Consider the following 55,584-nt stretch of genomic DNA (forward strand, 5'->3'; position numbering starts at 1 on the left):
CGAATAGGGCTGTGGACTGCACCAACAGACTTGGAAAGCGTGTTGGGGGCAACCCCTCACGAGTTCGAATCTCGTATCCTCCGCACTCGCCCACCAGGGCAGATGAAGGCCCCGACCGGTTCACCGGTCGGGGCCTTCATCGTTGTCCGGCGGTGTTGGAGCGCGGGTGTGATCTCTGGTGAGTGGGGCGTTCGGGGCGGTCATGATGGGGGTGGCGCAGCTTGCGTTGGTTGTGACGGTGTTCGGGGGTTCGGGGAATGGGACAGCGAATGGACTGCACGCTCGGGGAACAGGTCATGCTTCTCTCGCTCGAGGACGACACGGGTGTCGGCCAGGAAGCGATGAGGACGGGACTGGCTGTGACGGGGGCCGCGTTGGTGGAGTTGGCGCTGCTGGGGCGCGTTGCCGTGACGGGCGACAGCAAGGTCGTGGTGGTGGATCCGGCTCCGGTCGGTGAGCCGGCCTTGGACCCGGTGCTCAGCGCCCTCGCGGGCCGTGACAAGCCGCGCAAGGCCCGCGACTGGGTGGAGCTGCTGCAGAAGGACGCCGTGAACGCGGCGCGTGAGCGGCTGCTGGAGCGGGGGCTGGTGCGTGAGGAGAAGAAGCGGGTCTGGGGGATCTTCCCGACCCGCCGTTACCCGGAGGCCGACGGGACCGTGGAACGGGAGCTGCGGGACACCCTGGCCTCCGTGGTCTACGAGGGCGCCGAGCCGGACGAGCGGACTGCGGCGCTCCTCGGGCTGCTGCACGGCGCCGGGCTCCAGAAGCTTGCCTTCCCCGACGCGCAGGGCAAGGCGCTCGACCGGCGCCTGACCGAGCTGGCGCAGGGGCAGTGGTCGGTTCCCGTGGTGCGCGACGCCGTGAAGGCGGTGCAGGCCGCTACCACCACGACGATCGCGGCTGTCACCGCCGTCACTCTAACCTGACCTGACCCGAAACGGGACGTGACGTGGCCTGGTCTGGCAATGACCCGGCCGCCCCCCGCCTCAAGCCGAGGCGTAGCGCTCGTCGCAGGTAGTGGTGCGGCGCCAGGCGCGTAGGCCGGGGTCGGTCAGGGCGCGGTCGACCTGGGAGTGGACCTCGGCCGCGGTGGCTCCGCCGGTTGTGACGACGCGCAGGCAGACCTTCTGGCCCGGGTACGTGGGGGCGTACCGCCACTGGGTCGGCAGGAGGGCGATGAGGCGGACCGCCGCCAGTTCCGGGGCCCCCGCGCCGGAGTCCTGGTCGAGCGGGACGATTAACACGTGGTGGTCGGCAGGCAGGGAAGTGGGGTCTGTCATGTCCGTCTCCCGAGTCAGCTCGCCGTGCCGGCGAGGATGCGTACGGGCTCAGGTTCCGGCCCGAGTGAGGCGGGGCGGGGAGCGGAGAAGAAGGGCAGGCACGGCCGGCCGGTCAGGGCGGCGTTCACCGTGAGGAGTACGCCGGACGCTCCCGTGCCGAGGTCGGCCGAGAGCCGCAGCGTCTGGTCGCCGAGGAACGTCAGGTGCCCCTGGTACGGGATGGCGTGCCAGCCGAACCCGGCGAGGTGGGCGCGGATCGCGCGCGCTGTCTCCCGGCTGCCGTCGTCGAGGTGCGTGAGGGCCGCGAGCGTACCCGCCCGGCCGTTGAACAGGCCACTCTGGTGGGCGAATTCGGGCCGGAGGCCGAGAGGATGGTGTCGCGTACGGCGCCCAGTTCCGGGGTGGGGCGGTGCGCCAGGAAGTCGTGCAGCACCATGCCCAGTCCGGCGCTCCCCGCCCCCAGGTGCGGGCGGCCCCACGGCGCCCCTTCCGGTGCCTGTTCGTACGGCAGCCGGCCGGTGTCGGCCAGGTCGCGCCGCAGGGCGGACTCGGCGGCGTCGAGGTACGCGTCGTCGAGGGTGCGTTCGTGCAGGCGCAGGAAGAACAACGCCTCGCCCGAGCCGCCGTGCAGCAGGCCGGGAAGCTGCCGCCCCCTGGACACCCGCATCCTGCGCCGGGGCGTGCGGATGCGGACCATCATGGGCGCCGCCGCCGCCGGGGACCGCCGACGCTGGCCTACCTCTCGGAACTCGTCGCCGCCGGCGCCGAGATCAGGATCTCGGACCGCCCGCTGGAACGCCTGCTCGTCTTCGACCGGGCCGCCGCCCTCACCCCGATCGATCCGGGCAACTCGGTGCAGGGCGCGCTGCTGGTCCGGGAGCCGGGGCTGGTGGCCAACCTGGTGTCCCTCTTCGAGCGCATGTGGAACGACGCCACCGACATCCGCGACCTGCTGGGGTTCACCGCGGAGCCCGGCGCGCAGCTCACCGACGTCGAGCGGAAGATCCTGGCCACCATGTACCAGGTCGACAAGGACGAATCGGGAGCACGGGAGGTCGGCCTGTCGGTGCGTACCTACCGCAAGTACATCGCCGACCTCATGCACCGTCTCGGCGCCGCCAACCGTTTCCAGGCGGCGCTCCTGGCCCGCGACCGCGGCTGGATCTGACGCCCCGCCTCGGGCTGGTGGCGCCCCTCAGGGTTGTTGTCGGGCGGCTCAGGACGGTCGGAGGCGCTTGAAGTAGAAGCTGCAGTCCTTGAGGGTGCCGCACGGGTCGCCCGCGTAGTCGGGGACGATGCCGTAGCGGGTCCAGCCCGCGGCGCGGTAGAGGTGCTCGGCGGGGCTGCCGGTCTCGGTGTCCAGGAGCAGGAGCGTGGCTCCGGAGCGGGCTGCCGCCTCTTCGGCGGTGGCGAGGAGTGTGCGGCCCAGGCCCTGGCCCCGTGCGTCGCGGTGGACCATCAGCTTGACCAGCTCGGCGCGGTGCCGGCTGTTGGGCTTGGGGCTCCGGGCGAGGCTGAAGGTGCCGGCGATGCCCCTGGGACCGCGGGCGACCCAGACGGCGAGGCTGCCGTCGTCCACCGCCGGCTGCTGGGCGCTCCACCAGGCGGCGGCCGCGTCAGGGCCGAAGGGGGCGAGGAAGCCGACGGACGCGTTGCCGTCGACCGTGTCCGCGAGGAGGTCGGCCAGGTCCTTCACGCTGTCGCGGAACTCGTCGGCGGACAGGCGGGATATGGCGTGCGTGACGGCGCTCATGGCAGGACGACCATGACGGCGTAACGGACCGGGCCGGGGCCCGGGCAGTGGAACCGTGAAGCGCCCCAGAGACGGAAGCGCAGGCAGTCCCCGGCGCGGATCTCGTGGACGCCACCGCCCGCGGTGACCTCCAGGGCGCCGTCCAGTACCCAGATGTGCTGCTCGATGCCCGGCACGGGAGGGTCTTCGTACGAGATGTCCGCGCCCGGCCGCAGGACACCCTCGACGATCTCGCCCCGCAGCCCCGGGTGCGGCGGGGACACCGACCGCCGGGTGAAGCCGGACTCCTTGTCGCGCCACACCAACTGGCCGGCGGCGCGGACCAGTTGCGGCGGCTCGGTCTCCACCTCGGCGAGCAGTCGCGACATCGTCCGCCCGTACGCCGCGCACAGGCTGCCCAGCAGCGCCGCCGTCGGGCTGATCTCCGCGCGTTCCAGCCGCGACAGGGTCGACCGGCTGACGCCCGTACGCCGTGCCAGCTCGTCCAGCGACCAGCCACGCTCTACGCGGAGTTCGCAGAGCCTGCCTGCCAGGCGGTCGTCGAGGGATTTCACATCTGAGAATATATCTCATTTCTGGGATGCCCCGGTCCGCCGGCCGTGGCGGGGCGGGCCGGACAGAGGTCGAAGTGGCTGATGCGGCAGGTGTCGGACGGGGACGACGAGCCCAGGTTGACCGCCGTGCCGTCGCCCGCGATGCGCCAGCGCTTGCCCGCGGGGACGGCGCCGAGCGGCCGGTTGCCCGGCTCGATCAGGATCCAGCGGCCCCGTACGGTGCGGTGCCAGGTGGCCGGGGCGCCGCACTGTTTGCACGCCGTGGTTCTGGCGGTGCGCGGATCGGGTACGGCCGCCGAGGTGCGTGCCGCGAGCGTCAGCTCGACGGCCGTGGTGGCCAGTACCTCCGCGAGCAGCACCGGTTCACGGCCGGGACGGCTGCCCCCGGCCCGTTCGCACGGGCCGCACAGCGTCATCCCCAGAACTGCCCGCCACCTGCCGCGCGGGACACCGCACGCGTCACATGCGTCGCGCTCGTCGTACGAGACCATGTCCCCACCCTCGAACTGCCCTGTTTACAGCCGACTTGGGCAATCGTTCCACGGGGGTACGACAATCATGCGGCGCACGACGCTTCCAGGGCCGCGCGGCGGACAGCCGGCCGGCCCCGGAGTCAGAAGTCGTCGCACGTCGCGGTGGCGAACCTGCCGGTGGCCGTGGCGGTCCGCGGCTCGTTCCCGTCCACCGACACGGAGCACGTGGCGGTGCCGCCGGAGGCTCCGGTGGTGACGACGAGCGAGCCGCCCTTCACCAGGCCGGTGGTCTCGACCTCCTCGCGCCACGGGAGCCGGGCGTCGGACACGGTGTGCGACGAGGCGTCCCCGTCCCGCCAGGTCGTGTACGCGATGGTGACGTCCCTGGCGTCGCCGGTGACGGCGTACCTCACCTTCACGGTCCGCGTCGACTCGTCGTCGACCACGGTGGCGACCGTGGCGATGACGGCGATGCAGCCGCCCGCGAGGAGGAGCACCAGGCCGAGGAGGACCCAGGGCCAGATCCGGCGTCTTCTCGGCGGCGGCGGGTAGCCGGCCCACCCGGGCGGGGGCAGGCCGCCGTCCGGGGGCCGCGGCCCCCAGCGCGGGCCGTCGGGCGGCGGGGGCGGTGCGTCGGACATGGGGTGCGTCCTTCCGGGTCGGTCGCCTGGATGCCTTCCTCACCTCCCGATCATTGGCCGGGTCCGGCTCATCCGCCCACGGGCTTGGGCCGGCGGGATGGCGGGACGCGGCCGGAGACGGCGGGCGGTGAGGTGTGCGAAGCCGGCGCGGGTGCGTGATCATCGGAGGATGAGCCCCGATATCCGCCTCGCCCAGCAACCGGAGGCCGACGAACTGCTCGGCCGCAGCCCGCTCGCCGACCTGATCGGCATGCTGCTCGACCAGCAGATCCCCATGGAGTGGGCGTTCGCGGGCCCGTACACGATCGCTCAGCGGCTGGGCGGCGACGACCTCGACGCGCACGAGATCGCCGCGTACGACCCTGAGGCCTTCGCCGCCCTGCTGTCGGCCAAGCCCGCCGTGCACCGCTATCCGGGGTCGATGGCCAAACGGGTGCAGCAGCTCTGCCAGTACCTGGTCGACGAGTACGACGGCGACCCGACCGCGATCTGGCGCGACGTCGCCACCGGCAGGGAACTGCTGGCCCGCCTGAACGCGCTGCCGGGCTTCGGGAAGCAGAAGTCGCAGATCTTCCTGGCCCTGCTGGGCAAGCAGCTCGGCGTACGGCCGGAGGGCTGGCGGGAGGCGGCGGGCGCGTACGGCGACGAGGGCTCGTACCGCTCGGCGGCGGACATCACGGGCCCGGAGTCACTGGCGAAGGTCCGGGCGTTCAAGCAGCAGACGAAGGCGGCGGCGAAAGCGGCGGCGAAGAAGCGGGCGCCGGCGAAGTAACCCCTCGGGGACGGCGTAATCCGAATGGGGGAAAGCCTGCCCGGCCGCGATGCGCACGGCGGCGGCCCGCCGCAAGCACCGCTGGGGGGCCGCCGGAAGCGCCCACATCGCCGGAGCAGGTGGTTCCGCTCACGATTTGCTCCCGTTCTGGCGCCGAATACGACCTTTGCACCCGGCCCTCATGGCTGCGCCCGGAGCTGCTTGCCCGGTAGGCTTTCCGTGTGATCTTCAAGCGCATCGGAAACGGCCGGCCGTATCCCGACCACGGCCGGGAAAGCACCCGGCAGTGGGCGGATGTCGCGCCGCGCCCGGTCCGCCTCGATCAGCTCGTCACCACAAAGGGCCAGCTGGATCTCGAGACACTGCTGGCCGAGGACTCGACGTTCTACGGCGACCTCTTCGCCCACGTCGTGAAGTGGCAGGGCGACCTGTACCTGGAGGACGGACTGCACCGCGCGGTCCGCGCCGCGCTCCAGCAGCGCCAGGTGCTGCACGCGCGCGTCCTCGAACTCGACAACATGTGAGGGTCCGGGCCGGCCCGCCCGACACCCGGACAGTCGCCCGAACAGCCGCCGTGTTGAGCCTTATGGGTTGCCTGACCCCAAGTCATTGATCATTTAGTAGGCATCGCCACCAAGGCGCACTACGCTGCGCCCATGAGCATGCTGACACCCCCCGGCATGGGCGGAAAGTACCGCATTACGGGCGACAAGTACCCGCGCATGCGACGCCCCCGGAACCGGCGCAGGACCATCCTCGCGGTGGTGGCCTCCCTCGTGGCGCTCGCCATGGCCGGCTGGGGGACGCTGCAGCTCATCGATGTCTTCGGCGGCGGCAGTGGGAAGAAGACCACGGCCGCCGGACGCGGGCAGGACTGCCCGAAGGCCGCCACGCCTTCCGCACCCGTACGGAACGCCGCCCTGCCCAAGCCGGCCAAGATCAAGGTCAACGTCTACAACGCGACCAAGCGCGGCGGTCTCGCCAAGGAGACCGCCGACGAGCTGAAGAAGCGCGGCTTCACCATCGGCAAGGTCGGCAACGCGCCGCCGGAGTACGACAAGAAGGTCAAGGGCGCGGGGATACTGCTGGGCGCGCCCAGGGCGGTCTCCGGCGTACTACCCGTCCTCGCCACGCAGCTCAAGGGCGCCGTGCAAAAGGCCGACGCCCGCAAGGGCGCCGACGTGGACCTGATCCTGGGCAACGGCTTCAAGACCCTGACCACGAAGAAGGACGCGGACAAGGCCCTGACCGCTCTGGCCAGGCCCGCGCCCGCGCCCTCCGCGAAGTGCTGAGAACGGTGCGTACGCCCGTCGGCTAGCCCGCGGTGCCGTACATCCGGTCGCCCGCGTCGCCGAGCCCCGGCACGATGTAGCCGTGCTCGTTGAGCCGCTCGTCGACCGAGGCGGTGACGACGGTGACCGGCGTGCCGGCCAGCTCCCGCTCCATGACCTCGACGCCCTCGGGCGCCGCGAGCAGTACGACCGCCGTGACATCGTCCGCGCCGCGCTTGATCAGCTCACGGATCGCCGCGACCAGCGTGCCGCCGGTGGCCAGCATCGGGTCCAGGACGTACACCTGGCGGCCGGAGAGGTCCTCCGGCATCCGGGTGGCGTACGTCTCCGCCTGGAGCGTCTCCTCGTTGCGGATCATGCCGAGGAAGCCCACCTCGGCGGTCGGCAGCAGCCGCACCATGCCGTCGAGCATCCCCAGACCGGCCCGCAGGATCGGTACGACAAGGGGGCGGGGGTGGGACAGCTTCACGCCCGTCGTCGCCGTCACCGGGGTCTGGATGTCGACCTGTTCGGTGCGCACGTCCCGTGTCGCCTCGTACGCGAGCAGGGTGACCAGCTCGTCGGCGAGGCGCCGGAAGGTCGGAGAATCGGTGCGCTTGTCGCGCAGCGTGGTGAGTTTGTGCGCCACCAACGGGTGGTCGACGACGTGGATCCGCATGCCGTCAACAGTAACCGGGCATTACAGGCCACTCGCGCTGGCATCAACACGCGGGCCCGAGGGAAGGTGGGGTGGGGGACGGACGCGGGCTTGGGGTGGTGTGGCCGATGCCGGACGAGGACCAGGAGCCGGAACAGGACCAAGGGCAGGATCAGGAGCAGGACCAGGAACAGCAGGAAACCATGGGGGAGGCCGACCGCAGGCGGCGGCGCGCCCAGTTCCTGCGCGAGCTGAACGAGGCGAAGGCACTGCGCGAGCGGGTACAGCCGCGCCGGGCCCGCGCGGCCCGGATGCGGCAGCAGATGCGGATGCGTACCTTCCGCTGGTAGGGGCTTTCTCGCAGGACTGGTACACGACGCAAGAGCGGAAGACCTCTCGCGGAACGCTTTCTTCTGCCACGATTCCGAGTGGGCGGGGCTCGGAGCTGCGAAACGGTTTCTCCCCAACCTCAGCGACACCCTCCGGCCGGGAGGAACTCCAACCGGCACTTCTCAAGACCAGTGGGAGAGTCACGGTGTACTTCGCCGCACTGCTCGCGCGCACCGAAGACGGGTGGAAAGCGAGCGACACGGAGCTCGACGACGTGGAAACCTTGTCCGACCTGACCGATCTGGCCCGCGAGGCCACGGTCGACGACGACACGGTGATCGTCTTCATCGAGCAGGAAGACGCATGGTTCGGCCTCGTCCGGGTGGACGGCGAGGAGGACCCTCGTATCTATGTCTCCGACGCGGCCGCGGCCGCCCGTTCGTCGTACGGGGAGATTTTGCTCACCGACGAACTGCTCGGCCGGGAGCCCGAGGACCCGGACGTCCTGGAGGAGCTCGTCGACCTCGACGGCACCGAGGACGGGGAACCGGACGAGGACCCCGGCGACGACAACGACGAGGAGGAGATCAGGGCGGACGACGGCAGCGTCGTACCGGCTGGTCCGCTCGGGGAGACGGGGATCCTCGCGGACCTCGGCCTCGCCGACAAGCAACTGCTGGCGCTCGGCACGGACGCGCTCGCGGAGATCGCCGACGCGCTGGGCGCGGCCGACGTACTGGAGACCGTCCAGTAGTGAGCCCGGCAGTGACAGACGAACAACGACCGGAGTCGGAGCCCGACCCGGTACGGGACCGGTGGCGGGCGCCCATGCGCCTTGCCCTGGCCGAGGCGGCACGGGCGGCGGAGGCCGGCGATGTGCCGGTCGGCGCCGTCCTGCTGGCTCCCGACGGCTCGCTGCTCGCGGCGGGTCACAACGAGCGGGAGGCGACGGGTGATCCGACGGCGCACGCCGAGGTGCTGGCCGTCCGCAGGGCGGCGCGCGAGCTCGGCGAGTGGCGGCTGACGGGCTGCACACTCGTCGTCACCCTGGAACCGTGCACGATGTGCGCGGGAGCGATCGTGCAGTCGCGGGTGGAGCGGGTGGTCTACGGGGCGCTCGACGAGAAGGCGGGCGCCGCCGGTTCGCTCTGGGACGTCGTACGGGACCGGAGGCTGAACCACCGGCCCGAAGTCATCCAGGGCGTACTCGAAAAGGAGTGCTCGGATCTGCTGACGGCCTTCTTCAGGGACCGCTGAAGAGACCGCTCAAGAGACCGCCGCGGAGGCTGCTGAAGGGGCCGCTGAGGAACCGATTTCGGAGCACGGCCCGGCGTGGGCTAAGCTCTCTCTCGGTAGCGTGTCCGAGCGGCCTAAGGAGCACGCCTCGAAAGCGTGTGAGGGGGCAACTCCTCCGTGGGTTCAAATCCCACCGCTACCGCTCAGAACGAAAGCCCCGGCTCCCCGAGTCGGGGCTTTCGTGTTGTGCGGTTAGACTCACGCGACTCACGGGACCGGCAGGGGAGGCCGCACAGATGGTGCAAACGAAGAAGGTGGCGCTGTACATGCTCGTCGTCTTCGTGCTGTACACGATCATCACCGACCCCCGCAGATCGGCCGATCTCGTCCACATAGGGTTCGAAGGCGTCTCCAGTGCCGCGCAGGGCGTCGGCGAGTTCATGTCCCAGCTGATCCAGTAGGAGTGCCCCTTGATCCGCCATCTGGTCCTCTTCAAGCTCAACGAGGGTGTCGAGCGGGACGAGCCGCGCGTGCGCGCCGGCGCGAAGGCCTTCGAGGAGCTCGGCGGGGTCGTTCCCGAGCTGGAGTTCTGGGAATGCGCCTGGAACATCACCGACCGGCCCATCGCGTACGACTTCGCCATCAACTCGGCGGTCCGGGACCGCGATGCGCTGAAGCGGTACATCGAGCACCCGGCCCACCAGGCGGCCGCCGGGCAGTGGCGTGAATTCGCCACGTGGGTGATCGCCGACTACGAGTTCTGAGCCCCCGCGCCAGCAGGCCCCACACCGGTCCGGTGTGGGGTTTTTGCATGTTTAAGACCCAACTTGCCGTCAACACGGAGTTATACGGTGCTTGCACACAGTGCACATGTCTTGTGATGCTATGACCGCTTTTGACGGATGAGTTGATCGTGGTTGACCGAGATAAGGGGTGGCGTGACCGTGCCGGCCAGTACAGCGCCTCAAGCTCCGCCCCAGCAGCTTCAGCCGCTCCCTCCCGAGACCGCCCCCGATCCTCCGGCGGGCGGCACCCCCAAGAGCCGTGGCGCGGACACCAGGGCCCTCACGCAGGTGCTGTTCGCGGAGCTGAAGGGGCTGGAACCGGGGACACCCGAGCACAACCGCGTGCGCGGCGCACTCATCGAGGCGAACCTCCCGCTGGTGCGGTACGCCGCGGCCCGGTTCCGCAGCCGCAACGAGCCGATGGAGGACGTCGTACAGGTCGGCACGATCGGGCTGATCAACGCGATCGACCGGTTCGACCCGGACCGCGGCGTGCAGTTCCCGACCTTCGCGATGCCGACCGTCGTGGGGGAGATCAAGCGGTACTTCCGCGACAACGTCAGGACCGTGCACGTGCCGCGCCGGCTCCACGAGCTGTGGGTCCAGGTCAGCGGGGCCACCGAGGACCTCACGACGGCCCACGGGCGCTCCCCCACGACCGCCGAGATCGCCGAGCGCCTGCGCATCTCCGAGGACGAGGTACTGGCCTGCATCGAGGCGGGACGCTCGTACCACGCCACCTCACTGGAGGCCGCCCAGGAGGGTGACGGGCTGCCGGGGCTGCTCGACCGGCTCGGGTACGAGGACCCGGCGCTGGCCGGTGTCGAGCATCGCGACCTCGTACGGCATCTGCTCGTACAACTGCCCGAACGTGAGCAACGGATCCTGCTGCTCCGGTATTACAACAATCTGACACAGTCCCAGATCAGTGCCGAACTGGGTGTCTCGCAGATGCATGTGTCAAGACTGCTGGCGAGGAGCTTCGCCCGCCTTCGATCCGCAAATCGAATCGAGGCGTAACCGGATCGGGTAGTACCCACCCCTGACCGAAAAGCCGCACACCCCCCTTTTCCTGCGCAGATTTGTCGACTTGGCGCTACAGCGTGTTGCCGACATGTGACATTCTGCTGGAACCGCGTTTGCCGCAGCTCCGCCGCCGGTATTCAGGTGGAGGCTGCTTCCTCCGACGGGAGCGCCCGCCGCTACCGTCAGCGACCGCAGTCGACCGAAAGGGGGCTGGCATGTCCGCAGAACAGGGCAGCTCGAAGGTGCTCACCAAGGAAGTGCCCGCCGTGCTCGACCAGGTGACGGCTCCTCCGCCGCCGCTGGTGTCGCAGCCGGAAGCCATCGACACCCGCACTCTGTCCCGCTCGCTCTTCCTGCGGCTTGCCGCCCTTGAGAAAGACAGCCCGGACCGTACGTACGTACGCGACACGCTCATCGAACTCAACCTTCCCCTGGTGCGTTACGCCGCGGCCCGGTTCCGCAGCCGCAACGAGCCGATGGAGGACATCGTCCAGGTCGGCACGATCGGCCTGATCAAGGCGATCGACCGGTTCGACTGTGAACGGGGCGTGGAGTTCCCGACGTTCGCGATGCCGACGGTCGTCGGAGAGATCAAGCGCTTCTTCCGCGATACCAGTTGGTCGGTACGGGTCCCGCGCCGCCTCCAGGAGCTGCGGCTCGCGCTGACGAAGGCGAGCGACGACCTCGCGCAGAAGCTCGACCGGTCGCCGACCGTCCCCGAACTCGCCGCCGTACTGGGGGTGTCGGAGGAGGACGTCGTCGACGGGCTCGCGGTAGGCAACGCCTACACCGCGAGCTCACTAGACTCGCCCTCCCCGGAGGACGACGGCGGCGAAGGCTCGCTGGCGGACCGGCTCGGGTACGAGGACATGGCGCTGGAAGGCGTCGAGTACCGCGAGTCGCTGAAGCCGCTGCTGGCCAAACTGCCGCCGCGCGAACGCCAGATCATCATGCTGCGGTTCTTCGCGAACATGACCCAGTCCCAGATCGGCGAAGAGGTCGGCATCTCGCAGATGCACGTTTCGCGGCTGCTGACGCGCACGCTGTCACAGCTTCGGGAAGGGCTCATCGCGGACTGAGCCCCGGGTGCGGGTTCTTGACGGGGCAGACGGGTTCCTAATTGACGGTGCGTCAGACAAACTGGCGCGATGCGACGTCATGTGCTGACGCACGGCCGCCGAGGTGCCGCTACGGGCGCCGCGGCGGTTGTGCTGTGTCTGGGCGGGGTGCTGGCCACGTGCGGCGGGGGGAGCAGCGACGACGACGGCTATGCGGCGGTCGGCGCGGCGGGGCCGGGGCCGGAGCGGGCGCCGGGACGGGCCGTACCACCGCAGGGCAAGGTCGAGCTGGTGCCGCTCGACGGGGACAGTACGCCCGGTGCCGGGCGTGGTGGCCGTCGCGGCCCCGGTGACGGGCCGCCCCTGGCCGACGGTGGCGGCGGGGACGCGGGTGGTACGGGCGCGCCCGGCGGTGGTGGCAGCGGGCCCGCGACGGAGGGGCCGCCGGCCAAGGGCGGCGGGCCGCGCCCCGGCGGGACGGCCCCCGCAAAGCCGCCCGGCGCGCCCGGCGGCAGCGAAGACGGCAGCGGCGGTGGTAGCGGTGGTGGCGGCAGCGAAGACGGCAGTGGCGGTGGTACGCCGACGAAGCCGCCGGTGACCGGAGCGCCGGGGGCGCCGGGGAACGGGCCGGGGCCTGGGAACGGGCCGGGGCCTGGGAACGGGCCGGGACCTGGAAACGGGCCGGGGAACGGCTCCGGGGGCTCCTCCCCCGCGCCGCCCGCCGGGCCCGCCGTACTGAAGCTCGGCGACCCGCTGCTCGCGCCCGGCGACAAGCGCTGGTGCGAGCAGGTGACCGTGCCGTTCCGCAACACCGGGGAGTCAGCGGTCCGTTCGGGCACCGTGACCTTCGGAACGCACGTCATCGGCGCGCTCGGCGTGGACTGGGACACCAGGTGGTCGACCCAGCCGCTGCCCGGGCCGATCGCCGCGGGCGCGGCCGTGCGCAAGACGTACACCGTGTGTGTGGACGCCTGGCGGGTGCCCCTGGGTATGCGGGTCGAGACCCAGGAGGTCACCGCCGACTGGAAGTGATCAGCGGAACGGATCAGCCGAACGCGAGCCAGGCGACCGCCGCGAGGATCACGACGACGGCTACGACGCCGACGATCACGCCGGTCTTGGGGCCGCCGGACGCGGCGGCCGCGGCCGGCTGCTGCCGCTGCGGTTCGCCGTCGTCCACGAAGGCGCGGAACATCTGGGTGCTGCCCGCCGGGTCGTGCTGACCCTCGGGACCCTGCGGAGCATGGGGGTTGTGTGCCATGGGCCACGACCCTAGCGAAGTAGGCCCCCTCAGCACACCCCGGACCCTCCGACGGGCGTGATCTGCGGCTTTACCGGCCGCGCGGACGGCCTTGACCCGCCACTCACGGAGCCTTTTGGGTTCCTTTACTCCAGCAGGCCCGATTTAGTTTGCCTGAAGCAACCAACTACTTCTATGGTTGCCCTAAGCAACAAGATGTTCGGAGGTGCCCATGGCCGCACAGAGTCAGTTCGCGGAACTGGCCCGGCAGCTCAGTGCCATCGGTGCCGTGAAGCGCGATCTGGCACGCGTGCTGCCCGCGCACTGCCCGGCCGGATCGGCCGCCGTGCTCACCCTCCTCGACCGCCACGGCGAGATGCGGATGAGCCGGCTCGCCGAGCTCCTGGCGGTCGACATGTCGGTGACCAGCCGGCACGTGGCGCAGGTGGCGGAGCGCGGCTGGATCGACCGGGCTCCCGACCCGTGCGACAAGCGTTCACGCATCCTGCGGCTCAACCCGGCGGGCCGGGCGCTGCTGGAGGAACTCTCCGAGCGCTATGTCCAGACGCTCGCCGGCGCCCTCGACGACTGGTCCGACGACGAGGTCGGACAGCTCAACACCATGCTGGCCCGGCTGCGCAGCAGCTTCGGTGACTGCCGGGCGCGGGCCCCGCACCACTTCGAGCACGACACCGCGGCACCAGCAATGCCCGTAACACCCGCAACACCCGCGTAAGCAAAGGAATTCAATGGCTACGACCACACCGGCCGGTGTGCGGGGCGGCCACGCCAAGCAGGGGTCCCACCACCACTCCTCCGACGGCGAGCCGATGACTCACCGGCAGATCATGGAGGCCCTCACCGGTCTTCTGCTCGGCATGTTCGTCGCGATGCTGTCGTCGACGATCGTGTCCAACGCCCTCCCCGAGATCATCAGGGACCTCGACGGCACCCAGAGCGCGTACACCTGGGTCGTCACCGCCGCCCTGCTGTCCATGACCGTGACCACGCCCCTGTGGGGCAAGCTGGCGGACCTCTTCAGCAAGAAGCTGCTGGTCCAGATAGCCCTGGTCATCTTCGTGATCGGCTCCGCGCTCGCCGGTGTCTCGCAGGACACCGGAACGCTCATCGCCTTCCGCGTGCTCCAGGGCGTCGGCACCGGCGGTCTGGTCGCGCTCTCGCAGATCGTGATCGCCGCGATGATCCCGCCGCGTGAGCGGGGCCGGTACGCCGGCTACATCGGCGCGACGTTCGCCGTCGCCACGGTCGGCGGTCCGCTGCTCGGCGGTGTCATCACCGACACCGACTGGCTGGGCTGGCGCTGGTGCTTCTACGTCGGTGTGCCGTTCGCGGCCATCGCCCTGGTCCTCCTCCAGAAGACCCTCAAGCTCCCGGTCGTGCGCCGCAAGGTCAAGATCGACTGGCTGGGCGGGTTCTTCCTGGCCGCGTCCGTCTCGCTGTTGATGATCTGGGTGACCCTGGCGGGCGACAACTACGACTGGATCTCGTGGCAGACGTACGCCATGGTCGGCGGCTCCATCGTGCTCGGCCTGATCTTCATCCTCGTCGAGACGAAGGCCGCGGAGCCCCTGATCCCGCTGCGCTTCTTCCGTAACCGCACGATCGCGCTCACGTCGTTCGCGAGCCTCTTCGTCGGTGTGGCGATGTTCGGCTCGACGGTCTTTTTGAGCCAGTACTTCCAGCTCGCCCGCGACAAGTCGCCGACGATGTCCGGCGTCATGACGATCCCGATGATCGCCGGCCTCTTCATCTCCTCGACCGTGTCCGGCCAGACCATCACCAGGACCGGCCGCTGGAAGGGCTTCCTGGTCGGCGGCGGTGTCGGACTCGTCGCGGGCCTCGGCCTGCTCAGCACCATCACGTACGACACCGAGTACTGGCAGGTCGCCGTCTACATGGCGGTCCTCGGCCTCGGTCTGGGCATGATGATGCAGAACCTGGTGCTGGCCTCCCAGAACCAGGTCGAGCCGCACGAACTCGGCGCGGCCAGCTCGCTGGTGACCTTCACCCGCTCCCTGGGTGGCGCGATCGGCGTCTCGGCGCTCGGCGCGGTGCTCTCCAGCCGCATCACCCACTACGTCGAGGACGGCCTCGCCGCGCTCCACATCAAGCCGTCCGCCGCGGGCGGCGGGAACACCATCCCGGACATGGACGCGCTGCCCGCGCCGATCAGGACCGTCATGGAGAGCGCGTACGGAGACGGGATCGCCGACCTCTTCCTGTACGCCGCGCCCATCGCGCTGGTCGGTCTGTTCCTGGTGCTGTTCGTGAAGGAGGTCGCCTTGAAGTCGTCGAACGACGACGCGGTACAGGCCGCGGAGAATGAGCCGGCGGCCGCCGGGGTGGCCGCCACCACCACCGAGGCCGTCGCGGCCCCCCTTGTCACCGGCAAGACCCTGCACGGCACGGTCCGTACCGCCGAGGGAACGGCCGTCCCGCACGCCGCGGTCACGCTCATCTCGCTCGCCGGGCGCCAGCTCGGCCGCGCGGTCGCCCAGGACGGCCGTTACGCACTGGACGCCCCGGCAGCCGGTTCGTACGTCCTGATCGCCTCCGCCGACGGCTTCCAGCCGCAGGCGTCCACGGTGGTCGTGGGTGACGAGCCCGTCGCGTACGACATCCTCCTGTCGGGTACGAGCGGACTCACCGGCACCGTGCGCACCGCCGACGGCGGCCTGCCGGTCGAGGACGCGATGGTCGTCGTGACCGACGTACGCGGCGATGTGCTGGCGACGGGCAAGTCCGGCGCGCAGGGCGAGTTCGTCTTCGGCGAGCTGATCCCCGGCACGGTGACCGTCGCGGTGAACGCGGCCGGCTTCCGCCCGACGGCGCTGCCGGTGGAGATCGGCGGCCAGGGCGTCACCCGCGTCGAGGTCGCGCTGCGGTCCGGTGCGCTGGTCCGGGGCACGGTACGCGGCGGCGCCGGCCGGCTTCCGCTGGCCGACGCCCGGGTGACGCTGATGGACGCGGCCGGGAACGTGGTCGCCACCTCCACCACCGGGGACGACGGGGCGTACGCCTTCGCCGACCTCGACTCGGGGGAGTACACGGTCGTCGCGACCGGCTACCCGCCGGTGGCCGGAGCGCTGACGGTCGCGGGCCGCGGCGTCGACGGCCACGACATCGAGCTCGCCCACCCGGGCGAGTAATCCAGAGCCCCCGGCCGCGTCGCGGGGGGCACGTCCCTAGCGGAGGCGCGCCACTCGTGTCCCGCGGCCGGTGTGGAACGGGCCCCGGTGGCGGGGCCGACAGGCAGGGGACGCCTGTCGGCCCCGGCCCGGGGCCCTCGTCATTCGTTCGCAAGGAGAGAAAACGGGATGGGACTTCGCGCACAGGTACGGACCCGCGACGGCTGGGCCGTGCAGCACGCGGTGGTGACCGTGACCGACATGACGGGCACGCAGGTGATCCGGGCGGCTGCGGACGAGGAGGGGTCGGTAAGGACCGATGCTCCCTTGTCGCCCGGTCCTTACACGGTGATCGTGACGGCGGCCGGTTACGCCCCCGCCGCGTCCACAGCGTTCGTCACGGCGAGCGGGTGGGCGGAGGCCGGAACGGTCGTACTGGCCCGCCAGGGCGGCGTGGAGCTGCCGCCGCCCGGCACCTGGACCCTGGACCCCGCGCACTCGTCGGTGGCCGCGGTCGCCCAGCACCTGGGGCTCTCCAGCGTGCACGGCAGGTTCCTCGAATTCGGCGGGCACATCGAGATCGCCGAGGACCTCGGCGCGTCGCGCGTGGAGGCGGTGATCGGTGCGGCGAGCATCGACACGGGCAACGGAATGCGGGACGGGCACCTCAAGTCGCCCGACTTCCTGGACGTGGAGCGCTACCCCGAGATCACGTACAGCAGCACGGGCCTGACCCCGGCCGGGCCCGACCGGTGGACGGTGCACGGTGAGCTGTCGCTCCACGGCGTCGCCCGCCCGATCGACCTGGACCTCAGCTACCTGGGCACGGGCCCGGACCCGTGGGGCGGCGTACGGGCGGCCTTCCGGGCGACGGCGGAACTGCGCCGGAACGACTTCGCCATGAACTACAACCAGGTCGTCCAGGCCGGGATCTCGGCGATCGGCGCGACGCTGCGGGTGGAACTCGACGTACAGGCGGTGCAGGGGGAGCGGCTGCCGCAGGCCTAGAGAGGGGCGAGCCGGCCGGGCGGGGGGTCCTCCTGGCCCCGGCTGGTGAAGGAGCCGGGCAGGGGCGGGCTGCCGCCCGCTCCGGCCACCATGTCGTGGCAGAGGTCGCGCAGCTTGATGTTCCGGGCCTGGGAGGCGCGGCGCAGGATGTCCATCGCCTCATTCGCGGTGCAGCGTCTACTGGCGATCACTATGCCGATCGCCTGGTCGATGACCGAGCGCGAGAGCATCGCGGTCCGCAGGTCGCGCACCGTCTCCGCCTCCTGCTCGATCCGCTCGGCGACGGCGACCGCTCCCGCCGCCTGGGCGGAGAGCCGCCGTGCCATTTCCAGCTGGGTCGCGAAGGCGTCGGGCTTCCCGGAGTAGAGGTTGAGGGCGCCGAGGGAGTGGGAGTTCAGCGCCAGCGGCGTGGCCAGCACGGACCGTGCGCCGTGCGCCGCTGCCGCGGCCGGGTACGGGGCCCAGCGCGTCTCCAGGAGCATGTCGGGTACGTAGTTCTCCTCACCGTTCTCCATGCTGCACACGCAGGGCCCGGCCTCGGCGTCGTACTGGAGCAGGTCGAGCTGGAGCGCACCGCCGCTTTCGGCGGCGGCCGTGACCAGGCGGCCGTTGCGGCGCATGGTGATGCTGCACGCGTCCGCGCCTTCCATGGCCTGCACCGCGCGCTGGGTGACGTCCTGGAGGAAGGCATGGAGTCCCCGCCACTCGGCGAGGGCGTCCTGGATCGACGCCAGGTCGAATCCGTCGCCCCCTCTGCCGCTTGTGCCGTCCGAACTCCGCACCGTATCCGTCATGTATTCCATCTTCCCGCAATTGCTCCGGTCACGCTCGGTGCTATTCGGTGGCCCTGACTTCGACGATGCGTGACGCAATGTCGCGGAGCTTCACATTGCCTTTCTGAGAGGCGCGTACCAGACGGTCGAAGGCCTGCGCCGCGTCGATGTTCATTCGCCCCATGAGAATGCCGGTGGCCTGTCCGATCACGTCTCTGGTGTGCATGGCCTCGGCGAGCTGTTCCTGTACGTCCAGGCTCTCCAGGGCGATACCGAGATGCGCGGAGAACAGCCGCCCAATGTGTACGGATTCGTCGTCGAAGGCGCGCGGCTTGCGCGAGTAGAGCGTCAGCACGCTGAATCTTCGCTGGTGACCGCGGAGCCGCAGATACAGGACCGAGCGCAGGCCGCTCCCGGTGAGCACCGACCCGTGGACCTCGCATTCCGCGATGTCCTCCACGCGGACGACGGGGGTGGTCCACAGTTCCGGCCGGCGCATGCCGCAGCCGGCTCCGCAGCTGGTGGCGGCGTCCACGGTCCGTACGACCTCGTCGGTGCAGGCGACGGTTCGCACGCGTCCCGCACGTTCGACAACGGAAATACTCGCGTGGTCGGCGTCGGGCACGATGTCCGTGGCCAGCCGTACCGCGATCCTCGCCGTCTCCGCGCGCCCATCTGCTTCGTGCAGGGCGATCGCGGCAGCGGCCAACGACTCGGCGAGCGAGCCAGTCGACCCCAAATGGGCAGAATCGTACGAAATCTCCGGAATGTCGGACGCAGACACCACGAACCTCTTCGGCGAGCATGGCTGAGCGTGCGGCCATGCGCAGGAGAGCTCCGCAGCACATTCCCGACTGCGAGCAAAGGACGAACAGACTCTATCCGCTTCTGTGCTGCGACGAAGCATGCGTGGCGAGGCGCCGATCACTCAGCGGGACGCCATGGCCTCAATGCCCGCGATCAGCGTCTCCAGGGCGAAATCGAAGTCCCGCTCGCGCATCTCCGCCACCGTGTCCCCGCCCCGCGCGTCCATCAGATCCTTCGCGCTCTCGAAGGTCTCCCGGAGTTCCGGCGCCGTACTGATCGCGCCCATCGCCTCGGCGAAGTACTCGTCCTGGCTCATGTCGGCCGACGCACAGCGCTGCACGAAGTGACCCTCGATGGTGCCGAAGCCGTACACGAACTGGAACACCGCGGCCAGGCCGCCCATCTGCCCGTGCGGCGGCAGCCCGGTCGCGCGCATCACGTTCTGTACGGCCCGCGAGAACGCCAGCGAGTGCGGCCCGATGTTCAGGAACGTGCCGATCAGCGGCGACACCCACACGTGCCGGACCAGCAACTGCCGGTAGCTGGTCGCGAGTCCGCGCAGGCGCTCCCGCCAGTCATCCGCCTCCGCCGGCGGCGTGATCTCGCTGAAGACCGAGTCGAGGGCCAGTTCCAGCAGGTCGTCCTTGGTGTCGACGTACCAGTAGACGGACATCGCGGTGACGTTCAGCTCGGCGGCCAGCCGGCGCATGGAGAACTTCGCGAGCCCTTCCGCGTCGAGCAGCCGCACCGACACCGCAGTGATCCGGTCCCGGTCGAGACCGGCCGGCTGGTCGGCCTTGCGGGTGCGCGATGTCTTCTCCTCCAGCCAGACGCTGTTACGGGCCGGATTCTTGACGCGGTCGGCCGCGGACACCATGACGCACACTCCTCGTTCTCCCGGCGGGCACGGGGCGGGCCGCGGACCGGAATGTTCCAGTCCGCTGCTTCGCTCCCGATGCTATGCCGCTGCTGCGGCTCCGGATGAGTCTGCCCGCTCGGCCCGGCGCAGCAGCACCGCTGCGAGAAGTCCGCCGGCGAGCACCGCGACCGCGCCCACCAGTTGGCTGGTTTCGACCCCGGAGGCGAAGGCGTCCGCGATACGGGCCCGCTCACCCGCGTCGCCCGCCGCCGCCAGCGCCGCGGGCAGCGAGGCCGCGCCGACGGCGGCCGGTACGAGGGCGGCGAAGCGGGAGTTCAGCACCGCGCCCAGGACGGCGACGCCGAGGCCGTTGCCGAACTCGGCCAGCGTGCCGTTGATGCCCGCGCCGACGCCCGCCTTCTCCGGCGGGATGGCGCTCATGATGGCGTTGGCCATGGCGGGCATGGCGAGCGAGATGCCCGCGCCCATCACGACCAGGCCGAGCAGCATTCCGCCGTAGCCGGAGCCACCGAGGAGTGCGATCGCGGCGAGGCCCGCCGACAGCAGCGTCATGCCGGACGCGATGGTTCGGGGCGTACCCAGCCCGGGCAGCAGCCGGGCGCCGATACCGGTGAGGTTGAGCGCCACGACGGTGAGGGCGAGGGGGGCCGTCCGCAGCCCGGCCTCCAGGGGCCCGTACCCGAGCACGAACTGGAGGTGCTGCGTGAGCAGGAACAGCGAGCCGCCCATCCCGAACGCCACGAGGATCGCTCCCGCGACCGCTCCGACGAAGCGCTGGTTGCGGAAGAAGTGCAGGTCCAGCATCGGGTAGGGGATGCGCAGCTCCCACCCGGCGAACGCGCCGAGGACGACGACGCCCACCCCTGCCGGAACCAGCACCTGGGCGGAGGCCCAGCCGTGCTCGGGGCCGGAAATGATCGCGTACACGACGGCGGTCATGCCGATGGTGGAGAGCAGCGCGCCGAGCAGGTCGGGCCGGTCGCCCTGCTTGCTCTTGGACTCCGGCACGAGGGAGACGACGGCGACGAGGCCGGTGATCGCGACCGGGATGTTGATCAAGAAGATCGCGCCCCACCAGAAGTGGTCGAGCATCACGCCGCCGATCAGCGGACCGACCGCGAAGCCGAGCGAGTTGACCGTGGACCACAGCCCGATGGCCTTCACCCGCTCCGCGTCGTCGAAGATCTGGACGACGACGGCGAGGGTGGTCGTGATCAGCAGCGCGCCGCCGATGCCCATGCCTGCGCGGGCGGCGATCAACTGGGCGCTGGACTGGGCGAGTCCGGCGACGAGCGAGCCGATGCCGAAGAGCGCGAGGCCGGCGACGAGCATCTTCTTGCGGCCGTAGCGGTCGGCGGCGCTGCCGGCGGTGAGGAGCAGGCCGGACTGGACCAGGGAGTACGCGTTGATCATCCACTGGATGTCGGCGGTGGAAGCGTCCAGTTCCTTCGTCAGGGACGGGATCGCGACGTTGAGGACGGTGTTGTCGAGCAGCACGGTGAGCTGGGCGAGGCAGATGACACCGAGGATCAGCCAGCGCTGCGGGTGGCCTTGCGCGGTGGGGCGGTTCTCGGCGGTCGTCGCCGTCATGCGGGGGTCTCCTTGTACGGGTTCGGGTACGAGGGGGGGCCGAATCCCGGCCACCACCCCCTCCCATACACCGTACAAGAAGCTCCTGTACGCCGTATAACTATTTCTGCCGGGTCAGGTCGAAGAGGGTCGTCCCGCCGACAGTGACCTTGGTGAAGTTGGCCTCGACCCAGGTGGTGATCGCCGAGTTGCCGCCGCCGGGACCGGCGCCCTCACCGCCACCGCCATTTCCGCCGGCGATGAAGTAGTGGATCAAGCCTTTCTCTGCGTACGCCTTGAACTGGGCCAGGGTCGGGGACGGATCGCTGCCGTTGAACCCGCCGATCGCCATCACCGGCTTTCCGGTGGCGAGTTGGTAGCTCGCGGCGTTCTGGGAGCCGATCGCCGCAGCGGCCCAGGTGTACTCGTCGGCGCCGGCGCGGAGCGTGGCCCCGGTCTCGGAGCCGACGCTCCGGCCGCTGAGGAGACCACCCATGCCGCCTTCGCGCGCCCCCACCCCCGGAGCACCACCGGGGCGCATGCCGCCTGCGGGAGCGGCCTGTTGGCCCCCGGCCCGTACGCCCGCCGCTGGCCCCCCACCGAAACCACCACCAGGACCACCATCAGCACCACCACCAGGACCGCCCCGCATGGAGACCGGTCCCGCCGTCACGATGGACCCGGTGTGCGCGCTGCCGACCGTGGACGCGGCGTACGCGCCCGGCCCCGCCAGCGCCGCCGCGAGCCCTATCCCGGCGACCCCCAGAGCGATCCGCCGGTCCACCCGCCCCGCGAACACCAGCCCGACCGCCGCCACCACACCGCACACCACCACGGCCCAGCGCAGCCACGGCACATAGTCAGCGGTGCGCCCCAGCAGGACGTACGCCCACAGGGACGTCACCGCGGCCGTCACACCGAGCGTGACCGCCGCCAGGAACGAGCGCCGTTCCTCCCACAGCACGGTCGTACCCATGCCGATCAGGGCGGCGATGTACGGGGCCAGGGCCACGGTGTAGTACTCGTGGAAGATCCCGGCCATGAAGCTGAAGACGGCGGCGGTCATCAGCAGCGACCCGCCCCACGCGACGAACGCGGCCCGCGCGCTGTCCGTCCGCTTCGCCCTCCACGTGACGACCAGACCGGCGACCAACAAAATCAGCGCGGCGGGCAGCAGCCAGGAGATCTGACCGCCGATGTTCGAACTGAACATCCGCCCGATACCACCTCCACCCCAGCGACCACCGCCGACGCTTCCAATTTCCTCCCCGTTGATCCGGCCGAGGCCGTTGTAGCCGAAGGTCAGCTCCAGGAAGCTGTTGGTCTGCGAGCCTCCGACGTACGGACGCGAGGCCGCCGGCCACAGTTCGACGATCGCGACCCACCAGCCGCCCGCGACCACGACGGCGAGCCCGGCCAGAGCGAGCTGGCCAAGACGCCGGCGTACCGGCGTCGGGGCGCACACGGCGTACAGCACGGCGAGCGGCGGCAGAATGAGAAACGCCTGCAGGGTCTTCGTAAGAAACGCGAAGCCCACCGCGAGCCCCGCCCACACCAGCCACTCGGTCCGCGCGCCCTCAAGAGCGCGGAGCACGCAGTACACGGTGACGGTCATCAGCAGCGCGAGCAGCGCGTCCGGGTTGTTGAACCGGAACATCAGCGCGGCGACCGGCGTCAGCGCGAGCACGGCGCCCGCGATCAGGCCGGCGGCAGGGGAGAAGCGCCGGCGTACGGCGGCGTACAGCACCGCGACCGTCCCCACTCCCATCAGCACCTGCGGAACAAGGATCTGCCAGGAACCGAGACCGAACAAGCGCACCGACAGGGCCATCGGCCACAGGGCGGCCGGGGGCTTGTCGACGGTGATGGAGTTCGCGGCGTCGGACGAGCCGAAGAAGAAGGCCTTCCAGCTCTCGCTGCCCGCCTGGACGGCGGCGGAATAGAAGGAGTTGGCGTAACCGGAGGAGCTGAGATTGAACAGATACAGCAGCGCGGTGGCGAGCAGCAGCCCCACAAGCGCGGGGCGCGCCCAGCGGGGGTCGCCATTTCGGTGTGTGGTCATCGGGCGGCCTTCTCCGGTTCGCGTTCGGGGTGATCGGTGCGCCGGTCCGGGAAGACCCAGGCGCGCAGCAGCAGGAAGCGCAGCACGGTCGCGGCGAGGTTGGCGGTGATGAGCACGGCGAGTTCCGTGCCGTGGGAGGGTGCGCCGGCCGCCGCGTCGAGGGCGGCGAGCGAACCGCTGGTGAGGGCGAGCCCGATACCGAACACGACCAGGCCCTGGGCCTGGTGGCGAACGGCACGCTCACGGCCCCGCACCCCGAAGGTGAGCCTCCGGTTGGCCGCCGTATTGGCCACGGCCGAGACGAGCAGGGCGAGCGCGTTGGCAGCCTGGGGACCTGCTCCCGCCCGGAAGACGGAGTACAGCACCAGGTAGACGAGCGTGCTCAGCGCACCCACGACGCAGAAGCCGACGAGCTGACGGGCCAGCCCGCCGGGCACGCCGTCGATCGAACGGTCGCGCGGGTCGTCACCGAAGGGCCGCGCGAGCCGGTCCAGCGGCAACGCGCCCACGGCTAGCGCCCGCCCGACCCGCCACACGCCCTTGAGGTCGTCGACGGCCGTACGCACGATGTGCACCGTGCTGTCGGGATCGTCGACCCAGTCCACCGGCACCTCGTGGATGCGCAGTCCGGCGCGTTCGGCGAGCACCAGCAGCTCGGTGTCGAAGAACCACCCGGTGTCCTCGACCATCGGCAGCAGCCGCTCCGCCACATCGGCGCGTATCGCCTTGAACCCGCACTGCGCGTCGGAGAAACGCGCGGCGAGCGAGGAGCGCAGGATCAGGTTGTACGTACGCGAGATGAACTCCCGCTTCGGCCCGCGCACCACCCGCGAACCGCCCGCAAGCCGGGAGCCGATGGCGAGGTCGGAGTGGCCGGACATCAGCGGAGCGACCAGAGGCAGCAGCGCCTTGAGATCGGTGGACAGATCAACATCCATGTAGGCGAGAACGGGCGCGTCGGAACGCTCCCAGACGGCGCGCAGGGCCCGCCCGCGCCCCTTCTGCTCCAGCCGTACGGAAGTCACCTCGGGCATCACGCGTCCGAGCCGGGCGGCGATGCCGGGCGTGCGGTCGGTGCTCGCGTTGTCCGCGACGGTGATCCGGAACGCGTACGGAAAGGTGCGGGCCAGGTGCTCGCGCAGCCGGAGCACACAAGCTTCGAGGTCCTTCTCCTCGTTGTGCACGGGGATGACGACGTCGAGCACGGGTACTGGGGCGCCGGGCTCTCCGGCCGGAAGGTGTTCCCTTGCCGGAAGGGCGCCCACTGAAGTGTCGGTTCGCATGATCCCGACCCTCGCGAACTCCCCTGTCAGCAGAGTGTGACCCTCCTGTCCCCCATCTGTGAGTCCCCACCCCGCCAACACGTGAACCGAGCCCGGCCCCACCCCACCCGCCACGCCGCCAGGACGAGACGCACCGGAGCCCTCCCGCACCACCACCGCCGACGGCGCCGGGGTCACGCCCACCCCGCCCCACCTGCAACGCCACAGGGGAGGGGACGTGCCGGAGCCCTCCCGCACCACCAGCGCCGACGGCGCCGGGGCCACGCCCACCCCCGCCCCACCTGCAACGCCGCCGGGGAGGGGACGTGTCGGGGCGCTCCCCGCAGGGCGTTGAACGCAACCACCGCCAACGAACCAGCACCTACCCGAACGTTCGACGCCCGAGGAGACGCCCCGGCGCGGCACCGCCCCCAACGCGCGGGGCCTCCCGACACCCCGCCCCGCTACGCGTCCCGCACCGCCCGCGCCGCAGGCAACCGCGCCGCGAAGACCGTGCGCCCAGGCGTGCTCTCGACGGTCACCTCACCCCCGTGCGCGCGGACGACCGCCTGAACGATCGACAGCCCGAGCCCCGTCGACCCGGCACCGGCCTGCCCCGTACCCCTCGCCACCCGCGACCCGGCCCGCGCCCGCGACGCATCGCCACGCGCGAAGCGTTCGAAGACGTACGGCAGCAGCTCCGGCGGAACGCCGGGCCCGTCGTCCCGTACCTCCACCACGGTCCACCCACCCGCGCCCGCACCCCCGCCCGCACCCGCACCCGCACCCGCACCCGCACCCACCCCCTCACACCGCACCGCCGCCGTGACAGTGGTACCCGCCGGGGTATGCGTACGCGCGTTGGCCAGCAAATTCACCAGTACCTGCTGAAGACGCCCCGGATCGCCCCGTACAACGGCAGGATCGTCCGGCAGCTCCAGCCGCCAGACGTGCTCCCGCCCGGCCACCCGCGCATCGCTCACCGCGTCCACGACGAGCGGTGACAGATCAGTGTCCTCGTACGACACCGACAGCGGACGCCCCGCGTCCAGCCGCGCCAGCAGCAGCAGGTCCTCCACCAGCCCCGTCATCCGCGCCGCCTCCGACTCGATCCGCCCGAGCGCGTGCCGTGTATCCGGACCGGCCGCCTCCCGCCCCCGCCGCGTCAGTTCGGCGTACCCGCGGATCGAGGCCAGCGGCGTACGCAGCTCATGGCTCGCATCAGCCACGAACTGCCGTACCCGCGTCTCGCTCTCCTGCCGCGCTGCGAGCGCCGAACCGACGTGCCCGAGCATCCGGTTGAGCGCCGCACCGACCTGCCCGACCTCGGTCCGCGGGTCGGCCTCCTGGCCCCGTACGCGCTCGTGGAGCGCCACCTCATCGCTGTGCAGCGGCAGTTCGGACACGCGCGTCGCGGTCGCGGCGACCCGCCGCAGCGGACGCAGCGCGACACCCACGATCGCCGTGCCCGCGAGCCCGGCGGCGACCAGACCGGCGGCAGTGACGCACACCTCGACGAGGATCAGCGTGCTGACGGTGTCCTGTACGCCGCCGAGCGGAAAGCCCAGTACGACCGCCCCGTCGCGCGTGGAGGCGATCCGGTGGTCACCGAGCCCCGGCACCGCCACGGTGTGCGGTTCGCCGTCCCGCTCGACCGAGCCGAGCGCCCGCGTCTGCGCGTCGGAAAGCGCCGCCAGATGCGCCTCGGGCCCAGCCCCCCGCGCTTCGACGCTCTTCGCGGCCGCCACAACGGTCCCGTCCACCGCGACGCGCCCGCCGACGGTCCCCAGCGGCTGACCGGGCGCCGCCACGAACCTCAGCTCCTGTCCGGTCACGTCCGCCGGGTCACGCTCGGCCGGGTCACGCTCCGCCGGGTCGCGCTCGGCCCGCCGTACGGACGACATCAGCTGGTCGTCGAGCTGGTGCCCCAGATACGAGTGCAGCGCGATCGTCGTAACGGCCCCGATCACCGCCGCGACCACCGCGATCAGCGCAAGGGCGGAGACCACCAGGCGGGTCCGCAGGGACACCGCGCGTTCACCCACCCGGCTTGATGAGATATCCGGCCCCGCGCCGGGTGTGGATCATCGGCGGACGGCCGGCGTCGATCTTCCGCCTCAGGTACGAGATGTAGAGCTCGACGACGTTCGCCTGCCCGCCGAAGTCGTAGGACCACACCCGGTCCAGGATCTGTGCCTTGCTGAGGACGCGGCGCGGGTTGCGCATCAGGAAGCGCAGCAGCTCGAACTCGGTCGCCGTGAGGTGAATCCCCTCGCCGCCGCGCACGACCTCGTGGCTGTCCTCGTCCAGCGTCAAGTCCCCCACCACGAGCAGGGATTCCTCGCGTACGGCCGCGGCCGCCGTCCCCGAGCGCCGGATCAGCCCGCGCAGCCGCGCCACGACTTCCTCCAAACTGAACGGCTTGGTGACGTAATCGTCGCCACCCGCCGTCAGTCCCGCAATGCGGTCCTCGACGGAGTCCTTGGCCGTCAGAAACAGCACAGGCACATCAGGCAGCTCGCAGCGCAGCCGCCCGAGGACGGCGAGGCCGTCCATGTCCGGCAGCATCATGTCCAGTACGACAGCGTCGGGCCGGAAGCCGCGCGCGGAGCGGACCGCTGCCGCACCGTCACCGGCGCTGCGGACCTCCCACCCCTCGTATCGCAGCGCCATCGACAGCAGCTCGGCGAGCGGCGCCTCGTCGTCGACGACGAGCACGCGAACGGGCCCGCCGCCGGCCCTCAGCATTTCACTACGCATGCGGACAGGCTGGGCGACGCCCCTGAGAGCACCCTTTCTCATTCCTGTGAATCCCCTGAGAAACCACAACCCACAACCCCACCACCCGCAGCCCCCTACAATCCGAAGAGCCGCTCCGAGTTCCCGTGACGGACAGACGCCCGAAGCCAGTCGTCCCCCAGCCCGAGCCGCTAGAAGTACCGCACCCCGAACTCCCGCACCAGCGCGACCCGTTCCCCCCTCGTGCCGGTAGCTGAGGGGGCCACCGTCCGTCCGATCAGAAAAGCCCACCCTGCACGCCCCGCTCGACGCTCTTCACCGGCACCGTCACGCCCACCGTCACACCCTGCGCCGCGCCACCCGCCGCGCCCCCCGCCAAGCCCTGAGCCGCACCCCGCGCCGCGCCCCGCGCGCCCGCCAGCTCCCACCCGCTCATCAGCCGGGTGTCGAGCACCACCACCCCGCCGTCCGCCGTCCCCAGATGCAGATCGGGCCCCGCGGCGGCCACCAGCCGCCCCGCGACGACCCCGCCCGGCACCAGCTCGGTCACCACGCCGGTCATCGGCCGCAGCCCTTCGAGCCCGAACACCCCGGCATGGTCCACCGCCTCGAACGGCGCCCGCTCCAGGGATTCCGGCCACCCCACCAGCGCCCCGGCCCGCCGGTGCAGCTCCTCGATCTCCCGCGCCCGCTCCGCCCGCGCGGGCAACGAGGTCCGCACGGCCCTCTTCTCCTTGTACGGAATCCGGTCCGGCACCCCCAGCGCCGCCCGCAGCAGCTCCTCGGCCCGCCGCGCCGCCATCAGCGGCCCCCGCCCCAGCCAGCTGAACGCCACCGCCCCCTGCTCCAGCAGCCGCGTGGACCCGCGCTCGTCCGCCGTGATCCCGACCTTGACCAGTCCGGGGCCGAACCAGGCGAGGTAGACGGCGTACGGCCGGGGATCGTCGGCCATCGTGTCCGCCGCCACCGACCGCGACCGCTCCAGCCGCGCGCACTCCGGACACTGCCCACCGCTGCTCCGCCGCGGCACCACGGCACGCAGCGGACACCCGCCCCGGCGCACCCCGACGCAAAGACGCTCCGCCCCCGCCACCCGGAACGCGACGTCACCCCCGTACGTCAGCGCACTGACGCGCTCGACGCGCTCGACGCGTTCGACGCGTTCGACGTGCTCAAGCCGCCCCCCGCCCCCGTACCAGGCAAGCGCCGGCCGCCCCGCCGTCCACCGCAGCCCACCGCACAGCCAGCTCATACCAGGAGGCTAACGCTCAAAAGCCGGAGGCCCTGACGATTTCTCGTCAGGGCCTCCGGCCTGCTGTGCACTCGGCAGGATTCGAACCTGCAACCTTCTGATCCGTAGTCAGATGCTCTATCCGTTAAGCTACGAGTGCTTGTGCGTCCGGGGCCTTTTCGGCCCCGTCGGCGTTGCGAGAACAACATTACATGACCTGCGCCGGGACGCGAAATCCATTAGCCGGACCCGTGCTGAGCTGCGGAAACGACCTCCAGAGGGGCACAAACGACCGAAGCCCCGGTCCGTGGACCGGGGCTTCGGTGATCATGCGCGGAGGCGGAGGGATTTGAACCCTCGATGGGCTTTAAGACCCAAACCGCATTAGCAGTGCGGCGCCATAGACCGGACTAGGCGACGCCTCCAGCACACTCTCTCGCCTGCGCGAGTGGGTGCGTGCAGATGATGACACAGCCTTGCGGTATGCCACCAATCGCTGACCACGGTACTAGGCAGTCGGGGGCCAGAGCAAAGTGTTACCGGTTGCGCAACGCCCGGCGCCGCGGAGCGTTAGACAGTGCGGGGCGCCCCTGCCCCCTCTTGGACCTCAGGAGCCTCCATGCTGCGCCGCCTCACCCTCACCGCCGCCGCGTCCCTCGCCGTCCTGTCCGCCGCCGCCCCCGGCGCGTCCGCCGCGGCCGCGCCCATCCCGCTGCCGCTCCTCCATGACGTACTGGGCATGAAGGACACCGAGGACCGGCTCACCGTGACGACCGCCGAGACGGGCAACCGGGCCGCCAATGGGACGTACGAACTGAAATGCGACCCAGCCGGCGGCACGCACCCCGAGGCGCAGGCCGCCTGCGACCGGCTCGACGAGCTGGCCCGGAAGAACGGCGACCCCTTCGCGCCCGTGGCGCAGGACCGCATGTGCACCCACCAGCACGGCGGACCGGCCACGGCGCGGATCACCGGCACCTGGAACGGGCGAACCGTCGACGCGAAGTTCAATCAGGGCAATGGCTGCGAAATCTCCCGCTGGCGAGAAATGGAGCCGGTGCTTCCCAGCGTGCGTTGACCGTCCGCCGCCGGCCCGCCCTCAGCGCGGCCACGGGGCACTCGTGCCTGGTCAGGGCGTACGCCGCACCGTCCGATGTGCCCCCAAGCGCACAAAACATTGGGGAGAGCTCCCCGTCATCCGCCGTCGCGGGCCCATCCGCTGCCTTTAGACTCCCTCCAGTGACAGCTTGCGGCCCGAGGAGCAAAATGAGGCCGGCTGTCGGCAAGGTGCAGTAGTTCAGGGAGGAACCGTCGTCGTGAGCAGCAGGCCATCCCGAGGCGCTGCTCGCCTCGCAGCGATACTCGACGCACTTCCTGACGGGCTGTTGCTCGTCAACTGCAACGGCACCGTCGTCAATGCCAACACCATCGCCCTGGAGACTTTCGAGTCGCCGGGCACCGGGCTCGTCGGGCGCGGACTGCTCGACCTGCTGCCGATGTTCGACTCGAAGCTGATTCCGGGGTCGATGCGGCGGGCCGACGGCGCGGACGATCAAGGGCGTACGAAACCGACCCGCATGATCGCGCGGCGCACGGACGGGACGGAGTTCCCGGTCGAGGTGACCAGCGCGAACCTGGAGGACGGCCGGGACGCGTACGCCTCCCACACGGACCGGCCCGGCTACACCGGCGACGAGCTGCTGATGCTCGTCGTACGTGATCTCTCGGGCACCGTCGACACCGAGGCCGAGCTGGCCCGTTCGCAGCGCCAGACCGAGATGATCCTGCGCGCCGCCTCCGAGGGCGTCGTTGGGACCGACACTGACGGGCGCGTGGTCCTCGTCAACCCGGCCGCGGCGCAGATACTGGGTTACCGCGCGAGCGACCTCGGCGGCAAGGAGCTGCACCCCCTCGCGATCCATTCGAAGGGTGACGGCACGCCCTTCCCGTACGAGGATTCGCCCCTCGCGGACACCCTCAAGTCCGGGCGCAAGCACCGGGTGCGCGGGCAGGTCCTGTGGGCGAAGAACGGCAAGCCGGTCGCCGTCGATCTCACGACCGCTCCGGTACGGGACGGCGACCAGCTGGTCGGCGCCGTGATGACCTTCACCGACCGCCGGCCGTACGACGAACTGGTCGAGAAGCAGGCCGAGGTGCTCGAACGCGAGGCCAAGCGGTACGAGGAGATGGCCGGGCGGCACGCCCAGCTGACCGCCGTACTGGGCGACTCGCTGCGCGGGCCGCTGGAGGAACTGCGGGGCGAGCTGGGCACGCTGGCCTCCGACCCCGCCGGGCAGCTGTGGCCCGAGGCGAACCAGATCCTGCATCATCTGGCCGCCGGTTACGCCCGGATGACCACCCTTGTCGACAATGTCCTGGGCTTCCAGCGGCTGGCGGCGGGCACGGAGCAGCTGACGAAGACGAAGGTGCTGCTCGACGGTGTCGTGGCGGCCGGTGTCGAGGGCGCGATCGAGCTGATCGGGCCCGGCCGGGCGCAGTTCGCCGTGCACGCGCCGCCGATAGAGGCCGAGGTGGACGCGGGGCGGCTGGCCACGGCGCTCGCGCATCTCGTCGCCGACGTGGCCGGGATCGACTCGACGGGCAAGGCCCCGGCGGCGGCGCCGGGCGGCGGCTACACGGATTCGACGATCGTGGTCGCGGCGGCGCAGCGCGGTGACGTCGTACGCATCGAGGTGCGCGGGCCGTACGCCGGGGGAGACCCGGTGCACGAGCCGATCGTGCGCGGCATCGTGGCGGCGCACGGCGGCGTACTGCAGACGCATGAAGTGCCCGGCATGAGCGGAAGCGCGTACGTGCTGGAGGTGCCGCTCGGCGCGGGCGCCGGGGCGGTCGCTCCGGCGCAGGGCAGGGCGGCCGCTCCGGACCCGGCGCCGGTGCCGACGCGGCAGCCGGCGCCCGCGGACGGTGGCGGGCGGCGGGCACGGCGGTCGTCCACGGACGCCTTCCTGGAGGCGGACGGCAAGGGCGCGGCGGGCGAGCAGGCGGCTGGGGCCGCTCAGGCCCCGGCCGACGCGGGCTCGGCGGGCCCAGCGGGCTCGCAGGGTACGGTCGCGGCGCCCACGGGGAGGCGCAGGGCGCGGCCTGGTGGGCCGGGCGAGGCGGGCGCCGGTGGGGCGCGGGAACGTATTCCGGCGCAGGCGGGGGGAGATGGCGCGGGCTCGGCTTCCGGGGCCGCTGCCGACTCCGGTGGTACGGGGCGCAGGCGTGGGCGGCCCAGCCCCGTCGAAGGCGGCGGCGAGGGGCGTACGGGCGGAGGCGGAGGCGGCGTAGAGCTGCGGGCCGCGCTTCCGGCTGCCGCCGCGCCGGCCGGTCCCACGGGTGCGGTCTCGGAAGGCTCCGTCGTGACGGCCTCCGAGGGGGCGCACGGAACCGGGCGCGCGGCGCTGGGCGAGACGGTGCCGCCCCAGGGGGTGCCCGTCGACGTACCGGGGTCGCCAGGGCGTCGTGCGCGACGCGGTGAGGACGGGGCGCACGGGAATGTGCCCGCGCTTCCCGCCCTGCCTTCCGCGCCGTCTCCCGGAAACGAGTCCCAGCAGCAACAGCAGCCGCAGCAGACTTCCGGGCGGCGGGCGCGGCGGGCGCTCGCGCCGGCGCAGGCGCGGGCCGAGGCGCCCCGCAGCCCGTTCGCGCTGCCGCCGGCCGACGCCGACCGGGTGCCGCCGGCGCCGGGCGGGGCGGACGTATCGCCGCCTGGACGCCACGACGCCGTACGCACTCCTCCGGACGCCGACCACACGCCGCCGCAGCCGCATCCCACTCCGGCACCGACAGGGCGGCGCAGGGCGCGCAGCGACGTTCAGTCCGGGCAGCCGGTGCAGCCCGACTGGGCGGCGGCCAACGGCACCCCCCGCCACGGTCCGGCCACGCCCGCTCCGGCAGGGGCAGCGCTTCCCGGCGCCGCCGAACACGCCAGCGGCGCCGTCTCCGTGCCCCCGACCTGGTCGGCCGTCCCCAGCGGAGCCACCGCGACGACGACCGGTACGACACAGACCTGGCCCGCGCCCGGCTTCGCGGGCACGGCGGTGAACGAGAACGAGGCCGAGCAGCACGGGGGCGCGGCGGCGGACGGCATGGCCGACGCGGCCGGCCCGAACGGCTTCGTCGGACCGAAGGGCCCGAACGGCTCGGCCGGCGCGCCCGGCGCGAGCGGCGCGGCCGGCCCGAACGGCAACGCGCCCCGCGCGGCCGGCATCGCGCCCGTAGCCGCACCCGCCAACTCGGCCGGCTGGGGCGACGGGCACGGCGGAATCGGCCCAGCCAGTCCGAACGGTGCGGCCGGCCCGAACGGCAACGCGCCCCGCGCGCCCGGCATCGCGCCCGTAGCCGCACCCGCCAACTCGGCCGGCTGGGGCGACGGGCACGCCGCGATCGGCTCAGCCGGACCGAACGGCGCGGCCGGCACGCCCCCACCCGCACCCGCCCCTGCACCCGCGCCCTCCACCGGACAACAGCACCCAGGCGCCGCGCAGCCTTTGCCGCCTGCCCAGCCCCTCCCCGCCGAGACGCCCGCAGCGTCCCCACCGTCCCCAGCGGCCCCTGCGACCCCCGCCGCCCCTGCCGCCCCCGCGGCGACGCCGACACCGGGGCAGATGCCCGCACCCATGCCCGCACCCACGCCCCCGCCGCCCCCCGCCGCCCTGCCCGCCGACGCCTCGCAGGGCCGCGCGTTCAGCGTGCGTACCCTCGGCCAGGGCATGCCGTTCGCCCAGCAGGTCGCCCAGCAGCAGAATCAGACCCTGGGCTCCGGGCGGCGCCGTAAGCTCGCTGCCGCGCGGCCGGAGGCGGAGCAGTCCGCGCCCGCCGAAGGCACCGCGACGCAGGATGCCGCCGAGCCCGGAGCCCGCCCGCACCCGCAGAGCCCCCAGAGCCCCCAGAGCCCCCACGGCTCTCTCCAGCAGCGGCTGCCCGCCCACGCCGAGGGCCGCGCGTACGCCATAGGCGCACCCGACGAGGGCTCCGAGGGCCCCGAGCCGCTGGACGGCCCCAACGGCGCCGTGGAGGTGGCCAACCGGCCCCAGCCGCAGCCCGTCGACGACGAGCTGCCCCCCGAGCCGCTCGACAACCCGCGCCGCCTGCTGGTGTGGCCCGCCCCCGACGTCTCGACGCAGCAGGCGCTGAGCGACCGCGGGTACCGCCCGGTGATCGTGCACTCCCGCGAAGAAGTCGACGCGCAGATAGCGGCGTTCCCGGCGGCGCTGTTCGTAGACCCGCTGACCGGTCCCATCACCCGTACGGCGCTCCAGTCGCTGCGCCAGGCCGCCGTCGCCGCCGAGGTCCCCGTCCTGGTGACGGCCGGGCTCGGGCAGGCGACGCGTGAGGCGGCGTACGGCGCCGATCCCGCCGTACTGCTGAAGGCGCTCGCCCCGCGCGACAGCGAGCAGCACCCGTCGCGCGTCCTGCTGATCGAGGAGCACGAGGAGATCGCGCTCGCGCTGACGGCGACGCTGGAGCGGCGCGGCATGCAGGTCGGGCGCGCCGGGACGGACACCGAGGCGGTCACGCTGGCGACGCAGATGCGGCCGAACCTGGTGGTGATGGACCTGATGCAGGTACGCCGACGCCGCGCCGGAATCATCGACTGGCTGCGCGCGAACGGGCAGTTGAACCGCACTCCGCTGGTCGTCTACACCTCCGCCGGCCTCGACGAGGGCGAACTGCACCGGCTCGCTTCGGGGGAGACGGTGCTCTTCCTCGCGGAGCGCTCGACGAGCAGTGAGGTGCAGGGCCGGATCGTCGATCTGCTCGCGAAGATCGGCACCAACTGACCCGTGGCGACGCACGCTGAAGGGACCCCGCGCCGTTGCGGAGCCCCTTCAGCAGCTCGTGGGCCCCGCCAGGGCGCCATGGGCCGTCAGAACTTCGTGACGTCCAGCTCGCCGTCCGCGTACTGCTTGCGGATCACCTTCTTGTCGAACTTCCCCACGCTCGTCTTCGGCACGGCCGGGATCGTCGCCCAGCGCTCCGGCAGCTGCCACTTCGCGATCTTGCCGGCGAGGAAGGCGCGCAGCTCTTCGTAGTCGGCGGTCGCGCCCTCCTTCAGCACCACGGTGGCCAGCGGGCGCTCGCTCCACTTGTCGTCCGGTACGGCGACGACGGCCGCCTCGGCGACGTCCGGGTGGGCCATCAGGGCGTTCTCCAGCTCAACGCTCGAAATCCACTCCCCGCCCGACTTGATGACGTCCTTCGCGCGGTCGGTGAGGGTCAGGTAGCCGTCGTGGCTGATGACGCCGATGTCGCCGGTCTTCAGCCAGCCGTCGTCGCTGAACTTGTCGGCGGGCCTGAAGTCCTCGCCGCCCGCGCCGCCGTAGTACGCCCCGGCGATCCAGGGACCGCGTACCTCCAGCTCACCGGCCGACTCGCCGTCCCAGGCCAGGATCTCGCCGCCGGGGCCGATCAGACGCGCCTCAACACCGGCCGGGAAGCGGCCCTGCGTGACGCGGTACGGCCACTCCTCGTCCGGGGTCAGCCCGGCCGGCGGGTGGGCCATGGTGCCGAGCGGGGAGGTCTCCGTCATGCCCCAGGCGTGGCACAGGCGCACGCCGAGCTTGTCGTACGCCTCCATGAGGGCGGGCGGGCAGGCCGCGCCGCCGATGGTGACGCTGGCCATGGAGGAGAGGTCGCGCGGGTTGGCGGTGACCTCGGCGAGCAGGCCCTGCCAGATGGTGGGCACGGCGGCGGCGTGCGTCGGCTTCTCGCGCTCGATCATCTCGGCGAGCGGGGCGGGCTGGAGGAACCGGTCCGGCATAAGCATGTTGATGCCGGTCATGAAGGTGGCGTGGGGGAGGCCCCACGCCATTACGTGAAATTGCGGGACCACGACCAGGGTCGTGTCCTTGTCGGAAAGGCCCATCGACTCGGCCATGTTGACCTGCATGGAGTGCAGGTAGATGGAGCGGTGGGAGTAGACGACGCCCTTGGGGTCGCCGGTGGTGCCGGAGGTGTAACACATGGCGGCGGCGGCGCGTTCGTCCAGCTCGGGCCAGTCGTACGTGGTGGGGCGGTCTGCGATCAGGTCCTCGTACTCGTGCACGCGCGGCGCGCAGCCGTCGAGCAGCGAGCGGTCGCCGGGACCGGAGACGACCACGTGCTCGACGGTCTTGAGGTGCGGGAGGAGCGGCGCGAGCAGCGGCAGCAGCGAGCCGTTGGCGATGACGACGCGGTCGGCGGCGTGGTTGACGATCCAGACGAGCTGCTCGGGGGGCAGGCGCAGGTTGAGCGGGTGGAGTACGGCGCCCATGGAGGGGATCGCGAGATACGCCTCCAGATGCTCCGCGTTGTTCCACATAAGGGTTGAGATCCGCTGGTCGCCGTCGACCCCGAGCTCGTCGCGCAGAGCGTTCGCGAGCCGTGTCGCGCGCTCGCCGGTCTCGGCGAAGGTGCGGCGCTGCGGCTCCTTCTCACCGGTCCATGTGGTGACCTGTGAGCGGCCGTGGATCGTCATCCCGTGCTTCAGGATGCGGGTCACGGTCAGTGGTACGTCCTGCATGGTGCTCAGCACGGCGTCCTCCCGGTGGGCGCTACGCGGCAGTAATAAGGGTGGCCTGATTCTGCGCACGTACCGTGCGGTATGTCACTACTTCCGGGCGTACGAATCGGTGGCGGCGCGCGGAGCCCCGGCGAACAGGGAGGGGGTCAGCGCACCGGGGCCAGCTCCGGGTCCTGGCGCAGCTTGCCGAGGGCGCGCGAGACGGCGCTCTTGACCGTACCGACGGAGACGCCGAGGACCTCGGCCGTCTGGACCTCGGTGAGGTCCTCGTAGTAGCGCAGTACGACCATGGCGCGCTGGCGGTCCGGCAGCTTCATGACCGCGCGCCACATCGCGTCGCGCAGCACCTGCTGCTCGGCGGGGTCGGCCGCCGGAGCGCTGACGAGGGCGGGGGCGGGCTCGGGCAGCTCGTCGGTGGCGTACTCGTCGACCTTGCGCTTGCGCCACTGGGAGGTGCGGGTGTTGAGCAGGGCGCGGCGTACGTACCCGTCGAGGGCACGGTGGTCCTCGATGCGGTCCCAGGCGACGTACGTCTTGGCGAGCGCCGTCTGCAGCAGGTCCTCCGCGTCGCACGGATTGGGGGTGAGCGAGCGCGCGGTGCGCAGCAGTACGGGCCCCCGGGCGCGTACGTACGTGGAGAACGACGGATAGGGCGCCGGCGTCGCCGCCCTTGTCGCCGCCCTGGATGCGCTGGTGCAGACAGGCGTGGTCATGGCTTCCACGCTAGGAGCGGGACGTACGCGGCGGATCGCCCCCAGGTCCCGAACCCGGATCCGCCTCAGGTTGTAGGGGTGGGGCCCGCCCCACCTCCTGAGGGTGGAGGCCGCGTCGTCCCGCGTAGGGGGCGCGTGTCAGGGACGGGCCCGGTCCTTCGGAGGTCAGCGGGCGATCAGCGGGCGATCCGGGCGACCGGGGCGTCGGCCGAGTTGCGGTCGATGGTCAGGCGCCGGCCGCCGTGCCTCTCGGTGACGTTGCCGGCGTACTGGTGGATGCGGCGGTGCGGGGACCAGGCCCACTTGGCCAGCACGCGCTCGCCGTACAGGGACGGCTTGCCGTCCCAGCGGGCGAACCACATCGCCGACGGCAGGTCCGTGACCCCCGCCCGGCGGGAGCGCTCCATGTGCTGTACGCCGGACTCCGCGCTGCTGTAGAAGCCGGGGAGGTAGGCGTACTTGCGTACTTCACGGTTCCAGCCGCGGACGAAGTCGAGGGTGGTGCGTGCGCAGCGGCTGTTCCGCACGTTGTACGCCTCCATGTCGAGGTAGAGCGCACTTCCTGTCAGCATGCCGAGGGCCTTCGCCGCCCGTACCGCCTGGCGCGCCTCCCTCTTGCCCTGGCGCCAGGGCGCGCGGCCGATCCGGACGTGCCGCTTGTTCTTGGCGTGCACGCACGGGGACTGCGAGCCGACGAAGATCGGCAGCACTTTCCAGCCCAGCCGGGTGACGTCCGCCGCCCACCGTCTGCTGAGGTGGCGCTGCTTGGGGCAGGCCCTGCCCCGGCCCCCGAAGTAGACGCCGACGGCCCGGTACGGCGAGGAACGCCAGGCCCGCAGGGTGGAGACCGGCGGGGCCTTGCAGGTGTCGAACGCCCGGCCGCGGAACGTCACGGTGCGGGCGGCGGACGCCTCCGTCCGCGTGGCGGGTGCTCTCGACTGTGCCGCCGTCGCCTCTGTCGCCTGCGTCTGTTGCGGGAGGGCCAGCACGCCGAGGGTGGCGGCCAGCGCGAGTCCATATCCGATGAGCCTCTTTAGGTACATGAAGGAGAGTGAACGGGTCCCCCGCCGCACCGACGCTCTTCACACTCCGCAGTCAGCCATCCGCGCCGAGGATCAACCCGGACGTGGGAACGCCGGTGCCTGCCGTCACCAGCGAGGTGGCCGCGCCCGGTATCTGGTTCACCGACGTACCGCGCAGCTGTCTGACCCCCTCGGCGATGCCGTTCATGCCGTGCAGGTACGCCTCGCCGAGCTGGCCGCCGTGCGTGTTCAGCGGCATGGCGTCCCCGGCCACGAAACCGGCGCCCTCGCCGGGCCCGCAGAACCCGAACTCCTCGAGCTGCATCAGCACGAACGGGGTGAAGTGGTCGTAGAGGATGCCCACATCGATGTCGTCCGGCCGGAGCCCCGAGGTCCGCCACAGTTGCCGGGCGACCACGTTCATCTCGGGCAGGCCGGTCAGGCCGTCCCGGTAGAAGCTGGTCATCTGCTCCTGGCCGCGCCCGGCGCCCTGCGCCGCGGCGACGATCACCGCGGGCGGGTGCGGCAGGTCCCTGGCCCGCTCGCGGGAGGTGACGACGATCGCCTGTCCGCCGTCGGTCTCCTGACAGCAGTCGAGGAGCCGCAGCGGTTCGACGATCCAGCGCGAGGCGGCGTGGTCGGCGAGGGTGACGGGCCGCTCGTGGAAGTACGCGGCGGGGTTGCGGGCGGCGTGCCGGCGGGCGGTGACGGCGACGTGGCCGAAGACGTCGGGCGCCAGATCGTACGTATGGAGGTAGCGCTGGGCGGCCATGGCGACCCAGGAGGCGGGGGTGAGCAACCCGAACGGCAGATTCCAGCCGAGGGCCGCTCCTTCGGCCGAGGGCTCGCGGTGCTGCACGCCCGACCCGAAGCGGCGGCCGGACCGTTCGTTGAACGCCCGGTAGCAGACGACGACTTCGGCCACCCCGCTCGCCACGGCGAGTGCGGCCTGCTGAACGGTGGCGCACGCCGCGCCGCCGCCGTAGTGAACGCGGGAGAAGAACGACAGCTCACCGATGCCGGCCGCCTGGGCGACGGTGATCTCGGGGCTGGTGTCCATCGTGAAGGTGACCATGCCGTCGACGTCGGCAGGTGAGAGCCCGGCGTCCGCGAGGGCGGCCCGTACGGCCTCGACGGCCAGCTTGAGCTCGCTGCGCCCGGAGTCCTTGGAGAAGTCGGTCGCCCCGATGCCGGCGATCGCAGCCTTCCCACCGAGCGCGTCGGCGCTGCGTACGCTCACGAGTCCTGCTCCGCGACGGTGATGGTCACCTTGCCGGTGACGTGGTGGCCGAGCCCGTTGGCGCCGACGACCCGCACCTCGGCCGTGCCGTCCGCGTCGAGGGCGGTGACGGTGCCGGTCAGCACCATGGTGTCGCCGGGGTAGTTCGGCGCCCCCAGGCGGATCTTCACCGCGCGCAACCGGGCGCCGGGGCCGAAGTGGTCGGTGATGTACCGGCCGACCAGGCCATTGGTCGTGAGGATGTTCATGAAGATGTCGGGCGAGCCCTTCACCCGCGCGGCCTCGGCATCGTGGTGGACGTCCTGGTAGTCGCGGGAGGCGACGGCGCCCGCGACGATCAGTGTGCGGGTGACCGGAATCTCCAGCGCCGACAGCTCATGACCGACCCTCATACGGGCTCCTCCTTCCCCTCCTCCTTCCCTGCGCGCGGCCGAGTCGTCCGCCGCCCGGTGTGCGTCCGTGGCGTGAAGTCCATGAGCCCCGGCCCTCTTCGCCGCTCCGCCACCTCCGCCTCTGCCACCTCCGCCGCCGCCTCCGCTGCCTTCGGCCGGCCGAAAGACCGGCAGCTCCAACTCCTCGTCGACCCGCAGGAACTCCACCTGAACGGGCATCCCGATCCGCACCTTGTCGTACGGCACCCCCACCACGTTGCTGACCATGCGCACGCCCTCCGCGAGCTCGATCAGCCCCACGGCATACGGCGGGTCGAAGGCGGGGAACGCCGGATGATGCATGACGACGTACGAGAACACCGTCCCGGCCCCGCTCGCCTCGACCGTCTCCCACTCCGGCGACCCACAGGCCCCGCACCCCGGCAGCCAGGGAAACCGCAGCGCCCCACACCCCTCGCACCGCTGGATCAGCAGCCTGTGCTGGGCCACCCCGTCCCAGAACCCGGCGTTGTCCCGGTTGACGACGGGCCGGGGCCGCTCGCTTCCGCCCTTACGTCCCTGACGTTCCCCTTCGCGCTCGCCTTCGCGTCCTCGCCCGGCCGGTGCGTACTTGAGGATGCGGAAGCGGTGCGTCCCCGCCGGCTCGCCGTCCGCGCGGACGTCCATCCGCGTCGTGACGAAGTGCCCCGTGCCCAGTTTGGTGGTCTTGCGCTCCGACACGGACTCGATCAGCGCGTCGAAGGTGATCCGGTCCCCGGGCCGCAGATCCCGCACGTACTCCTGCTCGCAGTCGGTCGCGACCACGGAGGTGTACCCTGCGCCGTCCAGCAGCGCGAGCAGTTCGTCGTACGCCGCCGACCTGCCCGTATGCCTGGACAGGCCTCCCATCGTCCAGGCCTGGAGCATCGTGGGCGGGGCGATCGCGCCGGGACCGGAGTACGCCGGCGCGGTATCTGCCATCGCCTCGCACCAGTGCCTGATCATCGGCTCGTTGACGGGGTCCTTCCCGGCCCCCGCGACCACTGCCGCCCGGCCCTCGAAGGCCTTCAGCCGCCCGTACAGACGCACACTCGCGTCGGTACTCGCGTCGGTACTCACGTCCGCGCTCATCGCCGCCCCCCGGCATCCCGAGCCGCATCGTCGCCACACCCAACCGGTTTCTGACTGTCCGTCAGTTGAACCGGCCTGTCAAGGCAACAGCAACAGCAACAGCAACAGCGCGGCCCGAAACGGGAACGGCCTGCGCAACGGCGACAAGCGCCGTCGCGCAGGCAGTCATTCACCCCGCAACACAGACCCCAGCCGGGCCACGGCTCACCAGAGCGGCGCGAAATTCACAGTGACGGTCTCGCTGCTCTGGTCGATCGCTGTGAAGCCCGAGCCGTTGACGCTCGCCCTGTTGTTCTGGTTCCTGGCACCCGGACCCGTCGCCACCTGCTGCGTGGTGGTCGAGTCGCCGACGTTGAAGCCAGTGACACCGCTTCCGCTGACCGTGGCCACGGTCGCGTTCGATCCGTTACCCGCGAAGGAACCGTTGTGCGCGACGGCGGAGCCCGAGAAGAGAGCGGCCGCGAGGGGCAGGGCGGCTACAGCGGCGATGACGCGAGCGGTACGGATGCTTGCCATGTGCATTCCTCCAGGGAACGGTAAGTACGCCTTGTTCCGGGGCAGTTGGCCGACTGCCTCAGCGATGGTGACGACGTCGCGAGATCAGAATTGCCCACCGAATCCCCGGCGAACCACCCCGGAGGCGCTTATTCCCCCTCAAGCGTGAGGACATGTCGATAAACACCCTTCACGCCCCCAAATCCCAGCTAACCGCTCCTGCCGAAGCAACCCGCCCCGCAAGGAAAAGCGTTCCCGTACATTTTCGGCCAATCCGCCCCCTTCCCTTCTTCGAACGCGCGTACGAAAATAAACCCATGGCCATTTCCGACCGGCGTGCCGCCACCCTGGCCCTCGCCCACGCTCTCTCCGCCGCCGAGCGCGGGCTCCCCGTCATCCCCCTGTCCCGCACCAAGCTCCCCGCCCTGCGTTCCCCGCACCGCGACGCCCCTGAGCCGCACCTGTGCCGGGGCGAATGCGGGCGCCCTGGGCACGGCGTCCACGACGCCAGCACCGACCCGGCCACCGTCCGCGCCCTCTTCGCCGCCGCCCCCTGGGCCACCGGTTACGGCATCGCCTGCGGCCGCCCCCCGCACCGCCTCATCGGCATAGACCTGGACACGAAGACGGACACCGGCACGGGAACCACCCCCGCTCCCGGCACGGACTCCACCACAGCCCTCAAGCACTTGGCGCTGCGGCACCTCTTCACGATCCCGGAGACCGTCGTCGTCCTCACTCCCAGCGGAGGCCGCCACATCTGGCTGACCGGCCCGCCGGACGTCGTCGTCCCCAACTCCGCGAGCCGCCTGGCCCCCGGCATCGACATCCGCGGCACCGGCGGCTACCTGGTGGGTCCCGGCTCGCTCACAACCCACGGCGTCTACCGCACCGCGCCAGGCACCGGCCATCTCGCGCCGGCCCCCTGCCCCAGCGCACTGCTCCGCCTCCTCACACCCCCCGCACGCCCCCACGCCCCCACCGGCCGCCGGACCGGCGGCTCAGGAGGGGGCCACGGCCTGGTCCAGTTCGTACTGGCGGCACACGAGGGCCAGCGCAACACCCGCCTCTTCTGGGCCGCTTGCCGCGCGTACGAGAACGGCATCGGCGACGCCCTCGCGAACGCGCTCACAGAAGCGGCCGTCCACACAGGCCTCACCGAACACGAAGCCCGCGCCACGATCGCCTCCGCCGCCCGCCTCTCAGGTCTCGGCAGCGGCAGCCGGTGATTTCTCGCGTCCCACGGGGTTCTCCCCGATCACGACGACCCACCGCCCGGACGCACGGCTCAGCGTCAGGCCGTAGCGCTGTTCCTCGCCCCGCTTGCCCTGTGCGACCACCTCGGCGGCGGCGAAATCGGTCCCGAACTCATGGCTAATGTCGACATCCTCGACCCTCACCCTGCGCCCGCCCTGGACGCCGACCAGCGAGGCGGCTTCCTCCTCCACCTCATTGCCCGGAGGCGCCACCTCGGTCAGCGCGTCCGCGTCCCGTTCGGTGGACGTGCCACCACGCACGCGGATACGAGTTCAGCAGCGAACTGAGCTTTCTGTTGTGCGTACGGCCCGACCGGTAGATCAGGTAGCGCTCCCCGGTCTTCGTCGCCGTCACGATCATCGTGTGGTCGATGACCAACTTCCGTAGAACCACCTCTTGTTTGTCCTTGCGGGAGGCGAAACTGCCCGAGGTCGTTTCCCCAGCCGCCGCCCCGCATGGCCTGCGAGATGAAGTTGGTGCAGTCGTTGGTGCAGGAGCGGTAGTCGCTGTTCGCGTTCTTCCAGTGCTTGTTGGCGTACCCCACCATCTTCGAGTAGTTGTACCCGTACGGCACAGGCCCGGCACCCGAGCCCGGCGGCAGCGGATCGGTGGCCGGCTCGGACGGCCCCGTGGGCAGCGGCTCGGCCCGCCGCGTCGGGCTCCGGGTTCGTGTTGGGAGCCGCCTCTGTCAGCTGCGTGGCAGCCTGCAGCCCGTTCGGGTCCAGCCTCGCCTCGTCCTGGCTCAGCAGCCATCCGCCGTCGCTGTAGGTGAACCGCCGCGTGTGCGGGAGCGTGTACTCCTCGAACTCGGACTCCCCCTGCTGGACATCCGGGAAGTACAGCCGTGCGTCTTCGGTGGCATGGAGCGTGGCAGTTCCGCCCTCGACCACGAAACTGTCGTGCGTCAGCGCCACCCCTCGGCCCGCGTATAGCCCCGTTGACCGCCTCCAGAGACTCCCTGCGCAGCGCCAGCGTCGACGCCTCCCGCTGGTACTTCTGCTGGCGCAGACAGAAGCGGGGGCGCGATCCTCATGCCCTGGGAATCCCCCTGGTTCTGCTACGGCCTGCTGCGCCTGAAGGCGTCCCATGAGGGGAACGGCTGGGGGCGGTTCCATCCGCACTCGTCGTTCAAGCTGATGCGCAACCAGCGCACTGACCTGCGCATCTACCGGGACGTTGTCCGCGATGAACATGTGCCGCGCGAGTCGCAGACGCGCCTGTCCCCGTGGGCGGTAACCGGGGATGACTGGGCTGCCCAGTTCGCCCTCGGCCTCCAACCGGCAGCGGGTTCCGGCCAGGTGAACGCGTAGAGATCGTGAGCGCTGAACTGATTCCGGCCCCGGCCGAGGTAGCCGACGCCCTAGAGGTGGACGAAGGGAGCCTCGTTGTGCAGCGCCGTCGCCGGTATCTGGACGACGAGGGAGTAGCTGCTCTCTCTACGTCGTGGCTACCTGCGGATCTTGCACAGGCGGCATCAGAGCTGATCTCCACTGGGCCACTTCCGAAGATGACCTTCGGGCTGATCGAGGACCACACTGGACGCAGGCCACCAAGCGTCGAGACGTCGTGTCCGTTCGCGCCGTTCCTGACGACGTGGCACCGCTCCTTGAGGTCGAGCCGGGATCGTCGACCCTCACCATGGCCAATTACTACTGGGATCAACACGGCCAATCGCGGAGCACGCACGGGACTTCATCGGCGCGCAACGCGAGTTGGCCGCTGACTACGACTGGAATAGCAGCCCGTTGCACTGGAGCTGTTACAGGTTTCTCTACCTCTATCAAGGCCCCCGCGCACGGCGCGGGGGTGCGCCGCTCTTCGGCGCGGTCCGCCGCCCTGTCTTCGCCAGCGGCGGACCGCGCCGAGCGGCGCACCGCGTGCTCGGGAGATGGGGGTAGGAAACCCGTTGTGGCTGGGGCGGTCGGCTCCACGGCTTTAGGCAGCCACTTTGGGGCGAGCCTCTAAGATCATGGCCCCGATTCGGGCTGTGCGGGCAGGCTAGGTGCTGCCCGAATCGCGGCCAGCGTAAGGGGCCGTGATCACTCGCCCCAAAGCCGCTCCACCGACCGCGCGGTACCGTGCGGGCCTCACTCAGTGGGAGGCACAGTGACCGATCATTCCTTGCGACTCATGCAGGGCGACACGCTGCTTGGAGTGCTTACTCCCAACGGTGTTGATCAACCTTGGTTCATCTGCGATTTCGCAGCCACTCCCGAGTGGGAGCCAGTTAGGCCGATCTTCGAAGCCTGGACAGCAGCACTCAACAGTCACGACCCAGAAGGTGCGGCGACAGCACGAGCGCTACAAGTCGTGGACGACCTTGGCGTCACGCTCGTACCCGCCACGGCGGGCCAGTGATCGCGGAATTCCTGCTTCACGTGCGGGGAGGTCAGGCCAGGTACCGGCACTGAGGAAGTGCGCGTGCCCCTGCCGTGCCCGCCAGGGTAGGGAATCGCGGTCAACAGCGGTTGATCACGGGGACTTGACGCACTGACGGCCCCTGACCAAAGTGACTGCTCAGGGGCCGTTCACCTGCGGTGGGTGTGGGATTTGAACCCACGGTGACATCGCTGCCACGACGGTTTTCAAGAGAGTGCTGCGAGCAGCGTCTTCGTCGTGCATGACCTGCACGTTCCCCCACCTCCGGGTCACTCACCGCCGCTGGCGGTCCATACCTGGTCCACTAGACGAATAAGTCCGATGTGTTCAGTGATCGAATGCCATGAGGGAGCGCATGGTGGGTGCTCCGGTTTTGTGGTTGCGCCAGATTGCAGCAGCCGTCGCGAGGATGCGCTGGGCGACGCGGACGGCGACGCCCTCGAAGGTGCGGCCGCCGTGCTGCTCCAGGTCCAACTGGCCCTTGAGGGTGTCGTTCACGGACTCGATGAGCTGGCGTACCGACTTGAGCAGGCCCTCGCCCTTGCGTTTCTTCTCCCGCTTGAACGAGGGCCGCAGCAGGGTGATGCCGCGCTGGGCCAGGTCGTTCTCGAACTCCTTGGAGGCGAAGCCCTTGTCGGAGATCAGCAGCAGTCCGGGCCGCTCGGCAACCAGGCCCTCCTCGCCATCAAGCATGGCCTGCAACACCTCGCGTTCGCCCATCTTCGGGTTGGCCAGGGCCCACAGGATCGGCATCCCGGTCGGGGTGCAGACGAGGTACAGGCGCAGGCCCCAGAAGAAGCGGGAGTGGAAGGCGCAGTATCCGTATCCGGGCCAGCCGGCCATCTCCGACCGCTTCACCGTCGGCCTCGACATCCCGCACGGCAGTGGGGTGGAGTCGACGATCCAGTGGTTGTCGAACCAGAAGTCTGTGTCCACCGCGAGCATCCGTATCGCCTTCTTGACCAGCGGCAACGCGGCCTTGAAGGCGCTTGTTGTACCCGGACTGCTGCGGCAGGTACGGGAACATCGAGCCCAGGTGCTGCTCCGCGTACCGCAACCAGCGCGCCTCGCAAGTGAAACCGAGCAACGCCTGCGCGACCGCGAGCGTGACCAGCTCGGCATCCGTCAACTGCGGCGGTCTGCCCATCCATCGCGCCTCCACGATCTCGTCGTCGGTCTTCACATACAGTGCGGTCAGCAGGGTGTTCAGTTCGTCGGTCACACAACGATCTTGGACACCCTGTCCGCATTCCCGGACGCACCGCCAGTGTCCGATCCGCCTGGGGACTGCACCGTTCGGCTGCTGTGACCAGCCGGGTGAAAAGTCAGGCTGCACAACCATCGCCTGAGTTGGGCAACCCGACCTTGCAACTTTGGCGACTGCGCTCAGGCTCACCCGAGTCTCACCGCACGAATCCGCACCCTATGGGCGCGCGTCGAATCGATGCTGAATGCCTCCGTCCGGTCCGAACACGTCCATGAGATACCCCTTGCCCAGATCCACGTCTTCCTCGCGCTTCAGGTAGTCAGTGAGCGAGACTTTCAGGCGGTCGAAGGGTTCCGCGTCATCGACCGCGTTGTGCGTCCACACGGTCAGCAGCGGAACGCCACCAGGGCCGTCGGCACGCTGGATGCCATACACATCCTTGTTCCCGCTCGCCTTTCGGTAGCGGTCGGCAAGCTGCGCGGCGGAGTCGGGCGCGACTGTGGTGGTGGCGTTGGGCCTCGGGGACTCGGCGGAGTGGTCCCTCGCCGTGCCAGAATCCAGGGCGCAGGCCCCCAGCAAGGGCAGGGCTGCAGTGCACAGAACGGCGGCAAGGCGGACAGGTCTTTTCATGACGCAATAGTCCCAGCCCTCCCGCCACGCCGGTCATCCGGCCGGCGTGCAGCCGCATCGCATCCGTGCTACAGACCGGTGGGCCCCTCGTACTGACTTACACACCAAGGCCGCCCCCGCCGAGAGAGGTCCTGCCGCCCTCGGCAACCGTACGCAAGATCCAGATGTCCAATGCAGATCCAGATGCAAGGTCAAACTGACCCATGCAAGGTCAGCCGCTCCAGGACAGCCAGGCATCGGACTTATTCGTCTAGCCCATCAGATACCTCTAGGCAGGTGCTCAGACGGGGCGAGCGTCTGGGTGATCCAGCGCGCAGGCACCTTGGCAGGAGTGAAGCTCCGGTGCTGGTGGCGGGTCTCCTCGCCACGCGCGTTGCGCAGCACGCCAAGAGTCGAAGACTCCAGATAGTTGATCAAGCAGGCCCTTGGCAGCGAACAATGCAACGCTCGCCACGCCCGAGCCGGCCAGAACCCAGAGCGTGATGGTCACATCCACTGGTTCCATGCTCCTCTCACCGTCTGACAACGCGTCCGTTGATGGGGACACGCTCCAAGGGAAGCTGTGCGTCGCAGCTGTCCACCAGTGCCTCGGACGTTCCTGCTGAACTCCGGACAGTCGGCTCACCGCGCCCTAGTCTGAACGCAACTGAGCTGGACAGTTGTGGCCGATGCTGGACGACTCTGGACAGGCGGCGGCAACGAACCATGAGACGGGGCGGGGCGATGACTGATGACTCCCTGGCGAAACAGCTGGGCCGCTTGCGTGTCCGGGCTGGCAACCCATCGCTGCGAGACCTGGAGAAGCTCACCGATCGCCAAGGCAGAAGGATGAGCCGGGCCTCTATCCAGGATAAGTTCTCCGGAACTAGTGGTCTGAAAATGGTCCAGGTGCTGGCTCTGGTTCGAGCATGCGCCGACTACGCGCATTCGATCGGCGTTCCACTTCCGCCTGAAGATACCGACGAGCAATTTTGGCAAGAAAAGGCAGCACACCCCACTGCGCCCAAAAATCGGCATGTCGTTGAGCCGCCACACGAGACGGACCCCCAGGAATCCCAGGATCAAAAAACCGGCGACTCATCTGATCTAGAGGCGCTAATCTCGCCCCTCATCAACGCCGGCATGGAGGATATTGCAAATCTCGCAAGACAGGGGGCAGGCCAACCCCTAGAAACATGGCTGCCAGCTGTCATTGTTGCACTCGGCCACGCACATATGGATTACCAAAGTTTCCTCAACTTGGCCGCCCACGCACCACCTGGCAGATAGTGGAAATCCTCGAATCGATCGCCGAGGACGGTCCCGAAAATATCGGCAACCGATACTTTCAGACCTGCCTGCTGACGCAGCACTCCTCCGAGATACCCAAACTTCTAGTCGCACTTCGCCGGGCCGAAGGAGAGCTGAGCTTCTGGTACGCACATAATTTCGTTGACGCCATTCTCGGCAAAGGCGACTGACTAGGGGGCACCAGGCCAGATCTGGCCGACGTCCTGCGAGCGCTGCGCGCGGCCACACTGAAGGACGACGCCGATAAACTCGCAGAGGATATCGGGCTGCACGCATGGCCCAGAATAACATTGGCGACTGCCGGAGCTATCCCTGAAGCATTTCTCGGGGATCGAGAGCTCAGTCGGTACTGACCGCGCCGATCGTGCCGACTCTCGGCCCCGTCCACCCCCACGTCCTCACTGTCGACCTCTTCGAGGACACACTGCGAGCGGCCGTCACTGGCCGGTCCTTCCTCCACTACGACAAGGACCGGCGCTGGAGTAGCGAGAAGGACGAGACAGTCCTCTGCGGCGATGTGGTCCATCAGCCCGACCACACCCTCATGCCCACCCTGACCCGGCGTGGACGCGGCACCGTCAAGGTCTTCGCCTACGGGCACCATGGCAGCGTTGTGAACGAGGCCGCCGAGCTTGCGGTGAAGCTCGCCGCCGTGCACGACGCGATGAAGGCCCAGGTTGTGCGCCCGCTTGGCCCCGAGACCGCCTTCCCGCGCGGCACACGCATCCAGCTCAAGGACTTCACCACCTGCCCGTGCCCAGACCTCGGCGGCCCGGTCCGCCCTATGCCCGACTGGCCGACCGCCGTGCAGGACACCTTCGCGCCGTTCGCCGCGGCCATGGCCGCGGATGGCCTGGCCTTCCTCCACGCCCAAATGCAGGCCGGCCGGTGCGGCCCGGTCCTCGCCGCCGCCGTCGAGGGCCAAATCTTGGGTGCGATCGGCCCCATGGAAGTACGCACCGACGCGATCGGATGCCACCAGCTCATGCCCCAGTACTTCGCCGTCCTGCCCGAGGCCCGAGGGCAGGGCCTGGGTCGCGCCCTGTGGCGGGCCGCGATGTACTGGGGCCAGTCCCACGGCGCGGTCTACCAGCTCCTCCAAACCGAGGTCGGCGGCCCATCCGACAGGCTGTGCCAAGCCGAAGGGCTGACTTCCCTCGGCTTCAGCCACACCACACCTGCGTAGCCGCTTCAGAACCTCTGCGCGTACACGCCAACTACAGTTCCCGCCTTGACTGTTCGCCCACGCTGGCGCGGCGTACAACGCGGTCGGCCGGAGCGGCTTTGGCCGGTGTCCTGTTCGGGTTGGGGTCGGGCATGTGCAGGGGGCCGTACGCTGGCCCGGCAACTCGGGCAGGCTTTGCCCCTGCCCGGAATTTGAACGAGTGGCCCCCTGGACTTGCCCGACGCGGGCCCCGGCCCGAACAGGTGGGTAAAGCCGTGGAGGCCGGCCGCCCCGCCACGACTGGCTGAAGAGCAATCCGCGGCGACCTGTGCGGGCCTGGCCCGCGTCCCAATGCTGTCGGCCGCGCTCGCCGTGGGACGACTGGCGGGGTTCTTCACGTATCCGGTTGCCCGCTCCTCGGGCTTTTGCGGCGCGAGCGGGCAGGGGCCGTCGCAGGCGGTGGCGGAGACATGGAGCCAGCGGCGGCCTGGGGCCGCCGCGCCGCGCGGCCCGCGTCAGCGGGCCGCCTTGATCCAGTAAAGAAACTTTGGACAGCTCACCCCTTGGGCCACTTCGGCCGGTAGGGAGTGGGCTATTTTGCCATGCAATACCCGGCGTATCCGCAGAATCTCATTTCACCCGGCTCAGCATGGTCTGTTCGCGGAATCGCGTTCCCTTATCCACAGGATCGGCGTGGTCTCCTGCTCTTCGCACGGAGTTGTCCACAGGTGGGAGGGGTGCGGCATGGCTGTTCGGGAGGGGTGTCCGCTTTCGCTGATTGCGTGCGGCTCGCGCCGGAGGTTCCGGTGTCTATGCACACGGAATGCGGGAGATGTGATCCACGCCACAAATTTGCGAGCCGACGGGCGGCGAAACATAGCCGACGATCCCCGGTTTCCCAAACCGGCGATTCTCCCGACCCTTGTCACCAGCCGGATGGTCCGCGTACCGGGAGAGCGGGGTTTGTGATGAGCGTCATACCAGAAAGTTGGTGGGCAAGTGTCACGGATTCAGCGATCTCGACACCTGTAGCAGATGACCGCCGCGAACTCTCTTGGGCGGCTCGTATCAGGCAGGGCGGGAATTCCGAATTCCCGGGTTCTCCGGAGAATTCCCGGAGGGCTGCGGCCTGGGAAGCGGAGGTGGAGCGGGTGGTGATCGAGAGGCCTCAGAGCCGGCCGGAGCGGTTGGCGGCCTCCCGTAGGGCGGAACGGTTCAGCACCGTCGCCGCCCGCACGGCGGGATGTCAGCGGGGATTCTCGCGGCCTGTCCCGTCCGGTGGGCTACAGGGTTGCCACCAAGCGTCCGGTTTCAGCAGGCTTCCCGGACGAGAGGCCGGACGGCATGCGCGTGCGTCGCCAGTGCGGGGCATTGAGGGGTTTTGCGAGACGGTACGGAAGAACAGCACGGGGATGGGCGGGGAAACAGTGAACGAGTCGGAGATCGCGGCGCTGGAAGCGGACGTGCAGGAATTGGCCGACGAGGTGGCCGAGTTCGCAGCACTCATGCAGAGGGCGGCTCGGGAACTTGGTTCTCTTGCCCGTCGATGTGGTCTGCCATCTTCTGCATCAGAGTGAACATCTTGGCCATGTCCTGCTTCATGCCGGCCAGTTGGAACTTGAGGTCTTCAACTTCCATGGACAGGCGCATGTAGCGGTCTTCGTCAGGAGTGAGGGGGGACGCGTCAGCGGACGCGTCCCCTTCTCCGCTTCCGGCTGCCGGAGTTCCGCCCTCCGCGCTGGGCCGGCGGATAAAGCTGCCCCGGCCCTGAATGCTGTAGATCAGTCCCTCGGTTTTGAGCATCCGGAAGGCGTTCTGCACGGTGGCGCTGGCAAGTCCGAACTGCTCTTGCAGCTCCCGCGAGGAGGGGACCTTGTCGCCGGGGCCCAGTTCGCCGCTCTGGATCTTGCGACGGAGGTAGTCGGCCACCTGGACGTAGGGCGGCCGGGAGTCGTCTTCGAGGGGCAGTGTCATGCCCGCAGGATACGACCGCCGCCTTCGCCTTACCTGCGAAACCCATGGGTAGCAGGCATGGTCCAACACCTAGGTGTAGCAGTACGCCTAGTGCGTTGTGGTTAGCTTTTGGTCGTGGCCGAACAAGCGGTCACTTCCCCACCGAAAGGGCCTATCTGCCATGGCCAGGACCGTTATCCGTGTGCACGTGCTGGACACCACGAACGTCATGACCGGTACGCCGCCGGTGCCGAAGTGGAAGAACCAGGAGACCGGTGAGCGTGCGGTGGACCGGGAGACCGGTGAGCCGCTGTTCACGGTGACGCTCTTCCTGATGGAGGACGAGCGCGCCGAGACGATGAAGGTGACCGTTCCGCAGTCCGGGCTTCCGAACGGTCTGCACCCGGGCCGCTTCGTCCGTCCGGTCAACCTCTTCGCGGCCCCGTGGGCGCGGGTCTTCAACGACCAGCTTCAGGACGGGGTGGCCTACCGCTGCGACGCCCTGGAACTGGTCCAGACCCCGTTCCTGCCGCAGGAGATGCCCGCACCCGAGGGCGCTGTGGCGTGACGTTGCTCCCCGTACCCCGGGGTGAACCCAAGGATAGTGGCCGCCCGCTCGTGATCTTCATGAACGAAGCGGCCGCCTACCTGGAGCCCCAGCTCCCTTTGATCTTGCGCGTCCCCGCGCGCTCGGCGGCCCATGACATGGCGCCGCTCGAATTGTCGAACAGAACGAAGGAGGACCGGTGAACGAGCTGAACGAAGCGTTCGGCTGGCTGGGCGCCGCTGTCTGGCTGGGCCTGGCTGCGATCGCCCTCTGGGCGGTGGTGTGGCTGGTGCGCTACTTCATGGCCTCACCGATGGAGCGGGTCAGCATCCGGCAGGCGGTCCGGATCCGGTGGGCTGGAAGCGGCTCGCGCAGATGGCCGGACTGTCGGTCACGGACAAGATGCCGACCGCGCTTGCCTCGCTTGCGAACACGGACGGCAAGCAACCCCAGCCCCGGGTCCTGACTCCGAACCTCAAGGTCACTCCGGACGCCTTCGGGGTGATGGCGTGGGCGAACTGCCTGCCGAAGGTCGGCCTTGCGGAGTTCCAGAAGGCGGCTCCCTACCTCGCGGACGCCTGGCGCATGACCCGTGTGTCCGTGGTGCCGGGGGACAAGCCCGGACAGGTCATGTTGCGCGGGGTGCGCGTGGACCCGCTGATCACGCCCACCACGCACGTGCCCACCGGTCGCCCGCCGCAGGAGTAAGCGCTGTGGGAATTGGGGGTGGATGAGTTCGGCATGCCCGTCTTCGTGCCCTTGAAGGAAGTGCCCGGGGTGGCGATGGGCGGCCTGCCCGGCTTCGGGAAGACCTCGTGCGTGAACCGGCTGGTGTGCGACTGGGCGCCCTCGCCGGCCGTGCAGTTCGCCTTCCTCGACGGGAAGGTGTCCCACGCCTATGAGGGTGACTACGCCGACCTGGTCCAGCGGGCCTTCGCCTTCTGCGGTGACGACCTGGAGAAGGCGAACAAGCTCCTCAAGGAACTTGTGGAACTGCGCCGGGCCCGCTCCGCGTCCATCCGCAAGGTGCTGGGCGTGAAGAACATGTGGCACGTCGGCCCGTCCGAAGCCTGGCCGCTGGTCGTCATCGTCATCGACGAAGCCCACACCTACTTCCGCGACCACAGGGGCTCCGACCCGGCCACCAAGCGACTCGCCGCCCTGGCTGCGGAGAACGCCCGACTGGCGGAAGACCTGGTCAAGAAGGGACGCTCGGTCGGTCTCCTGACGTTCCTGACCACGCAGAAGACAACCGGGGATGCGATCCCCACGTTCATCCGGGACGTGTGCCCGGTCGGGCTGTCCTTCGCGCAGAAGACCGCTGACGCTGCCGTTGCCGCGCTCGGCGACGACATCCGCGAGTGGCCCGACGTCAGTCCGGTCACCCTTCAGGACCCCGCCTATGTCGGCGTCGCGGTCATGTCCCAGCACGGCCACCCCGGCTTCATCCGCATCCGAACCCCCTACGTCTACGACGAGGACGCCGCCCGCGTGGCAGAACAGACTGCCCACCTGGTGCGCCACCCGGCCCGGCTCCTGGAGAACCTGACCGGCCGCACGGTCGTGGACCTCACCAAGGACGACCCCGAGCCCCCGGCCGTGGCGGCCTGACATGCAAGAGAACGTCAGCATCTACATCGAAGCCATGCGGAGGATGATCGCGGCCGGGGACCTCGGTCGGGCCTTGCGGATCGGTATCGCCGCCTACCGCATCGCCAACACCCACGAGCGCCGAGTCCTGTTGTACTACCTCGGCCCGAACGCCGTCCACCTGGCCGGGTCTGACTCCACCGCCTGACCCGTCTACCTGGCCCCAACTCCTCCCGGAAGGAGGTGAAACCCCTCATGTCCGAAGACCGGATCACACAGCGCACCGTGACCGTGGTCATGGCGATCATCGCCCTGCTGGCCTTCGTGTTCTCCTTCGGCAACGTCTGGAGCCTGGCCCTGCGCCTGGGCATCCCCGGCCCCATCGCACCCCTGATCGCCCCGATGGTGGACCTGTCCGTCCTCGGCCTCCTCGTCGCCCTGCGGTACCTGTCTCTGCGCGGTGTGGCCGCTGATGATCTCAAGGGCGCAACCCGCCTGATGCACGCCTCCGGCTTCTTCACCCTCGCCCTCAACATCGCCGAACCGATCATCGCCGGGCACTACGGCCGCGCCTGCGTGGACGCCGTGGCCCCGCTGCTCCTGCTGGGCTGGGGAGCTGTCGGCCCCGCGCTCCTGCGCCACTTCCACGCCGTCACCGCCCCAGCCACCGTTCCAACCCCGCTTCCGGCCCCGGCCCCCGTAGCCGATCCAGCGTCCAACGCGGAACCCGTCCCCGAGGATGCCCCGGCGGAGACCGAAGCTGACCCTGCCCCGGCGCCGGATCCCGAACCGGCTGCCGTGCCCGAACCACTGGCGCCCCCGGCTCCCGCTCCGGTGATCCACACTCCCACTCCTGTTGCCGTACCTGTGCCAGCGGTCAAGGTGGCCCCGGCGCTGCTGGACGCCGCCCGCGAGATCGCCGACTCCCACCGCGCGGCAACCGGACAGCCGATCACGCTGCCCCAGCTCAAGGCCCGACTCGGCGTCGGCCTTCCCCTGGCCACCGCCGCACATGCGGCCCTGTCGGCCTGACCCTCCCGCCGGCCTTCCCGGCACCTTCCCCCTCTCGGCCCCCTGGGCCTGGCCCGTCATGCCCCGGGCAGTGCCCCACCTCCACTTCGGTGCTGCCCGGGGACCTGATCACCAGCGGAAAGGATCCTCCTGCCGATGCCCCGCAACCTCGACCTACGGCACGTGATCAGCCCCGCTGTCCGGGACCTGACCGAACTGGCCAACCTCGAAGACTTCGACCGCACTCGCGACCAGATCACCCGCCTGCGCGGCTGCACCCGACCCGTCAACCTCGTCGGCCACACCCACACCCGCAACGCCACCACTGGCGAAACGATCCGCTCCTACAGCACCAGCGACGAACCCACCGGACGGCCCCTGACCACCTGCGGCAACCGCCGCGCCTCCCGCTGCCCCGCCTGCTCCCGCCTCTACGCCGCCGACACCTTCCACCTCGTCCGCGCCGGACTCTGCGGCGGCAAGAACGTCCCCGAAACCGTCCGCACCCACCCCCGCGTCTTCGCCACCCTCACCGCCCCCTCCTTCGGCCCCGTCCACAACCGGCCCACCACCAAGGACGGCAAGCTCTACCCCTGCCGATGCGGCACTGCCACGCCGAGGACGCCCCCAAACTGGGGACCCCCCTCAACCCCAGGACGTACGACTACACGGGCGCCGTGCTGTGGAACGCCCACGCGGGCGCCCTGTGGGCACGCTTCACCCTCAACCTCCGCCGCGCCCTGGCCGCGCACTTCGGCATCACACAAAAGGACATGAAGGCCGCCCTGCGCGTCTCCTTCGCCAAGGTCGCCGAGTACCAGAAGCGCGGCCTGGTCCACTTCCATGCCGTCATCCGCATCGATGGCCCCGACGGCCACACCAGCGCCCCGCCGGCCTGGGCAGGCGTGGACGACCTCACCCACGCCGTCCGCGCCGCCGCACCCCGCACCGCTCTCACCGTCACCTCCGCCACCGTGGGAGACCACGAGATCCGCTGGGGCGAGATGCTGGATGTACGGGAGATCACCGCGCTGGGCGACGGCGAACTCACCGACGCAGCCGTGGCCGGGTACGTCGCCAAGTACGCCACCAAGAGCGCAGAAGACTCCGGCACCGTGGACCGCTCCCTGATCTGCCGGACCTGTTCCGGGCGGGGCATGGTCGGCGGACGCGCCCGGGACCTCTGCCCCGACTGCGAAGGCACCCGGCAGGCCGAACCCCTGCGGGACCTGCCCGTGCAGCGGCACGTACGGCAGATGATCCGTACCGCCTGGGACCTGGGTGGCCTGCCCGAGTTCGCGGACCTCAAGCTCTGCAAGTGGGCCCACATGCTCGGCTTTCGCGGCCATTTCTCCACCAAATCCCGCGCCTACTCCACCACCCTCGGCGCTCTCCGCGACGTACGCCGCGCCTGGCGCCTCGCCCAGGCCGACGTCGCCCGCGTCCGCGCCGGCCACGCCGCGCCCACCCCGGACACCGTGCTCGTAACCGAAACCTCCTGGGCCTACCTCGCCTCCGG

The 55,584-nt window shown here is 70.3% G+C and carries 57 protein-coding genes, 3 tRNA genes and 3 pseudogenes (1 of these 63 only partly in view); 32 read left to right on the top strand and 31 right to left on the bottom strand.

What is annotated here, in order from left to right:
* Positions 1 to 269 precede the first annotated feature (269 nt).
* The gene (locus G412_RS0128460; RefSeq protein WP_028815041.1) at positions 270 to 926 is read left to right on the top strand and encodes a GOLPH3/VPS74 family protein; all 657 of its coding nucleotides are present in this window, start codon (positions 270 to 272) and stop codon (positions 924 to 926) included.
* A gap of 60 nt (positions 927 to 986) precedes the next feature.
* On the opposite strand, the gene G412_RS36380 is transcribed toward G412_RS0128460, so the two are convergent.
* Positions 987 to 1,280 carry a hypothetical protein gene (locus G412_RS36380; RefSeq protein ID WP_037650105.1) on the bottom strand — a complete coding sequence of 98 codons (294 nt, stop codon included), beginning with the start codon at positions 1,278 to 1,280 and terminating at the stop codon, positions 987 to 989.
* 14 nt (positions 1,281 to 1,294) lie between these two features.
* Positions 1,295 to 1,759, bottom strand: a complete 465-nt coding sequence (locus G412_RS36385; RefSeq protein ID WP_037650107.1) for a glycoside hydrolase family protein — start codon at positions 1,757 to 1,759, stop codon at positions 1,295 to 1,297.
* Between G412_RS36385 and G412_RS36390 the strand changes: the two genes are divergently transcribed.
* Positions 1,744 to 2,448, top strand: a complete 705-nt coding sequence (locus tag G412_RS36390; RefSeq protein ID WP_051338667.1) for a helix-turn-helix domain-containing protein — start codon at positions 1,744 to 1,746, stop codon at positions 2,446 to 2,448. The two genes, G412_RS36385 and G412_RS36390, sit on opposite strands and share 16 nt — an antisense overlap.
* Positions 2,449 to 2,496: 48 nt before the next feature.
* Here the strand turns inward: G412_RS36390 and G412_RS0128485 are convergent, their stop codons facing one another.
* From G412_RS0128485 to G412_RS0128500, 4 genes are all read right to left on the bottom strand, one after another.
* Entirely contained in the window at positions 2,497 to 3,033 is a 537-nt protein-coding gene (locus G412_RS0128485; RefSeq protein ID WP_028815043.1) for a GNAT family N-acetyltransferase, read from the bottom strand.
* On the bottom strand, positions 3,030 to 3,587 hold the full coding sequence (locus tag G412_RS0128490; RefSeq protein WP_106964183.1) for a helix-turn-helix domain-containing protein: 558 nt from the start codon (positions 3,585 to 3,587) through the stop codon (positions 3,030 to 3,032). Before G412_RS0128490 ends, G412_RS0128485 begins: the two co-directional genes overlap by 4 nt.
* Positions 3,584 to 4,078 carry a DUF6083 domain-containing protein gene (locus G412_RS36395; RefSeq protein WP_157839183.1) on the bottom strand — a complete coding sequence of 165 codons (495 nt, stop codon included), beginning with the start codon at positions 4,076 to 4,078 and terminating at the stop codon, positions 3,584 to 3,586. The genes G412_RS0128490 and G412_RS36395 overlap by 4 nt, the downstream gene beginning before the upstream one ends.
* A 122-nt stretch (positions 4,079 to 4,200) precedes the next feature.
* Positions 4,201 to 4,701 (bottom strand): MmpS family transport accessory protein, encoded by a 501-nt coding sequence (locus G412_RS0128500; protein WP_051338669.1) that lies wholly within the window; start codon positions 4,699 to 4,701, stop codon positions 4,201 to 4,203.
* A 169-nt stretch (positions 4,702 to 4,870) separates the two neighbouring features.
* Between G412_RS0128500 and G412_RS0128505 the strand changes: the two genes are divergently transcribed.
* The 3 genes from G412_RS0128505 to G412_RS0128515 all read left to right on the top strand — a co-directional run bounded on the left by G412_RS0128505 (position 4,871) and on the right by G412_RS0128515 (position 6,765).
* Positions 4,871 to 5,473, top strand: coding sequence for an HhH-GPD-type base excision DNA repair protein (locus G412_RS0128505; RefSeq protein ID WP_028815046.1), 603 nt, complete (start codon positions 4,871 to 4,873; stop codon positions 5,471 to 5,473).
* A 221-nt stretch (positions 5,474 to 5,694) separates the two neighbouring features.
* Positions 5,695 to 5,997 (top strand): type II toxin-antitoxin system VapB family antitoxin, encoded by a 303-nt coding sequence (locus G412_RS0128510; protein ID WP_028815047.1) that lies wholly within the window; start codon positions 5,695 to 5,697, stop codon positions 5,995 to 5,997.
* A gap of 132 nt (positions 5,998 to 6,129) precedes the next feature.
* Complete coding sequence (locus G412_RS0128515) at positions 6,130 to 6,765, top strand: LytR C-terminal domain-containing protein (protein ID WP_028815048.1); 636 nt, start codon at positions 6,130 to 6,132, stop codon at positions 6,763 to 6,765.
* A gap of 22 nt (positions 6,766 to 6,787) precedes the next feature.
* On the opposite strand, the gene upp is transcribed toward G412_RS0128515, so the two are convergent.
* Positions 6,788 to 7,423, bottom strand: coding sequence for a uracil phosphoribosyltransferase (gene upp / locus G412_RS0128520; RefSeq protein ID WP_028815049.1), 636 nt, complete (start codon positions 7,421 to 7,423; stop codon positions 6,788 to 6,790).
* 107 nt (positions 7,424 to 7,530) lie between these two features.
* Between upp and G412_RS0128525 the strand changes: the two genes are divergently transcribed.
* The 9 genes from G412_RS0128525 (at position 7,531) to G412_RS38630 (ending at position 12,869) form a co-directional block, all read left to right on the top strand.
* Positions 7,531 to 7,752 (top strand): hypothetical protein, encoded by a 222-nt coding sequence (locus G412_RS0128525; RefSeq protein ID WP_208857947.1) that lies wholly within the window; start codon positions 7,531 to 7,533, stop codon positions 7,750 to 7,752.
* Between the two features lie 185 nt (positions 7,753 to 7,937).
* The gene (locus tag G412_RS0128530) at positions 7,938 to 8,486 is read left to right on the top strand and encodes a tRNA adenosine deaminase-associated protein (RefSeq protein ID WP_028815051.1); all 549 of its coding nucleotides are present in this window, start codon (positions 7,938 to 7,940) and stop codon (positions 8,484 to 8,486) included.
* Between the two features lie 74 nt (positions 8,487 to 8,560).
* Positions 8,561 to 8,989, top strand: a complete 429-nt coding sequence (gene tadA, locus G412_RS0128535) for a tRNA adenosine(34) deaminase TadA (protein ID WP_028815052.1) — start codon at positions 8,561 to 8,563, stop codon at positions 8,987 to 8,989.
* Between the two features lie 94 nt (positions 8,990 to 9,083).
* Positions 9,084 to 9,170, top strand: a tRNA-Ser gene (locus G412_RS0128540).
* Positions 9,171 to 9,264: 94 nt separating this feature from the next.
* A complete protein-coding gene (locus tag G412_RS40350) occupies positions 9,265 to 9,429 on the top strand; it encodes a hypothetical protein (RefSeq protein ID WP_167546498.1) in 165 nt (54 codons plus the stop codon).
* A gap of 9 nt (positions 9,430 to 9,438) precedes the next feature.
* Positions 9,439 to 9,732: a Dabb family protein gene (locus tag G412_RS0128550; protein WP_028815053.1), complete on the top strand. Its 294-nt coding sequence runs from the start codon at positions 9,439 to 9,441 to the stop codon at positions 9,730 to 9,732.
* 180 nt (positions 9,733 to 9,912) lie between these two features.
* A complete protein-coding gene (locus tag G412_RS0128555; RefSeq protein ID WP_028815054.1) occupies positions 9,913 to 10,773 on the top strand; it encodes an RNA polymerase sigma factor SigF in 861 nt (286 codons plus the stop codon).
* Between the two features lie 221 nt (positions 10,774 to 10,994).
* The gene (locus tag G412_RS0128560) at positions 10,995 to 11,858 is read left to right on the top strand and encodes an RNA polymerase sigma factor SigF (RefSeq protein ID WP_028815055.1); all 864 of its coding nucleotides are present in this window, start codon (positions 10,995 to 10,997) and stop codon (positions 11,856 to 11,858) included.
* 69 nt (positions 11,859 to 11,927) lie between these two features.
* Positions 11,928 to 12,869: a hypothetical protein gene (locus G412_RS38630; RefSeq protein WP_078607481.1), complete on the top strand. Its 942-nt coding sequence runs from the start codon at positions 11,928 to 11,930 to the stop codon at positions 12,867 to 12,869.
* 13 nt (positions 12,870 to 12,882) lie between these two features.
* Here the strand turns inward: G412_RS38630 and G412_RS0128570 are convergent, their stop codons facing one another.
* A complete protein-coding gene (locus G412_RS0128570) occupies positions 12,883 to 13,098 on the bottom strand; it encodes a hypothetical protein (protein ID WP_028815057.1) in 216 nt (71 codons plus the stop codon).
* Between the two features lie 211 nt (positions 13,099 to 13,309).
* Between G412_RS0128570 and G412_RS36400 the strand changes: the two genes are divergently transcribed.
* The 3 genes from G412_RS36400 (at position 13,310) to G412_RS0128585 (ending at position 17,234) form a co-directional block, all read left to right on the top strand.
* A complete protein-coding gene (locus G412_RS36400) occupies positions 13,310 to 13,813 on the top strand; it encodes a MarR family winged helix-turn-helix transcriptional regulator (RefSeq protein ID WP_037650108.1) in 504 nt (167 codons plus the stop codon).
* A gap of 94 nt (positions 13,814 to 13,907) precedes the next feature.
* Positions 13,908 to 16,247, top strand: coding sequence for an MFS transporter (locus tag G412_RS0128580; RefSeq protein WP_483027168.1), 2,340 nt, complete (start codon positions 13,908 to 13,910; stop codon positions 16,245 to 16,247).
* A gap of 168 nt (positions 16,248 to 16,415) precedes the next feature.
* Positions 16,416 to 17,234, top strand: a complete 819-nt coding sequence (locus G412_RS0128585) for a YceI family protein (RefSeq protein WP_028815059.1) — start codon at positions 16,416 to 16,418, stop codon at positions 17,232 to 17,234.
* On the opposite strand, the gene G412_RS36405 is transcribed toward G412_RS0128585, so the two are convergent.
* The 11 genes from G412_RS36405 to G412_RS0128640 form a co-directional block, all read right to left on the bottom strand.
* Positions 17,231 to 18,028, bottom strand: a complete 798-nt coding sequence (locus G412_RS36405; protein WP_078607486.1) for a GAF and ANTAR domain-containing protein — start codon at positions 18,026 to 18,028, stop codon at positions 17,231 to 17,233. The genes G412_RS0128585 and G412_RS36405 overlap by 4 nt on opposite strands.
* Before the next feature lie 40 nt (positions 18,029 to 18,068).
* Positions 18,069 to 18,746, bottom strand: a complete 678-nt coding sequence (locus tag G412_RS36410) for a GAF and ANTAR domain-containing protein (RefSeq protein WP_037650110.1) — start codon at positions 18,744 to 18,746, stop codon at positions 18,069 to 18,071.
* A 189-nt stretch (positions 18,747 to 18,935) separates the two neighbouring features.
* A complete protein-coding gene (locus tag G412_RS0128600) occupies positions 18,936 to 19,691 on the bottom strand; it encodes a TetR/AcrR family transcriptional regulator (RefSeq protein ID WP_028815060.1) in 756 nt (251 codons plus the stop codon).
* Between the two features lie 81 nt (positions 19,692 to 19,772).
* Entirely contained in the window at positions 19,773 to 21,284 is a 1,512-nt protein-coding gene (locus tag G412_RS0128605; protein WP_028815061.1) for an MFS transporter, read from the bottom strand.
* 100 nt (positions 21,285 to 21,384) lie between these two features.
* Positions 21,385 to 23,325 carry an ArnT family glycosyltransferase gene (locus G412_RS36415; protein WP_078607483.1) on the bottom strand — a complete coding sequence of 647 codons (1,941 nt, stop codon included), beginning with the start codon at positions 23,323 to 23,325 and terminating at the stop codon, positions 21,385 to 21,387.
* Entirely contained in the window at positions 23,322 to 24,608 is a 1,287-nt protein-coding gene (locus tag G412_RS0128615) for a bifunctional glycosyltransferase family 2/GtrA family protein (protein ID WP_028815062.1), read from the bottom strand. Before G412_RS0128615 ends, G412_RS36415 begins: the two co-directional genes overlap by 4 nt.
* Positions 24,609 to 25,051: 443 nt before the next feature.
* Positions 25,052 to 26,632, bottom strand: a complete 1,581-nt coding sequence (locus G412_RS0128620; RefSeq protein ID WP_244283282.1) for a sensor histidine kinase — start codon at positions 26,630 to 26,632, stop codon at positions 25,052 to 25,054.
* On the bottom strand, positions 26,625 to 27,347 hold the full coding sequence (locus G412_RS0128625) for a response regulator transcription factor (protein ID WP_028815064.1): 723 nt from the start codon (positions 27,345 to 27,347) through the stop codon (positions 26,625 to 26,627). Before G412_RS0128625 ends, G412_RS0128620 begins: the two co-directional genes overlap by 8 nt.
* A gap of 256 nt (positions 27,348 to 27,603) precedes the next feature.
* Positions 27,604 to 28,578, bottom strand: coding sequence for a DUF2797 domain-containing protein (locus G412_RS0128630; RefSeq protein ID WP_028815065.1), 975 nt, complete (start codon positions 28,576 to 28,578; stop codon positions 27,604 to 27,606).
* A gap of 66 nt (positions 28,579 to 28,644) precedes the next feature.
* Positions 28,645 to 28,717 (bottom strand) — tRNA-Arg (locus G412_RS0128635).
* Positions 28,718 to 28,891: 174 nt separating this feature from the next.
* Positions 28,892 to 28,982: transfer RNA gene (locus tag G412_RS0128640), tRNA-Ser, on the bottom strand.
* 194 nt (positions 28,983 to 29,176) lie between these two features.
* Between G412_RS0128640 and G412_RS0128645 the strand changes: the two genes are divergently transcribed.
* Positions 29,177 to 29,635 (top strand): SSI family serine proteinase inhibitor, encoded by a 459-nt coding sequence (locus tag G412_RS0128645; RefSeq protein ID WP_028815066.1) that lies wholly within the window; start codon positions 29,177 to 29,179, stop codon positions 29,633 to 29,635.
* A gap of 238 nt (positions 29,636 to 29,873) precedes the next feature.
* Positions 29,874 to 34,343: a PAS domain-containing protein gene (locus G412_RS0128650; RefSeq protein WP_078607484.1), complete on the top strand. Its 4,470-nt coding sequence runs from the start codon at positions 29,874 to 29,876 to the stop codon at positions 34,341 to 34,343.
* Positions 34,344 to 34,429: 86 nt separating this feature from the next.
* On the opposite strand, the gene G412_RS0128655 is transcribed toward G412_RS0128650, so the two are convergent.
* From G412_RS0128655 to G412_RS0128680, 7 genes and pseudogenes are all read right to left on the bottom strand, one after another.
* Positions 34,430 to 36,076, bottom strand: a complete 1,647-nt coding sequence (locus G412_RS0128655; protein WP_028815068.1) for a long-chain fatty acid--CoA ligase — start codon at positions 36,074 to 36,076, stop codon at positions 34,430 to 34,432.
* Positions 36,077 to 36,210: 134 nt separating this feature from the next.
* On the bottom strand, positions 36,211 to 36,777 hold the full coding sequence (locus tag G412_RS0128660) for a SigE family RNA polymerase sigma factor (RefSeq protein WP_028815069.1): 567 nt from the start codon (positions 36,775 to 36,777) through the stop codon (positions 36,211 to 36,213).
* 176 nt (positions 36,778 to 36,953) lie between these two features.
* A complete protein-coding gene (locus G412_RS0128665) occupies positions 36,954 to 37,820 on the bottom strand; it encodes a DUF1906 domain-containing protein (RefSeq protein ID WP_028815070.1) in 867 nt (288 codons plus the stop codon).
* A gap of 52 nt (positions 37,821 to 37,872) precedes the next feature.
* On the bottom strand, positions 37,873 to 39,039 hold the full coding sequence (locus G412_RS0128670; protein WP_028815071.1) for a lipid-transfer protein: 1,167 nt from the start codon (positions 39,037 to 39,039) through the stop codon (positions 37,873 to 37,875).
* Positions 39,036 to 39,431: a MaoC family dehydratase gene (locus tag G412_RS41170; protein WP_244283287.1), complete on the bottom strand. Its 396-nt coding sequence runs from the start codon at positions 39,429 to 39,431 to the stop codon at positions 39,036 to 39,038. The genes G412_RS0128670 and G412_RS41170 overlap by 4 nt, the downstream gene beginning before the upstream one ends.
* A 147-nt stretch (positions 39,432 to 39,578) precedes the next feature.
* Positions 39,579 to 40,541 (bottom strand): annotated as a pseudogene (locus G412_RS41175) (bifunctional MaoC family dehydratase N-terminal/OB-fold nucleic acid binding domain-containing protein); the annotation flags it as partial.
* A gap of 204 nt (positions 40,542 to 40,745) precedes the next feature.
* Positions 40,746 to 41,057, bottom strand: a complete 312-nt coding sequence (locus tag G412_RS0128680; protein WP_028815073.1) for a hypothetical protein — start codon at positions 41,055 to 41,057, stop codon at positions 40,746 to 40,748.
* 296 nt (positions 41,058 to 41,353) lie between these two features.
* Here G412_RS0128680 and G412_RS0128685 point away from each other — a divergent pair, with 296 nt between their 5' ends.
* Positions 41,354 to 42,265 (top strand): bifunctional DNA primase/polymerase, encoded by a 912-nt coding sequence (locus tag G412_RS0128685; protein ID WP_028815074.1) that lies wholly within the window; start codon positions 41,354 to 41,356, stop codon positions 42,263 to 42,265.
* Here G412_RS0128685 and G412_RS36420 read toward each other — a convergent pair.
* Positions 42,239 to 42,553 (bottom strand): hypothetical protein, encoded by a 315-nt coding sequence (locus G412_RS36420; RefSeq protein ID WP_028815075.1) that lies wholly within the window; start codon positions 42,551 to 42,553, stop codon positions 42,239 to 42,241. The two genes, G412_RS0128685 and G412_RS36420, sit on opposite strands and share 27 nt — an antisense overlap.
* Complete coding sequence (locus G412_RS41860) at positions 42,511 to 42,867, bottom strand: amidase domain-containing protein (RefSeq protein WP_078607485.1); 357 nt, start codon at positions 42,865 to 42,867, stop codon at positions 42,511 to 42,513. The genes G412_RS36420 and G412_RS41860 overlap by 43 nt, the downstream gene beginning before the upstream one ends.
* Positions 42,868 to 43,075: 208 nt before the next feature.
* Between G412_RS41860 and G412_RS39880 the strand changes: the two genes are divergently transcribed.
* From G412_RS39880 to G412_RS41180, 3 genes are all read left to right on the top strand, one after another.
* Complete coding sequence (locus G412_RS39880; protein ID WP_157839184.1) at positions 43,076 to 43,225, top strand: hypothetical protein; 150 nt, start codon at positions 43,076 to 43,078, stop codon at positions 43,223 to 43,225.
* Between the two features lie 99 nt (positions 43,226 to 43,324).
* Complete coding sequence (locus G412_RS39405) at positions 43,325 to 43,603, top strand: hypothetical protein (RefSeq protein ID WP_028815076.1); 279 nt, start codon at positions 43,325 to 43,327, stop codon at positions 43,601 to 43,603.
* Positions 43,604 to 43,659: 56 nt separating this feature from the next.
* Positions 43,660 to 44,016: a GntR family transcriptional regulator gene (locus tag G412_RS41180; protein ID WP_341860605.1), complete on the top strand. Its 357-nt coding sequence runs from the start codon at positions 43,660 to 43,662 to the stop codon at positions 44,014 to 44,016.
* A 983-nt stretch (positions 44,017 to 44,999) separates the two neighbouring features.
* Here the strand turns inward: G412_RS41180 and G412_RS36430 are convergent.
* Positions 45,000 to 45,894: pseudogene (locus G412_RS36430) on the bottom strand (IS982 family transposase).
* A gap of 201 nt (positions 45,895 to 46,095) precedes the next feature.
* Complete coding sequence (locus tag G412_RS0128710) at positions 46,096 to 46,509, bottom strand: hypothetical protein (RefSeq protein WP_028815077.1); 414 nt, start codon at positions 46,507 to 46,509, stop codon at positions 46,096 to 46,098.
* A 723-nt stretch (positions 46,510 to 47,232) separates the two neighbouring features.
* On the opposite strand from G412_RS0128710, the gene G412_RS39885 reads away from it, so the two are divergent.
* The 3 genes from G412_RS39885 (at position 47,233) to G412_RS0128715 (ending at position 48,985) form a co-directional block, all read left to right on the top strand.
* A complete protein-coding gene (locus tag G412_RS39885; RefSeq protein WP_157839185.1) occupies positions 47,233 to 47,778 on the top strand; it encodes a hypothetical protein in 546 nt (181 codons plus the stop codon).
* A complete protein-coding gene (locus tag G412_RS39890) occupies positions 47,778 to 47,969 on the top strand; it encodes a hypothetical protein (RefSeq protein ID WP_157839186.1) in 192 nt (63 codons plus the stop codon). The genes G412_RS39885 and G412_RS39890 overlap by 1 nt, the downstream gene beginning before the upstream one ends.
* Before the next feature lie 194 nt (positions 47,970 to 48,163).
* On the top strand, positions 48,164 to 48,985 hold the full coding sequence (locus tag G412_RS0128715; protein WP_244283285.1) for a GNAT family N-acetyltransferase: 822 nt from the start codon (positions 48,164 to 48,166) through the stop codon (positions 48,983 to 48,985).
* Positions 48,986 to 50,467: 1,482 nt separating this feature from the next.
* On the opposite strand, the gene G412_RS37440 is transcribed toward G412_RS0128715, so the two are convergent.
* Entirely contained in the window at positions 50,468 to 50,938 is a 471-nt protein-coding gene (locus tag G412_RS37440) for a GntR family transcriptional regulator (RefSeq protein ID WP_051338672.1), read from the bottom strand.
* A gap of 160 nt (positions 50,939 to 51,098) precedes the next feature.
* On the opposite strand from G412_RS37440, the gene G412_RS0128725 reads away from it, so the two are divergent.
* The 6 genes and pseudogenes from G412_RS0128725 to G412_RS36445 form a co-directional block, all read left to right on the top strand.
* Positions 51,099 to 51,485 (top strand): SCO3933 family regulatory protein, encoded by a 387-nt coding sequence (locus G412_RS0128725; protein WP_028815079.1) that lies wholly within the window; start codon positions 51,099 to 51,101, stop codon positions 51,483 to 51,485.
* Between the two features lie 330 nt (positions 51,486 to 51,815).
* The gene (locus G412_RS41660; RefSeq protein WP_341860603.1) at positions 51,816 to 52,172 is read left to right on the top strand and encodes a hypothetical protein; all 357 of its coding nucleotides are present in this window, start codon (positions 51,816 to 51,818) and stop codon (positions 52,170 to 52,172) included.
* Positions 52,173 to 52,205: 33 nt separating this feature from the next.
* Positions 52,206 to 53,075: a hypothetical protein gene (locus G412_RS41665; protein WP_341860604.1), complete on the top strand. Its 870-nt coding sequence runs from the start codon at positions 52,206 to 52,208 to the stop codon at positions 53,073 to 53,075.
* 1 nt (position 53,076) lies between these two features.
* Positions 53,077 to 53,262 (top strand): hypothetical protein, encoded by a 186-nt coding sequence (locus tag G412_RS0128740; RefSeq protein WP_028815080.1) that lies wholly within the window; start codon positions 53,077 to 53,079, stop codon positions 53,260 to 53,262.
* Between the two features lie 47 nt (positions 53,263 to 53,309).
* Positions 53,310 to 54,086: a DUF2637 domain-containing protein gene (locus tag G412_RS0128745; RefSeq protein ID WP_028815081.1), complete on the top strand. Its 777-nt coding sequence runs from the start codon at positions 53,310 to 53,312 to the stop codon at positions 54,084 to 54,086.
* Positions 54,087 to 54,221: 135 nt separating this feature from the next.
* Positions 54,222 to 55,584: pseudogene (locus G412_RS36445) on the top strand (replication initiator); it runs 106 nt beyond the window's last position.

It is taken from the genome of Streptomyces flavidovirens DSM 40150, assembly GCF_000429085.1.
Classification (GTDB): domain Bacteria; phylum Actinomycetota; class Actinomycetes; order Streptomycetales; family Streptomycetaceae; genus Streptomyces; species Streptomyces flavidovirens.

Bases quoted from the DNA above. Each gene is read 5' to 3' on its own strand.
- G412_RS0128460 (WP_028815041.1), top strand. From the start codon at position 270: ATGGACTGCACGCTCGGGGAACAGGTCATGCTTCTCTCGCTCGAGGAC.
- G412_RS36380 (WP_037650105.1), bottom strand. From the start codon at position 1,280: ATGACAGACCCCACTTCCCTGCCTGCCGACCACCACGTGTTAATCGTC.
- G412_RS0128485 (WP_028815043.1), bottom strand. From the start codon at position 3,033: ATGAGCGCCGTCACGCACGCCATATCCCGCCTGTCCGCCGACGAGTTC.
- G412_RS36395 (WP_157839183.1), bottom strand. From the start codon at position 4,078: ATGGTCTCGTACGACGAGCGCGACGCATGTGACGCGTGCGGTGTCCCG.
- G412_RS0128500 (WP_051338669.1), bottom strand. From the start codon at position 4,701: ATGTCCGACGCACCGCCCCCGCCGCCCGACGGCCCGCGCTGGGGGCCG.
- G412_RS0128505 (WP_028815046.1), top strand. From the start codon at position 4,871: ATGAGCCCCGATATCCGCCTCGCCCAGCAACCGGAGGCCGACGAACTG.
- G412_RS0128515 (WP_028815048.1), top strand. From the start codon at position 6,130: ATGAGCATGCTGACACCCCCCGGCATGGGCGGAAAGTACCGCATTACG.
- upp (WP_028815049.1), bottom strand. From the start codon at position 7,423: ATGCGGATCCACGTCGTCGACCACCCGTTGGTGGCGCACAAACTCACC.
- G412_RS0128525 (WP_208857947.1), top strand. From the start codon at position 7,531: ATGCCGGACGAGGACCAGGAGCCGGAACAGGACCAAGGGCAGGATCAG.
- tadA (WP_028815052.1), top strand. From the start codon at position 8,561: ATGCGCCTTGCCCTGGCCGAGGCGGCACGGGCGGCGGAGGCCGGCGAT.
- G412_RS40350 (WP_167546498.1), top strand. From the start codon at position 9,265: ATGGTGCAAACGAAGAAGGTGGCGCTGTACATGCTCGTCGTCTTCGTG.
- G412_RS0128560 (WP_028815055.1), top strand. From the start codon at position 10,995: ATGTCCGCAGAACAGGGCAGCTCGAAGGTGCTCACCAAGGAAGTGCCC.
- G412_RS38630 (WP_078607481.1), top strand. From the start codon at position 11,928: ATGCGACGTCATGTGCTGACGCACGGCCGCCGAGGTGCCGCTACGGGC.
- G412_RS0128570 (WP_028815057.1), bottom strand. From the start codon at position 13,098: ATGGCACACAACCCCCATGCTCCGCAGGGTCCCGAGGGTCAGCACGAC.
- G412_RS36400 (WP_037650108.1), top strand. From the start codon at position 13,310: ATGGCCGCACAGAGTCAGTTCGCGGAACTGGCCCGGCAGCTCAGTGCC.
- G412_RS0128580 (WP_483027168.1), top strand. From the start codon at position 13,908: ATGACTCACCGGCAGATCATGGAGGCCCTCACCGGTCTTCTGCTCGGC.
- G412_RS0128585 (WP_028815059.1), top strand. From the start codon at position 16,416: ATGGGACTTCGCGCACAGGTACGGACCCGCGACGGCTGGGCCGTGCAG.
- G412_RS36405 (WP_078607486.1), bottom strand. From the start codon at position 18,028: ATGACGGATACGGTGCGGAGTTCGGACGGCACAAGCGGCAGAGGGGGC.
- G412_RS0128600 (WP_028815060.1), bottom strand. From the start codon at position 19,691: ATGGTGTCCGCGGCCGACCGCGTCAAGAATCCGGCCCGTAACAGCGTC.
- G412_RS0128605 (WP_028815061.1), bottom strand. From the start codon at position 21,284: ATGACGGCGACGACCGCCGAGAACCGCCCCACCGCGCAAGGCCACCCG.
- G412_RS36415 (WP_078607483.1), bottom strand. From the start codon at position 23,325: ATGACCACACACCGAAATGGCGACCCCCGCTGGGCGCGCCCCGCGCTT.
- G412_RS0128615 (WP_028815062.1), bottom strand. From the start codon at position 24,608: ATGCGAACCGACACTTCAGTGGGCGCCCTTCCGGCAAGGGAACACCTT.
- G412_RS0128625 (WP_028815064.1), bottom strand. From the start codon at position 27,347: ATGCGTAGTGAAATGCTGAGGGCCGGCGGCGGGCCCGTTCGCGTGCTC.
- G412_RS0128630 (WP_028815065.1), bottom strand. From the start codon at position 28,578: ATGAGCTGGCTGTGCGGTGGGCTGCGGTGGACGGCGGGGCGGCCGGCG.
- G412_RS0128645 (WP_028815066.1), top strand. From the start codon at position 29,177: ATGCTGCGCCGCCTCACCCTCACCGCCGCCGCGTCCCTCGCCGTCCTG.
- G412_RS0128660 (WP_028815069.1), bottom strand. From the start codon at position 36,777: ATGACCACGCCTGTCTGCACCAGCGCATCCAGGGCGGCGACAAGGGCG.
- G412_RS0128665 (WP_028815070.1), bottom strand. From the start codon at position 37,820: ATGTACCTAAAGAGGCTCATCGGATATGGACTCGCGCTGGCCGCCACC.
- G412_RS41170 (WP_244283287.1), bottom strand. From the start codon at position 39,431: ATGAGGGTCGGTCATGAGCTGTCGGCGCTGGAGATTCCGGTCACCCGC.
- G412_RS0128680 (WP_028815073.1), bottom strand. From the start codon at position 41,057: ATGGCAAGCATCCGTACCGCTCGCGTCATCGCCGCTGTAGCCGCCCTG.
- G412_RS0128685 (WP_028815074.1), top strand. From the start codon at position 41,354: ATGGCCATTTCCGACCGGCGTGCCGCCACCCTGGCCCTCGCCCACGCT.
- G412_RS39405 (WP_028815076.1), top strand. From the start codon at position 43,325: ATGCCCTGGGAATCCCCCTGGTTCTGCTACGGCCTGCTGCGCCTGAAG.
- G412_RS0128710 (WP_028815077.1), bottom strand. From the start codon at position 46,509: ATGAAAAGACCTGTCCGCCTTGCCGCCGTTCTGTGCACTGCAGCCCTG.
- G412_RS39885 (WP_157839185.1), top strand. From the start codon at position 47,233: ATGACTGATGACTCCCTGGCGAAACAGCTGGGCCGCTTGCGTGTCCGG.
- G412_RS37440 (WP_051338672.1), bottom strand. From the start codon at position 50,938: ATGACACTGCCCCTCGAAGACGACTCCCGGCCGCCCTACGTCCAGGTG.
- G412_RS0128725 (WP_028815079.1), top strand. From the start codon at position 51,099: ATGGCCAGGACCGTTATCCGTGTGCACGTGCTGGACACCACGAACGTC.
- G412_RS41665 (WP_341860604.1), top strand. From the start codon at position 52,206: ATGCCCGTCTTCGTGCCCTTGAAGGAAGTGCCCGGGGTGGCGATGGGC.
- G412_RS0128740 (WP_028815080.1), top strand. From the start codon at position 53,077: ATGCAAGAGAACGTCAGCATCTACATCGAAGCCATGCGGAGGATGATC.
- G412_RS0128745 (WP_028815081.1), top strand. From the start codon at position 53,310: ATGTCCGAAGACCGGATCACACAGCGCACCGTGACCGTGGTCATGGCG.